Source organism: Streptomyces sp. NPDC046831, from assembly GCF_040645305.1.
Classification (GTDB): domain Bacteria; phylum Actinomycetota; class Actinomycetes; order Streptomycetales; family Streptomycetaceae; genus Streptomyces.
In genome coordinates this window covers 46367-96436 of sequence record NZ_JBEYXZ010000004.1, presented here as the reverse complement: position 1 = coordinate 96436, position 50070 = coordinate 46367, and the positions used below count along the sequence as shown (strand labels likewise).

Annotated in this window: 46 protein-coding genes; 15 read left to right on the top strand and 31 right to left on the bottom strand. The window is 73.9% G+C overall.

Translation table 11 applies throughout. The features are described from left to right. The first annotated feature begins 183 nt into the window (after nucleotides 1–183). From ABZ920_RS05465 to ABZ920_RS05450, 4 genes are all read left to right on the top strand, one after another. The gene (locus ABZ920_RS05465; protein WP_361499414.1) at nucleotides 184–1311 is read left to right on the top strand and encodes an ADP-ribosylglycohydrolase family protein; all 1128 of its coding nucleotides are present in this window, start codon (nucleotides 184–186) and stop codon (nucleotides 1309–1311) included. Further along, nucleotides 1299–2669, top strand: coding sequence for an ADP-ribosylglycohydrolase family protein (locus ABZ920_RS05460; protein ID WP_361499066.1), 1371 nt, complete (start codon nucleotides 1299–1301; stop codon nucleotides 2667–2669). Before ABZ920_RS05465 ends, ABZ920_RS05460 begins: the two co-directional genes overlap by 13 nt. Nucleotides 2670–2733: 64 nt before the next feature. Next, nucleotides 2734–4056: a CoA transferase gene (locus tag ABZ920_RS05455; RefSeq protein ID WP_361499064.1), complete on the top strand. Its 1323-nt coding sequence runs from the start codon at nucleotides 2734–2736 to the stop codon at nucleotides 4054–4056. Next, a complete protein-coding gene (locus ABZ920_RS05450) occupies nucleotides 4053–4940 on the top strand; it encodes a CoA ester lyase (protein WP_361499062.1) in 888 nt (295 codons plus the stop codon). Before ABZ920_RS05455 ends, ABZ920_RS05450 begins: the two co-directional genes overlap by 4 nt. A 99-nt stretch (nucleotides 4941–5039) precedes the next feature. Here ABZ920_RS05450 and lgt read toward each other — a convergent pair whose 3' ends face one another. The 10 genes from lgt to hisI form a co-directional block, all read right to left on the bottom strand. Next, nucleotides 5040–6098 (bottom strand): prolipoprotein diacylglyceryl transferase, encoded by a 1059-nt coding sequence (gene lgt / locus ABZ920_RS05445; protein WP_361499060.1) that lies wholly within the window; start codon nucleotides 6096–6098, stop codon nucleotides 5040–5042. A gap of 106 nt (nucleotides 6099–6204) precedes the next feature. Further along, complete coding sequence (locus ABZ920_RS05440; RefSeq protein ID WP_361499058.1) at nucleotides 6205–6978, bottom strand: thioredoxin domain-containing protein; 774 nt, start codon at nucleotides 6976–6978, stop codon at nucleotides 6205–6207. A 250-nt stretch (nucleotides 6979–7228) separates the two neighbouring features. Then, nucleotides 7229–8047, bottom strand: coding sequence for a tryptophan synthase subunit alpha (gene trpA, locus ABZ920_RS05435; RefSeq protein ID WP_361499056.1), 819 nt, complete (start codon nucleotides 8045–8047; stop codon nucleotides 7229–7231). Further along, the gene (gene trpB, locus ABZ920_RS05430; protein ID WP_361499054.1) at nucleotides 8044–9330 is read right to left on the bottom strand and encodes a tryptophan synthase subunit beta; all 1287 of its coding nucleotides are present in this window, start codon (nucleotides 9328–9330) and stop codon (nucleotides 8044–8046) included. Before trpB ends, trpA begins: the two co-directional genes overlap by 4 nt. A gap of 729 nt (nucleotides 9331–10059) precedes the next feature. Then, on the bottom strand, nucleotides 10060–10869 hold the full coding sequence (gene trpC, locus ABZ920_RS05425; RefSeq protein ID WP_361499052.1) for an indole-3-glycerol phosphate synthase TrpC: 810 nt from the start codon (nucleotides 10867–10869) through the stop codon (nucleotides 10060–10062). Between the two features lie 166 nt (nucleotides 10870–11035). Further along, entirely contained in the window at nucleotides 11036–11536 is a 501-nt protein-coding gene (locus tag ABZ920_RS05420) for a DUF2752 domain-containing protein (RefSeq protein ID WP_361499050.1), read from the bottom strand. A 171-nt stretch (nucleotides 11537–11707) separates the two neighbouring features. Then, nucleotides 11708–11953: an HGxxPAAW family protein gene (locus ABZ920_RS05415; protein ID WP_361499048.1), complete on the bottom strand. Its 246-nt coding sequence runs from the start codon at nucleotides 11951–11953 to the stop codon at nucleotides 11708–11710. Nucleotides 11954–12097: 144 nt separating this feature from the next. Continuing rightward, nucleotides 12098–12754, bottom strand: a complete 657-nt coding sequence (locus ABZ920_RS05410; RefSeq protein WP_361499046.1) for a TIGR02234 family membrane protein — start codon at nucleotides 12752–12754, stop codon at nucleotides 12098–12100. Nucleotides 12755–12882: 128 nt separating this feature from the next. Further along, a complete protein-coding gene (locus tag ABZ920_RS05405; protein WP_361499044.1) occupies nucleotides 12883–14388 on the bottom strand; it encodes an anthranilate synthase component I in 1506 nt (501 codons plus the stop codon). Nucleotides 14389–14399: 11 nt separating this feature from the next. Continuing rightward, nucleotides 14400–14792, bottom strand: coding sequence for a phosphoribosyl-AMP cyclohydrolase (gene hisI / locus ABZ920_RS05400; protein WP_361499042.1), 393 nt, complete (start codon nucleotides 14790–14792; stop codon nucleotides 14400–14402). 128 nt (nucleotides 14793–14920) lie between these two features. Between hisI and ABZ920_RS05395 the strand changes: the two genes are divergently transcribed. Beyond that, nucleotides 14921–15556: a TIGR03085 family metal-binding protein gene (locus ABZ920_RS05395; RefSeq protein WP_361499041.1), complete on the top strand. Its 636-nt coding sequence runs from the start codon at nucleotides 14921–14923 to the stop codon at nucleotides 15554–15556. 58 nt (nucleotides 15557–15614) lie between these two features. Here the strand turns inward: ABZ920_RS05395 and ABZ920_RS05390 are convergent, their stop codons facing one another. The 10 genes from ABZ920_RS05390 to hisD form a co-directional block, all read right to left on the bottom strand. After that, a complete protein-coding gene (locus ABZ920_RS05390; protein ID WP_361499039.1) occupies nucleotides 15615–16868 on the bottom strand; it encodes an MFS transporter in 1254 nt (417 codons plus the stop codon). A gap of 11 nt (nucleotides 16869–16879) precedes the next feature. Beyond that, entirely contained in the window at nucleotides 16880–17470 is a 591-nt protein-coding gene (locus ABZ920_RS05385) for a helix-turn-helix domain-containing protein (protein WP_361499037.1), read from the bottom strand. A gap of 121 nt (nucleotides 17471–17591) precedes the next feature. Beyond that, nucleotides 17592–18347: an imidazole glycerol phosphate synthase subunit HisF gene (gene hisF / locus ABZ920_RS05380; protein WP_361499035.1), complete on the bottom strand. Its 756-nt coding sequence runs from the start codon at nucleotides 18345–18347 to the stop codon at nucleotides 17592–17594. 34 nt (nucleotides 18348–18381) lie between these two features. After that, nucleotides 18382–18774 (bottom strand): RidA family protein, encoded by a 393-nt coding sequence (locus tag ABZ920_RS05375; protein ID WP_361499033.1) that lies wholly within the window; start codon nucleotides 18772–18774, stop codon nucleotides 18382–18384. After that, nucleotides 18771–19505 carry a bifunctional 1-(5-phosphoribosyl)-5-((5-phosphoribosylamino)methylideneamino)imidazole-4-carboxamide isomerase/phosphoribosylanthranilate isomerase PriA gene (priA, locus tag ABZ920_RS05370; protein WP_361499031.1) on the bottom strand — a complete coding sequence of 245 codons (735 nt, stop codon included), beginning with the start codon at nucleotides 19503–19505 and terminating at the stop codon, nucleotides 18771–18773. Before priA ends, ABZ920_RS05375 begins: the two co-directional genes overlap by 4 nt. Before the next feature lie 4 nt (nucleotides 19506–19509). Next, nucleotides 19510–20166, bottom strand: coding sequence for an imidazole glycerol phosphate synthase subunit HisH (gene hisH, locus ABZ920_RS05365; protein WP_361499029.1), 657 nt, complete (start codon nucleotides 20164–20166; stop codon nucleotides 19510–19512). Continuing rightward, nucleotides 20157–20321 carry a hypothetical protein gene (locus ABZ920_RS05360; protein WP_361499027.1) on the bottom strand — a complete coding sequence of 55 codons (165 nt, stop codon included), beginning with the start codon at nucleotides 20319–20321 and terminating at the stop codon, nucleotides 20157–20159. Before ABZ920_RS05360 ends, hisH begins: the two co-directional genes overlap by 10 nt. Nucleotides 20322–20325: 4 nt before the next feature. Next, nucleotides 20326–20919 carry an imidazoleglycerol-phosphate dehydratase HisB gene (gene hisB, locus ABZ920_RS05355; RefSeq protein ID WP_361499025.1) on the bottom strand — a complete coding sequence of 198 codons (594 nt, stop codon included), beginning with the start codon at nucleotides 20917–20919 and terminating at the stop codon, nucleotides 20326–20328. After that, on the bottom strand, nucleotides 20916–22055 hold the full coding sequence (locus ABZ920_RS05350; protein ID WP_361499023.1) for a histidinol-phosphate transaminase: 1140 nt from the start codon (nucleotides 22053–22055) through the stop codon (nucleotides 20916–20918). Before ABZ920_RS05350 ends, hisB begins: the two co-directional genes overlap by 4 nt. Continuing rightward, complete coding sequence (hisD, locus tag ABZ920_RS05345) at nucleotides 22052–23377, bottom strand: histidinol dehydrogenase (protein WP_361499021.1); 1326 nt, start codon at nucleotides 23375–23377, stop codon at nucleotides 22052–22054. The genes ABZ920_RS05350 and hisD overlap by 4 nt, the downstream gene beginning before the upstream one ends. Nucleotides 23378–23582: 205 nt before the next feature. Here hisD and ABZ920_RS05340 point away from each other — a divergent pair, with 205 nt between their 5' ends. The 4 genes from ABZ920_RS05340 to ybaK all read left to right on the top strand — a co-directional run bounded on the left by ABZ920_RS05340 (nucleotide 23583) and on the right by ybaK (nucleotide 28090). Next, on the top strand, nucleotides 23583–25160 hold the full coding sequence (locus ABZ920_RS05340) for an oxidoreductase (protein WP_361499019.1): 1578 nt from the start codon (nucleotides 23583–23585) through the stop codon (nucleotides 25158–25160). A 633-nt stretch (nucleotides 25161–25793) separates the two neighbouring features. Then, nucleotides 25794–26813, top strand: coding sequence for a hypothetical protein (locus ABZ920_RS05335; RefSeq protein WP_361499017.1), 1020 nt, complete (start codon nucleotides 25794–25796; stop codon nucleotides 26811–26813). A gap of 11 nt (nucleotides 26814–26824) precedes the next feature. Beyond that, nucleotides 26825–27565: an LON peptidase substrate-binding domain-containing protein gene (locus ABZ920_RS05330; RefSeq protein WP_361499015.1), complete on the top strand. Its 741-nt coding sequence runs from the start codon at nucleotides 26825–26827 to the stop codon at nucleotides 27563–27565. A 27-nt stretch (nucleotides 27566–27592) separates the two neighbouring features. After that, a complete protein-coding gene (gene ybaK, locus ABZ920_RS05325; protein ID WP_361499013.1) occupies nucleotides 27593–28090 on the top strand; it encodes a Cys-tRNA(Pro) deacylase in 498 nt (165 codons plus the stop codon). A 142-nt stretch (nucleotides 28091–28232) separates the two neighbouring features. Here the strand turns inward: ybaK and ABZ920_RS05320 are convergent, their stop codons facing one another. From ABZ920_RS05320 to ABZ920_RS05305, 4 genes are all read right to left on the bottom strand, one after another. Then, nucleotides 28233–28934, bottom strand: a complete 702-nt coding sequence (locus ABZ920_RS05320; RefSeq protein ID WP_361499011.1) for an AAA family ATPase — start codon at nucleotides 28932–28934, stop codon at nucleotides 28233–28235. 34 nt (nucleotides 28935–28968) lie between these two features. After that, nucleotides 28969–29790, bottom strand: coding sequence for an ABC transporter permease (locus ABZ920_RS05315; RefSeq protein ID WP_361499009.1), 822 nt, complete (start codon nucleotides 29788–29790; stop codon nucleotides 28969–28971). 220 nt (nucleotides 29791–30010) lie between these two features. Continuing rightward, nucleotides 30011–30985: an ABC transporter ATP-binding protein gene (locus ABZ920_RS05310; protein ID WP_361499412.1), complete on the bottom strand. Its 975-nt coding sequence runs from the start codon at nucleotides 30983–30985 to the stop codon at nucleotides 30011–30013. A gap of 410 nt (nucleotides 30986–31395) precedes the next feature. Further along, nucleotides 31396–32613: an NYN domain-containing protein gene (locus ABZ920_RS05305; RefSeq protein ID WP_361499007.1), complete on the bottom strand. Its 1218-nt coding sequence runs from the start codon at nucleotides 32611–32613 to the stop codon at nucleotides 31396–31398. Between the two features lie 223 nt (nucleotides 32614–32836). Here ABZ920_RS05305 and ABZ920_RS05300 point away from each other — a divergent pair, with 223 nt between their 5' ends. Further along, nucleotides 32837–33010 carry a hypothetical protein gene (locus tag ABZ920_RS05300; RefSeq protein ID WP_361499005.1) on the top strand — a complete coding sequence of 58 codons (174 nt, stop codon included), beginning with the start codon at nucleotides 32837–32839 and terminating at the stop codon, nucleotides 33008–33010. A 108-nt stretch (nucleotides 33011–33118) separates the two neighbouring features. Here the strand turns inward: ABZ920_RS05300 and dnaE are convergent, their stop codons facing one another. Next, nucleotides 33119–36658, bottom strand: coding sequence for a DNA polymerase III subunit alpha (gene dnaE, locus ABZ920_RS05295; protein ID WP_361499003.1), 3540 nt, complete (start codon nucleotides 36656–36658; stop codon nucleotides 33119–33121). Nucleotides 36659–36995: 337 nt separating this feature from the next. On the opposite strand from dnaE, the gene ABZ920_RS05290 reads away from it, so the two are divergent. From ABZ920_RS05290 to ABZ920_RS05275, 4 genes are all read left to right on the top strand, one after another. Further along, complete coding sequence (locus ABZ920_RS05290) at nucleotides 36996–38345, top strand: DUF2252 domain-containing protein (protein WP_361499001.1); 1350 nt, start codon at nucleotides 36996–36998, stop codon at nucleotides 38343–38345. A 68-nt stretch (nucleotides 38346–38413) separates the two neighbouring features. Further along, nucleotides 38414–39148, top strand: coding sequence for a hypothetical protein (locus tag ABZ920_RS05285; RefSeq protein ID WP_361498999.1), 735 nt, complete (start codon nucleotides 38414–38416; stop codon nucleotides 39146–39148). Between the two features lie 177 nt (nucleotides 39149–39325). Beyond that, nucleotides 39326–40150: a DsbA family protein gene (locus tag ABZ920_RS05280; RefSeq protein WP_361498997.1), complete on the top strand. Its 825-nt coding sequence runs from the start codon at nucleotides 39326–39328 to the stop codon at nucleotides 40148–40150. Between the two features lie 298 nt (nucleotides 40151–40448). Next, nucleotides 40449–42131, top strand: coding sequence for an alkaline phosphatase D family protein (locus tag ABZ920_RS05275; RefSeq protein WP_361498995.1), 1683 nt, complete (start codon nucleotides 40449–40451; stop codon nucleotides 42129–42131). Between the two features lie 76 nt (nucleotides 42132–42207). On the opposite strand, the gene ABZ920_RS05270 is transcribed toward ABZ920_RS05275, so the two are convergent. Further along, on the bottom strand, nucleotides 42208–42777 hold the full coding sequence (locus ABZ920_RS05270) for a dienelactone hydrolase family protein (protein ID WP_361498993.1): 570 nt from the start codon (nucleotides 42775–42777) through the stop codon (nucleotides 42208–42210). Between the two features lie 269 nt (nucleotides 42778–43046). Here ABZ920_RS05270 and ABZ920_RS05265 point away from each other — a divergent pair, with 269 nt between their 5' ends. Beyond that, nucleotides 43047–44171, top strand: coding sequence for a mechanosensitive ion channel domain-containing protein (locus tag ABZ920_RS05265; RefSeq protein ID WP_361498991.1), 1125 nt, complete (start codon nucleotides 43047–43049; stop codon nucleotides 44169–44171). A gap of 60 nt (nucleotides 44172–44231) precedes the next feature. Here ABZ920_RS05265 and ABZ920_RS05260 read toward each other — a convergent pair whose 3' ends face one another. From ABZ920_RS05260 to lspA, 5 genes are all read right to left on the bottom strand, one after another. Then, complete coding sequence (locus ABZ920_RS05260; protein WP_361498989.1) at nucleotides 44232–44972, bottom strand: SDR family oxidoreductase; 741 nt, start codon at nucleotides 44970–44972, stop codon at nucleotides 44232–44234. 385 nt (nucleotides 44973–45357) lie between these two features. Further along, a complete protein-coding gene (locus ABZ920_RS05255) occupies nucleotides 45358–46944 on the bottom strand; it encodes a Na+/H+ antiporter (RefSeq protein WP_361499410.1) in 1587 nt (528 codons plus the stop codon). A gap of 408 nt (nucleotides 46945–47352) precedes the next feature. Next, the gene (locus tag ABZ920_RS05250) at nucleotides 47353–47820 is read right to left on the bottom strand and encodes a GNAT family N-acetyltransferase (protein WP_361498987.1); all 468 of its coding nucleotides are present in this window, start codon (nucleotides 47818–47820) and stop codon (nucleotides 47353–47355) included. Continuing rightward, on the bottom strand, nucleotides 47817–48761 hold the full coding sequence (locus tag ABZ920_RS05245) for an RluA family pseudouridine synthase (RefSeq protein ID WP_361498985.1): 945 nt from the start codon (nucleotides 48759–48761) through the stop codon (nucleotides 47817–47819). The genes ABZ920_RS05250 and ABZ920_RS05245 overlap by 4 nt, the downstream gene beginning before the upstream one ends. A gap of 71 nt (nucleotides 48762–48832) precedes the next feature. Beyond that, nucleotides 48833–49492 (bottom strand): signal peptidase II, encoded by a 660-nt coding sequence (lspA, locus tag ABZ920_RS05240; RefSeq protein WP_361498983.1) that lies wholly within the window; start codon nucleotides 49490–49492, stop codon nucleotides 48833–48835. Nucleotides 49493–50070: the final 578 nt, after the last annotated feature.

Below are 50070 nucleotides of genomic sequence, written 5' to 3'. Positions count from 1 at the left end.
GACCAGGCCACCGGCCGAGGAGCGGACCCGACCGACAACCGCGCGCAGACCCGGCCCACCGGCACCACCGCAGGCCGGGCCGACGACCAGGCCACCGGCCCGGCACCGCACGCGACCGGAAGCCGGGCCCCCGACGCCGCCGGCGTCCCGGCGGCAGGCCGGTCGGCGGGGCTCGACGAGCGGATCACCGGGGCCCTGGTCGGAGCGGCGGTCGGGGACGCCCTCGGCGGCCCCGTCGAGGGCTGGTCCCCCGAGCAGATCGTGCGGCGCCACGGCGGCCGCGTCCTCGGCGTCGTCGGCCCCTGGCACGGCGACGACTGGCGGACCGCCCGCCCCGTCGCGCCGTACCACAAGGGCGACGGGCACGTCACCGACGACACCTTGATGACGCACGCGCTCGTCCGGGTGTACGCCCGCGTCCGCGACCACCTCGACGCCTACGCCGTCGCCGACCACCTGGTCCCGGACCTGATGACGAACCCGCGCTGGATCCCGGAGCTCGAGGCCGAGGCGCTGCCGCTGCAGCGGATCTTCCTGGCGGAGAAGTGGCTGGTGGCGCGGCTGCACTACGGCCACGTGGACCCGCGCGAGGCCGGCGTCGGCAACATCGTCAACTGCGGCGCGGCGATGTACATGGCCCCCGTCGGCCTGGTCAACGCGGCCCACCCGGCGGCCGCGTACGCCGAGGCGCTGGACGTCGCGGGCGCCCATCAGTCGTCGTACGGCCGGGAGGCGGCGGGCGTCCATGCGGCCGCGGTGGCGGCGGCCTGCGCGCCCGGCGCCACACCGGACGCGGTGGTGGCCGCCTGCTTGTCCCTGGCGAAGGACGGCACGCGGGCGGCGATCGAGGCGGTGTGCGAGGCCGCCGCCCGCCACACGGACTTCGAGTCGGCGCTGGGCCCGCTGCGGGAGGCGGTCGCCCCCTACGACACGGTGGGCCCCGAGTACCGCAGCCCGTCGCTGGGAGCCCGCCGTCCCTCCCGGCTGCACGCCGTCGAGGAACTGCCCGTGGCGCTCGGCATGCTGGTCGTCTCCGGCGGCGACTTCCGCCACGCGGTGCTGGGTGCGGTGAACTACGGCCGCGACTGCGACTCCATCGCCACCATGGCGGGCGCGCTGGCGGGCGCGCTCGGCTCCCCGGTCCCCGGGGAGTGGGCGACGACGGTGGCGGAGGCGAGCCGGCTGGACCTGTGGGAACCGGCCCGCACGCTGGCCGGGGTGGCCCGGGAGGTCTTCGCGCGGGACGTGGCGCGGAGGCGCGCGCACGAGGAGGCGTTCGCGCGGATCGGGGGCACGGCGTGCTCCGGGTGACCTGGGTGCAGCCGGAGGACCTCCTCGGCCACGAGCTGCGCCAGGCCGCCCAGGACGGCCGCGAGCCGTCGGCCGTCGCCGCACGCTGGCGCGCCGCGGGCGGCCCGGAGGCACCCGAGCGGGCGGGCGCGTCCCCCGAGCGGCCCTCGCGCTACCTGCGGCTGCTCGCGGAGGACCTGCTGGACGAGCTGGCGGAGCTGCCGAGCCGGCTGGCCGAGGCGGAGCCGACGGACCTGCCGGAGATCAGGGCCGGCTGCCCCGCCTGGCCCGCCCGGTCCGCGGCGGGCGTCCCCGATCCGTCGCTGCGCACCCGGCTGGAGGCCGCCTGGCTCGGCCGGGCCGCCGGCTGCCTGCTCGGCAAGCCCGTCGAGAAGCTGCCGCTGACCGGCGTCCGCCTCCTCGCCCGCGCCACCGGCAACTGGCCCCTCACGACCTTCTTCACCGCCCGCGGCCTGCCCGCGGACCTGGCCGCCCGGTACCCGTGGAACCGGCGCTCCGCGGCGACCTCGCTGGCCGAGAACATCGACGGCATGCCCGAGGACGACGACCTCAACTACCCGCTGGTCGGCCTTCTGCTGCTCGCACGCCACGGCCGGGCGTTCACCACCGCCGACGTGGCCCGCCTCTGGCTCGACGTCCTCCCGGCCGGCCGCACCTTCACCGCCGAACGCGTCGCCTACCGCAACCTGCTCAGCGGCATCGAACCCCCGCACACCGCCCGGCACCGCAACCCCTTCCGGGAGTGGGTCGGCGCGCTGATCCGCGCCGACGTGCACGGCTGGACGAATCCCGGCGACCCGGCGGCCGCCGCCGAGCAGGCCCACCGCGACGCCACCCTCACCCACACCGCGAACGGCGTCTACGCGGCCATGTTCACCGCCGCCGCCGTCGCCACCGCGGCCACCGGCGGCCACGACGTCCACGCCTGCCTGGCCGCCGGCCTCACCGTCGTCCCGCCCGGCTCCCGGCTCGCCCGGGCCGTCCGGCACGCCGTGCGGCTGGCCCGCACCCACGAGGACTTCGACACCGTCGTGGACGAACTGCACGCCACCCACTCCCCCGCCCACCACTGGGTCCACGCCGTCCCCAACACCGCCCTGACCGCCGCCGCCCTCACCCACGCCGACGGCGACTTCACGGGCTCCATCTGCCGTGCCGTCTCCGGTGGCTGGGACACCGACTCCAACGGCGCCACGGCCGGCAGCATCGCCGGCCTGCTCGCCGGGGATCCCGCCGCCCTGCCCGAGCGCTGGACGGGTCCGCTGAAGAACCGGCTCGCCACCTCCGTCGGCGACTTCGACGGCACCGGCTTCGACCACCTGGCCCACCTCACCTTCCTGGAGGCGTCCCGCCCATGACCGACCGCGACGCGTCGCCGACGACGCCGTGCCACCGCACCGACACCGAAACGGGGCGCCCGTCATGACCGCCCCCCGCCCCGCGCCCGGTCCCGCCGCCGGGCAACCCGCCGCCCCTTCCGCCGGCAGCCCCCGGCCCGCCGCTGCGGCACCGCCCGGTGACCCGCGGCCCGCCGCCGCACCGGCCGCTTCCCCGCAGCCCGCCGGCCCGCTGTCCAGCCTGCGTGTCCTCGATCTCGCCACCCTCTTCGCCGGCCCGATCGCCGCCACCATGTTCGGCGACTTCGGCGCCGACGTGGTCAAGGTCGAGCACCCCGCGAAACCGGACCCCTCCCGCGGCCACGGCCCGTCGAAGGACGGCGTCGGCCTGTGGTGGAAACTGCTCGGCCGCAACAAGCGCCCGATCACCCTGGACCTGTCCCGGCCGGGCGGCCGCGCCACCCTGCTCCGCCTCGCCGCCACCGCCGACGTGATCGTCGAGAACTTCCGGCCCGGCACCCTGGAGAGGTGGGACCTCGGCTGGCCGGAGCTGTCCGCCGTCAACCCCCGGCTGGTCCTCGCCCGGGTCACCGGCTTCGGCCAGTTCGGTCCCTACGCCCACCGCCCCGGCTTCGGCACGCTCGCGGAGGCGATGAGCGGCTTCGCCGCGATCACCGGCGAACCGGACGCGCCGCCGACGCTCCCGCCGTTCGGCCTCGCCGACTCGATCGCCGGTCTGGCCACCGCGTACGCGGTGATGACCGCGCTGGCGGCGCGGGAGCATACGGGCGAGGGACAGGTCGTGGACATGGCGATCATCGAGCCGATCCTGACGGTCCTCGGGCCGCAGCCCCTCTGGTACGACCAGCTCGGCCACGTCCAGCCCCGCACCGGCAACCGCACCCAGAACAACGCGCCCCGCAACACCTACCGCACGGCCGACGGCACCTGGGTCGCCGTGTCCACCTCGGCCCAGTCGGTGGCCGAACGGGTGATGCACCTGGTGGGCCGCCCGGAGCTGGTCGGCGAACCGTGGTTCGCCACCGGCGAGGGCCGGGCCCGCCACGCCGACGTCCTGGACACGGCGGTCGGCGGCTGGATCGCCCGGCACACCCGCGCCGACGTGCTCGCCGCCTTCGAGAAGGCGGAGGCGGCGATCGCGCCGGTCCAGGACGTCCGGGACGTGATGGCCGATCCGCAGTACCAGGCCCTGGGCACCATCACCACGGTCGACGACCCCGAGCTCGGCGCGCTGCGCATGCAGAACGTCCTGTTCCGGCTCTCCGCCACCCCGGGCGCGATCCGCTGGGCGGGCCGCCCGCACGGCGCGGACACCGAGGCGGTGCTCACCGAGCTGGGCCTCACCCCGGCCGAGCTGGCGGCGCTGCGGGCGGAGGGCGCCCTGTGACGCCCGCCGTCCGCTTCCCCCTGACCTGGCTGTACGCCCCCGGTGACCGCCCGCACGTCGTCGCCAAGGCGCTCAAGTCCGGCGCCGACATCGTCGTCGTCGACCTGGAGGACGCGGTCGCCCCGGACCGCAAGGACTACGCCCGCGACGCCACCGCCGAACTCCTGACCGAGCCACCGCCCGTCCCGATCCACGTCCGCGTCAACGCCGTCGACGGGCCGCTGGCGGCGGCCGACCTCGACGCCATCGCGGGCCTCCCCGGCCTCGCCGGACTGCGGCTGCCGAAGGTGAGCCGCGCCGGGCAGGTGGCGCGGGTCGCCGAGCGCACCGCGGCGATGGTGCGGGGAGGGGAGTCCACGGACGGCGAGAAGGGGTGCGCGCCCGCCGGCGGGACGGGGCTGCCGCTCTACGCCCTGCTCGAATCGGCCCTCGCCATCGAGCACGCCTTCGCCATCGCCTCGTCCCACGGGTCGCTGTGCGGCGTCTCGATCGGCGAGGCGGACCTGCGGGCCGACCTCGGGGTGCCGGCCGACGCGGGCCTGGACTGGTCCCGCGCCCGCGTGGTCGTCGCCGCGCGGGCGGCCGGGCTCGCGCCGCCCACCCAGTGCGTGCACCCCGACATCCGGGACCTGGAGGGGCTGGCGGCGTCCTGCGCGCACGGCCGGCGGCTGGGCTTCCTCGGCCGTGCGGCCATCCATCCACGCCAGCTGCCGATCATCGAGCGGGCCTATCTTCCGACCGAGCGGGAGCTGGAGGAGGCCGAGACGATCGTCAAAGCGGCCACGACCCAGCGGGGTGCCCAGGCGCTGCCGGACGGCCGCTTCGTCGACGCGGCGGTGGTGGCGGCGGCGCAGCGGACGCTGTCCCTGGCCCACAGGTGCTGACGCCCCACCCGCCGCAGCCCCACCGCCGCCCGCCCGGTGCACGGCGAGGGCGCCCGGAAAGCTCCGGGCGCCCTCGTCCTCGTCACACGGAAGGGGCCGTCAGCCCTTCTTCGCCGTCGCCGGTCCGGCCTCGTCCTTGACACCGGACGACGCGGCCTCCGCCTTCCCGTCCGCGGGAGCGGTACCGTCCTTCCCGCTCGACGGCGCGGCCTCGTCCTCCGCCGCTGCGGCGGCGCCGGCACCGGGCTCGCCGTCCGTCCCGGTCTTCTGGACGGCGGCGGTCTTCCCGGCGTCGTCGGCGCCGGCCTCGACCGCGGCGCCGGAGTCACCGTCCACGGGCTCGGCGCCCGGTTCCACCACGGCCTCCCGGCCCGGCCGCTTCTTCGCCGAGATCACGATGTACAGCACGGCCAGCACGAACACGCTGAGCGCCGTCCAGTCGTTCAGCCGGACGCCCAGGATGTGGTGGGCGTCGTCGACCCGCATGTACTCGATCCAGGCGCGGCCGACGCAGTACGCGGCGACGTACAGGGCGAACGCCCGGCCGTGGCCCAGCCGGAAGCGGCGGTCGGCCCAGATGACCAGGAGCCCGACCCCCAGGCACCACAGGGACTCGTACAGGAACGTCGGGTGGTAGTACCCGGGCACGCGGCCGTCGGCCGAGGAGGTGATCTCCAGCGCCCACGGAACGTGCGTCTCGCGCCCGTACAGCTCCTGGTTGAACCAGTTGCCCCAGCGGCCGATCGCCTGGGCGAAGGCGATGCCCGGCGCGACGGCGTCGGCGTAGGAGGGCAGCGTGATGCCACGGCGGCGGCAGCCGATCCACGCGCCCAGTGCGCCGAGCGCGATCGCGCCCCAGATGCCGAGACCGCCCTCCCAGACCTTGAAGGCGTCCACCCAGTCTCGGCCCTCGCTGAAGTACAGCTCGTAGTCCGTGACGACGTGGTAGAGCCGGCCGCCGACCAGGCCGAACGGGACGGCCCAGACAGCGATGTCGGCCACCGTGCCGCTGCGCCCGCCCCGGGCGATCCAGCGCCTGTTGCCGAGCCAGACGGCAACGAAGACACCGATGATGATGCAGAACGCGTAGCCGCGCAGCGGGATCGGGCCGAGGTACAGCACTCCGCGCGACGGGCTGGGGATGTAGGCAAGTTCCATGGCAGGGTCGACGCTACCGCAGCCGGACGGGCCGCACGGCCGGCCGCCCGGCTACGGGTCCATAACGGGCGGTGCGCGGCAAGGCCGCCGGCCTGGGCCCCGGCCCTCACCCCTTGTTGGCGTCCTCCACCATCTTCTTCAGCTTCGCCGGGGTCATCGTCCGGTCCTCGTAGATGTTCTTGCCGTTCAGCAGGACGGCCGGAGTGCCCGGGAACCTGCCGGCCTCGAACGCCTTCTGCGACTTCTGCACCCAGCTGTCGTGTCTGCCGTCGTTGACGCAGCTGCGGAAGGCCGGGGTGTCCAGGCCCTCCACCTTGCCGGCGAGCTCGATCAGCTTGTCGTTGCTCGCGAAGGCGTCGTCGGTCTCCTTGGGCTGGTTCTCGTACAGCACGTCGTGGTACGTCGAGAACTTGCCGGCGTCCTGGGCGCAGGCGGCGGCGTTGGCCGCGCGCAGGGAGCCGCTGCCGCCGAGGTTGCCGTCGATGAGGGTGACCAGGTGGTACTCGGCCCTCAGGCTGCCCGCGCCGGTCAGCTGGTGGACGGTCGAGCGGTAGGCCGACTCGAAGCCCTGGCAGGCCGGACAGCGGAAGTCCTCCCACACGGTGAGCGTCGACTTCGCGCTGTCCTTGCCGACCGGGATCGCCAGGCTGTCCTTGCCCTGTGCGCCCGAGGGCGCCACCACCGGTCCCGCGGTTCTCTTCTCGTCCTTGCCGGAGTTCGCGGCCACGATGCCGATGACCGCCGCCAGGGCCAGGACGCAGACGACGCTCGCGCCCACGATCAGCGTCCGCCGCCGCTTCTCCGCGGACTTCTGCTTCTCCCGCTCGACCGCCAGCCGATCGCGGGCGGTCCGCTTTCCGTCACGGTTCTTCTCGCTCACACCACCTGAACGAACCGGGGAGGCGCAGCGCGCCTCCCCGGTCCGAGGTCCACCCGTTCGAGTGACCGAAGGGTCCGTTGTGCCGAGTGCCCCTCGCGGCGTCCGTCCCGCACGGGATCACCGGGGCGTCCCGCTCGCCGACGCGCGCCCCGGAAGCCCCTGAAGCCGTTGAAGCCCCTGAAGCCCTGAGGAGACACCTCCCCGGGAAGCACCCCTTCGGGACCCGCCGCTCAGCACCGGCTCCCGGCCGCTACGCCCGCCCGCGCACGCCCTGCGCCAGCTCGCCGGCGAGCCGGCGGACGGCCTCGACACCGGCCGGACCGTCCGGTGCGTCCAGGATCCGCTTGACGAAGGCCGAGCCGACGATCACGCCGTCGGCGAAGCCGGCGACCTCGGCCGCCTGGGCCCGATCGGAGACGCCGAGCCCGACGCAGACCGGCAGGCCGGTGCCGGTGGCGCGGGTGCGCCGCACCAGGTCCTGGGCCTGCGTGCCCACCGACTCGCGGGTGCCGGTGACGCCCATGAGGGAGGCGGCGTAGACGAAGCCGGAGCCGGCCGCGGTGATCTCGGCCAGCCGCTCGTCCCGGCTGCTGGGCGCCACGACGAAGACCGTCGCCAGGCCGTGCTTCTCGGCGTGCTCGCGCCACAGCGCCGACTCCTGGACGGGCAGGTCGGGCAGGATGCAGCCGGCCCCGCCGGCCTCGGCGAGCTCCGCGGTGAACCGCTCGACGCCGTAGCGGTCGATCGGGTTCCAGTACGTCATGACGAGCACCGGCTTGCCGGTGGCCTCGTGGGCCTCCTTGACGGTGCGCATCACGTCCTTGATCTTGACGCCGCCGCGCAGGGCGATGTCGTCGGCGGTCTGGATGACCGGCCCGTCGAGGACGGGGTCGCTGTGCGGCAGCCCGACCTCCACGACGTCGGCGCCGGCGTCGAGGACGGCCTTGATCGCCTCGATGCCGCCGTCGACGGTGGGGAAGCCCGCCGGGAGGTAGGCGATGAGCGCCGAGCGGCCCTCCGCCTTCGCGGCGGCGAGGGTGTCGGTCAGCAGCTGGAGGTTCCCGCTCACTTGGCGTCCTCCTCGATCTCGGCGGTGCCGGCGTCGGCGTCCGCGGCCACGGTGGCGTCGGTGTCGTACAGGCCGAAGTAGCGGGCGGCGGTGTCCATGTCCTTGTCGCCGCGGCCGGAGAGGTTGACCACGATCAGCCCGTCCCTGCCCAGCTCGCGGCCCACCTCCAGGGCACCGGCCAGCGCGTGGGCGCTCTCGATGGCCGGGATGATGCCCTCGGTGCGCGACAGCAGGCGCAGTGCCTGCATGGCCGCGTCGTCCGTGACCGCGCGGTACTCGCCCCGGCCGGAGTCCTTGAGGTAGGCGTGCTCCGGGCCGATGCCGGGGTAGTCCAGCCCGGCGGAGATGGAGTACGGCTCGGTGATCTGGCCCTCCTCGTCCTGCAGGACGTAGGAGCGGGAGCCGTGCAGGATGCCCGGCTCGCCGGCGGTCAGGGTGGCCGCGTGCTCGCCGGTCTCGACGCCGTGTCCCGCGGGCTCGCAGCCGATCAGGCGGACGCCCTCGTCGGGGATGAAGGCGTGGAAGAGGCCGATGGCGTTGGAACCGCCGCCGACGCAGGCGACGGCGGCGTCGGGGAGGCGGCCGGTGCGCTCCAGGAGCTGGCGTCGGGCCTCGACGCCGATGACGCGGTGGAAGTCGCGGACCATGGCCGGGAAGGGGTGGGGCCCGGCGACGGTGCCGAAGAGGTAGTGGGTGTGGTCGACGTTGGCGACCCAGTCCCGGAACGCCTCGTTGATGGCGTCCTTCAGGGTGCGGCTGCCGGACTTCACCGCGACGACCTCGGCGCCGAGCATCCGCATCCGGGCGACGTTCAGGGCCTGGCGGCGGGTGTCGATCTCGCCCATGTAGATGGTGCAGTCGAGGCCGAACAGGGCACAGGCGGTGGCGGTGGCGACGCCGTGCTGGCCGGCGCCGGTCTCGGCGATGACGCGGGTCTTGCCCATGCGCTGGGTGAGCAGGGCCTGGCCCAGCACGTTATTGATCTTGTGCGAGCCGGTGTGGTTGAGGTCCTCGCGCTTGAGGAAGACGCGGGCGCCGCCGGCGTGCTCGGCGAAGCGCGGGACCTCGGTGAGGGCGCTGGGGCGGCCGGTGTAGTGGACGAGCAGGTCGTCGAGCTCGCGGGCGAACTCGGGGTCGGCCTTGGCCTTGTCGTACTCGACGGCGACCTCGTCCACGGCGGCGACGAGGGCCTCCGGGATGAACTTGCCGCCGAACGCGCCGAAGTAGCCCTCGGCGCTGGGGACCCGGCCCTCCGGGTCGGGGATGAAGAACTCGCTGGGCATGCGGTTACCTCGCAGGGGCGTCGGCCCCGGGGTCGGTCGGAACTGGGTCCTGTCGTCACGCCCCCGTCGTCCGCCCGGGAGGCCGGGCGGGCGGGGGTGGAGGCGGGCAGGGCCCAAGGGTCACGGTAGTCGTGTGCGCGCTGTTCCGGGGCGGGCTGCTCCGCGTCCGCCGGGCAGGGGCACGGCGGCCTGTCCCAGGGCGGTGTCCTGGACGCAGGCGGTCGCGAACCGGGGCCTGTCGCCGCCGGCAACAGGCTCCTCCCCGCGGAGGGGAAACTCCAAGGGCACGGAGTGCCCGGCAAGGACCTCACCGGCCCGGTCGGCCGCGCCGCGTGGCGGCGGGGTCGGCCGGGTGGGCCATCGGCCCGATGCCGTCGGCCGTCGAAGGGTGAACCTCACGGCGACATGGACCGGCCTCGCCGGCCGGCGGGCGTGCCAGGGACACGACGCGGGCTGGATCACCGGGCGATCACCTGGAGGAGGCGGTTCAGCTCGCCGCGGACGCACGCGCACGCGGGCGGCGCCATCGCATCCCGTTCACCTGGCCCGGCTCGTCACCGATGACGTACCGCACCCGCCGCCCGTGCACGCGGCGCGCCGGCGCGCGGCAGCCCCGGGGCCGGCAGCCCCGCGCGAGGCGGGCGTACGGGTCCCTGCTGGGCTCGGTGATCGGAAGCGTCATCACGGCACACTCTACCGGCGGCCGGCCGTCCGGATGACCTGCACCGGTCAGGCCCGTCCGTGCCGCAGCGCCGGGTGCGCCCCGGCGGCCACCAGGTCGGCGACGGCCGTCCTCGGGTCGCGTCCGGTGACGAGGGACTCGCCGACCAGGACCGCGTCGGCACCGGCGTTGGCGTAGGCGATGAGGTCGTGCGGGCCGCGGACACCGGACTCGGCGACCTTGACGATGCCGTCCGGGATCTCCGGCGCGACCCGCTCGAACGTCCCGCGGTCGACCTCCAGGGTCCTGAGGTTGCGGGCGTTGACGCCGATCACCTTGGCGCCCGCGTCCACCGCGCGGTCGGCCTCGTCCTCGTCGTGCACCTCGACCAGCGGGGTGAGGCCGATGGACTCGGCGCGCTCGATCAGCGACTCCAGCGCCGACTGCTCCAGGGCCGCGACGATCAGCAGGGCGAGGTCGGCGCCGTACGCGCGCGCCTCCCAGAGCTGGTACGACGTGACGATGAAGTCCTTGCGCAGCACCGGGATGTCGACCCGGGCGCGCACGGCCTCCAGGTCGGCCAGCGAGCCGCCGAAGCGGCGCTGTTCGGTGAGGACGGAGATGACGGCCGCGCCGCCCGCCTCGTAGTCCGCGGCGAGCGCGGCCGGGTCGGCGATCGCGGCCAGCGCGCCCTTCGACGGGCTGGAGCGCTTGACCTCACAGATCACCTTGACGCCGTCGCCGCGCAGGGCGGCCACTCCGTCCTTCGCCGGTGACGCCTTGGCCGCGCGCTCCTTGAGCTCGTCGAGGCTGACGCGCGCCTGCCGCTCCGCGAGGTCGGCACGGACTCCGTCGATGATCTCGTCGAGCACACTCACGCGAGCGGCCCCCTTCCAGACGGTTGACTGTTCAAGCGGGTCGAGCTGCCGCCGGCGGCCCGCCTCGGCAGACGAAACCGGTGGTCACTGCGATGGTATCCGGAGCGGGGCGGTGGCCTCGCATCCGGCCCTCGGCGGTCCCATTACCTGGACATCCGCCAGTTGATCAAGGGTGGAGCCAGCCACCGAAGGGCAGGTTCCGGACAACGGTGAACGCCAGCAGCGCCGCGCCCAGGCTCCACAGGAGCACCGGGTGGGGATCGATCCGCAGGGGCCGCCCGCGCGCCGCGTGGATCACCCAGACGGTCCACAGGACGGCGAAGGCGAGGTAGCCGGCGACCGCCGGGGCGTTGTCCCGCAGAGCGGCGAGGACGTCCCCGTGGACGACGGCGTGGGCGCTGCGCAGTCCGCCGCAGCCGGGGCAGTACAGGCCGGTGTGGCGCAGGAGCGGGCAGGCGGGGTAGTGGCCGGGCTCGTTGGGGTCGACGGTGCCGACGTAGGCGAAGGCCCCGGCGACGGCCGCCAGCACCGCCGCGGGGACGGCCAGCCGCCGCAGCGCGCCCCCGGCACGGTCGGGCACGGCGGCGTGGTCCTGGGTGGCCCTCGGACGGGGGATCGGCGTCCCCCGGCCCGTCACCCTCCGGCTGTCGGCGTTCACGCCTCGCATTCTGCCCCGCGGGCCGCACGCGCGCGCGGCGGGCGGCCGGTCCGGCCCGCGGGCCGGCCGCCGGGCGGGGCCGGCGCCGTCCCGAAGGCACGCGCGAGGGGCGGCACTCCGCGCCTGCCGGCGCCGGGTCCGCCCCTCGACGTAGGTGGTACGGATCCGCCGTACGGACCGTCAGTTCCCGGCGTGCGCCTCGCTCTTGGGGCCGACCTGGTGCACCGGGTGCTCGTTCTTCTGGCCCAGGCCCATCATGCGCATGATGCCGCCGACGACACCGCCGAGCAGCACGATCGCCATGCCGGCCCAGAAGCCGGCCGGCTGAGCCATCACCATGAAGGCGCCCGCGGCGCAGAAACCGATGAAGGCGATGATGACACCGGTCCAGGCGGCCGGGGTGTGACCGTGGCTGCTGCCCGCCATGACTTGCTCCTCGTTGCTGTGTACGTGTCCGAGCCGGACGCTTCCCGCTCATTGTCCCGTACGCGCGCGGCCGGTGTGAGCGGGGGTGGGTCATCGCCAGGCCGCGTTCCGCCGCCGCCGGACGGCGGCCGTGGGGGCCGGCGGTCAGGCCGGTCCGGCGCCCGTGGGGTCCTCGCCGCGGTCGAGGGCCTTCCACAGGTCCTCGGGGCGGTCGGGGTCGACGGGGCGCACCGCCCGCGCGCGGGGCGCACCCGAGCGCTCGTAGCGGCCGGACATCGCCGGCCACCGTCCGCCGAAGCGCAGGGCGAGCAGACCGGCGAGGAGGATCAGGGCACCGCCGGCGGCCGCGACGTACGGCCAGCCGGTGTGGGTCAGCGCGGCCGCGGTCGCCGCGGTGTCGCCGGAGGCCTGCGCGGCCTTCTCGTCGAGCGCGGACGCGTCGTGCGCGCCGGTCAGGGCTGCCGCCACGGTGCCCGCGCCGGACAGGGCGAGCAGGGCGGCCACGAGGACGCGGCCGGCGCGGCGGACGGCGAAGACGGCCACGAGGGCGGCGAGGCCCACTACCGCGAGCGCCGCGGGCACGCCCGTGATGTCGCTGCCCTTCGCGGTCAGGGGGAAGGCGCCGCCGGCCACCGTCGCGGTGCCCTCCGCCCAGCGCTGCCGGGTGGCCAGCAGGGCCACGGCCGCGCCGAGGGCGCCGCAGAGCAGGGCGACGGCGAGGCTGCGGCGGGCGGGACGGGCGGGACGGGCGGAGGCGGCGGTGTCGGGACGGGGGTGGGGTACAGCAGTCACGTACTCCACTATCGCCTGAACCCCGGGCGAACCGTCACCCGGCCCCCTTACCGCCCGGTCGGAGCGCGTACTGCGCCGGCCGGGCCGGCCGGTTCGCGCGGGGTGCGCCGCCCCGGCCGGCCCCGCCGTGCGCGCTCCTACCGCCCCAGCCGGTTGGCGGTGTGCACCGCCCGCAGCACGGCGGCCGCCTTGTTGCGGCACTCGGTGTCCTCGGCGACGGGGTCGGAGTCGGCCACGACCCCCGCTCCGGCCTGGACGTAGGCCGTGCCGCCGCGCAGCAGCGCCGTGCGGATGGCGATGGCGGTGTCGGAGTCGCCCGCGAAGTCGAGGTAGCCGACGCAGCCGCCGTACAGCCCGCGCCGGGACGGTTCGAGTTCGTCGATGATCCGCATCGCGCGCGGCTTCGGCGCCCCGGAGAGGGTGCCCGCGGGGAAGCAGGCCGTCAGCACGTCGAAGGCGGTGCGGCCCGGGGCGACCCGGCCGGTGACGGTGGAGACGATGTGCATGACGTGCGAGTACCGCTCGATGGACATGAAGTCGACGACCTCCACCGAGCCGGGCTCGCAGACCCGGCCGAGGTCGTTGCGTCCGAGGTCGACGAGCATCAGGTGCTCGGCGCGCTCCTTGGGGTCGGCCAGCAGCTCCTCGGCGAGGGCCTGGTCCTCCTGCGGGGTGGCGCCGCGCGGCCGGGTGCCCGCGATGGGGTGCACCATGGCCCGCCCGTCCTCGACCTTCACCAGCGCCTCGGGGGACGAGCCGACCACGTCGAACGCCTCGCCGTCCCCGCGGGGGAACCGGAACAGGTACATGTACGGCGACGGGTTGGTCGCCCGCAGCACCCGGTAGACGTCCAGCGCGCTCGCCGTGCACGGCGTCTCGAACCGCTGCGAGGGCACCACCTGGAAGGCCTCGCCCGCGCGGATGCGCTCCTTGACGTCCTCCACGGCGTCCTGGAAGTCCTCGCCGCCCCACCGGGCGGTGTACTCGGGCAGTTCGGAGGGCGGCAGGACGGCCGGCGGCTGGGCGACCGGCCGGGTCAGGTCCGCCTCCATGGCGTCCAGACGGGCGACGGCGTCGGCCCAGGCCTGGTCGACGCCGGTGTCGAGGTCGTTGTGGTTGATCGCGTTGGCGATCAGCAGGACGGTGCCGTCCCAGTGGTCGAGGACGGCGAGGTCCGAGGTGAGCAGCATCGTCAGCTCCGGCAGCCGCAGGTCGTCCCGCTCACCGGGGCCGATCTTCTCCAGGCGGCGCACGATGTCGTAGCCGAGGTAGCCGACCATGCCGCCGGTGAAGGGCGGCAGGCCCAGGTCGTCGGCGAGGTCGCGGGGCGTGTGCAGGGCCTCCACGGTGGCCCGCAGGGCGGCCAGCGGGTCACCCCCGGCGGGGACGCCGGCCGGCGGGGTGCCGAGCCAGTGGGCCTGCCCGTCCCGCTCGGTGAGGGTGGCGGCGCTGCGGACACCGACGAAGGAGTACCGAGACCAGGTGCGCCCGTTCTCCGCGGACTCCAGCAGGAAGGTGCCGGGGCGCTCGGCGGCGAGCTTGCGGTAGAGGGCGACCGGGGTGTCGCCGTCGGCGAGGAGCTTGCGCGTGACCGGGATGACCCGGCGGTCGGTGGCCAGCTTGCGGAAGGTCTCGAGGTCCATGGCGGCCGACCCTACTGATCCGCGGCCGGCGCGCCGGAACCGGTGTCCGGCAGCAGGACGTCGGCGTCGAAGCAGGTGCGGTCGCCGGTGTGGCAGGCGGCGCCGACCTGGTCGACCTTGACCAGCAGGGTGTCGGCGTCGCAGTCCAGGGCGACGGACCTGACGTGCTGGACGTGCCCCGAGGTGTCGCCCTTGACCCAGTACTCCTGGCGGCTGCGCGACCAGTAGGTGCAGCGGCCGGTCGTCAGCGTGCGGTGGAGCGCCTCGTCGTCCATCCAGCCGAGCATCAGCACCTCACCGGTGTCGTACTGCTGGGCGATCGCGGGGAGGAGCCCGTCGGCGCTGCGCTTGAGGCGCGCGGCGATCCCGGGGTCGAGACTGCTGGGCGGAGGCGTGCTGGTCATGGGTGCCATTGTGCCGCGCCGGGCGGGGCGCCCCGCGCCGCCGTCCACCGGCTGAACACGGCCACCGCCGGCGGCCGTGTCGCGGCGACGGGTGGGCGCAGCCCGCGCGTGGTCGTAGGCTGACCCGCATGTCGACCTTCGCCAAGCGTGAACGGCTCCTGCTCGCCGACCTCTTGGAGACCACCGGTCCGGACGCCCCGACCCTCTGCGAGGGCTGGCGGACCCGTGATCTGGCGGCGCACCTGGTGGTGCGCGAGCGACGTCCCGACGTGGCCGGGGGCGCGCTGATCAAGCAGCTCGCACCCCGTCGCGACAAGGTCCTGGAGGAGTACGCGGCCAAGCCCTACGACGAGCTCATCCGGCTCATCCGCACCGGCCCGCCGCGCTTCTCGCCCTTCCAGCTCAAGCAGATCGACGAGGCGGCCAACACCGTCGAGTTCTACGTCCACACCGAGGACGTCCGCCGCGCGCAGCCCGACTGGACCCCGCGCGAGCTCGACACCGTCTTCCAGGACACCCTGTGGTCCCGCCTGGAGCGGGTCGCGAGGCTGCTGGGCCGGGGTGTGCCGACGGGCGTGGTGCTGCGCCGTCCCGACGGGCAGACGGTCGTCGCGCGCCGGGGCACGCCGGTCGTGACCGTGACCGGCGAGCCGTCGGAGCTGCTGCTGTTCGCCTTCGGCCGCCAGGACACGGCCCGGGTGGAGCTGGACGGGGACAAGGACGCGATCGCCGCACTGCGGGAGACGAAGCAGCTCGGCTTCTGAGGCCGGTGGGGCGGTCCGGTCCGGCCACCGGGCGGCGGCGCGGCCGGCGCCCGGTGGTTCAGCCGGGCAGTTCGGCGCGGCGCAGGTCGCGGACGGCCAGGGCGACCACCCCGCCGAGGCCGCAGACGACCGCGCCGGCGACGAACACCGGGCCGGTCCCCCACGCCCCGATGGCCGCGGCGGACAGCGGCATGCCGAGCGGCGCGAGGCCTAGGCTGACCAGGCCGGCGACGGCGGTGACCCGGCCCAGGTAGGCGGGGTCGGTGAGGGTCTGCAGCAGCGCGCCGCACAGGGCGCCGCTCAGTCCGGTCAGCAGGCCGACGAGCAGCGCCACGCCGACGGCTGCGAGGACGCCGGGGACGTAGGCGAGGGCGCCGATCGCCACGGAGCCCGCCAGGACGGTGCAGGCGATGACCCGCCCCGCGTGCGGCACCCGTCCGCGCACGGCCAGCAGCAGCGAGGCGGCCCCGGCCCCCACGCCGAAGCCGGCCAGCACCCAGCCCATGCCCGGCGCTCCCCAGCCCCGTTCGTCGGCGAGCAGGGTCAGGCCCACGTTGAGCGGGCCGACGAAGCCGAGGTCGCCCAGCGCGATGGTCAGCAGCAGCGGCGCCAGGACGCGGTGCCGGCGGATGTGGCGCAGACCGGCCACCAGGTCCCGCCGGGCGGTGCCGCCGGCGGTCGCGGAGCCGTCCGCAGGCAGTTCGCGCACCCGCACGCCCAGGAGCAGGGGCACGGACAGGGCGATCAGCAGCCCGGCGAGGCCGAAGGCGGCCGCCGCGCCGCCGAGCGCGACGCCGAGGCCGCCGAGCGGGGCGCCGGTGACGCCCGCGAACCGGATCGCCATGCCCCGCATGCCGTGCACGCGCGCCAGCTGGTCCGTCCGGGTGATCCGCGCCGGCAGGGCGCCCACGGCGGGCATGAACACCGCGTCGACGGTCCCGAACACCAGGGCGAGAGCGGTCAGCGGCCACAGTCCGGGGCTGGTGAGGTGGAGCAGCGCCGCCGCCCCGAGCACGGCCGCGCAGCGCACGGCGTCGCTGCCGATGACGATCCGGCGCGGGCCGAACCGGTCGGCGACCACTCCCCCGGCCAGCATCAGCAGGGCCCGGGGCAGGGCGCTGACGGCTGTCACGAGCCCGGCCTGCGCGGGCGTCCCGGACTGGACCGCGGCCCAGGACAGGGTGATCCAGTAGACGTTGTCGCCGACCATCGACGCCGTGTAGGCGGCGAGCCAGCGCAGCACGTTGCCGTCGCGGTGGGCCGGACGCGCGGCGGTCGGCACCGCCGCGGGTGTCACGGAGGAGGTGGTCACGGCGGCCCCTCTCAGACGCGGAAGGGGAAGGCGTACGTGTGCACGGCGACGTTCTCGCGCCCCTCGCCGTCCCCGGCCGCGTCCGCGGCCCGGCCCCGCTCCTCGTAACCGCGGACGAGCGCGAGCATGTCCCTGACCAGGCCGGACAGTTCGTCCGCGGTCAGCCGCAGAACGGTTTCGGAGGACTCGGCGGCGGCGTTCCACTCGGGGCCCCACTGCGGCCGTTCGTCCAGGAAGCGCCGGTACATCTCGGTGCGCTGCTCGCTGAAGAGGCGGCCGGCCGCCGTGTGCGCGGCCGCCTTCTCCGGGGCGTCGCGGAAGTCCTCGTCGCGGATGCTCAGTCCGTCGGACGCGGGCTCCCACCAGCGCTCCCGGCTGTCCGCGCTGCGCGGCTCGGCCGGCTGGATCAGTCCGTACTCGGCGAGCTTGCGCAGGTGGTAGCTGACCAGGGAGACAGCCTCACCGGCCTGCGCGGCGAGCTGGGAGGCGGTCGCGGCGCGCGCGACGGTCAGCCCCCGGTAGAGCTTCATGCGCAGCGGGTGCGCGAGCGCCTTCAGCGTGTCCAGATCGGTGATGCGGCGGTCCCGCTCCCTGTCGCTCATCCCCCGAGGCTAGAAACGAAAGAAACATTGCGCAACATCGTGTGCGCAATATTTCCTGCACTTCTCGCGCGGAGAGGCCCCGGCCGCTCCCTGGCGACCGGGGCCTTGAGCCCGGACGGTGTCAGCGCACCGGTGCGCCTGCCTCACGCAGCGTCTGCTTGACCTGGCCGATGCGCAGGTCGCCGAAGTGGAACACCGACGCGGCCAGCACCGCGTCCGCACCCGCGGCGACCGCCGGCGGGAAGTCGGCGAGCTTGCCCGCGCCGCCCGAGGCGATCACCGGGACGGTCACGTGCTTGCGGACCGCCGCGATCATCTCCAGGTCGTAGCCGTCCTTCGTGCCGTCGGCGTCCATGGAGTTCAGCAGGATCTCGCCGGCGCCCAGTTCGGCCGCCCGGTGCGCCCACTCCACCGCGTCGATGCCGGTGCCGCGGCGGCCGCCGTGCGTGGTCACCTCGAAGCTCCCGGACTCCGTGCGCCGCGCGTCCACCGACAGCACCAGCACCTGCCGGCCGAAGCGCTCGGCGATCTCCCGGATCAGGTCGGGGCGGGCGATGGCGGCCGTGTTCACGCCCACCTTGTCGGCGCCCGCCCGCAGCAGCCTGTCCACGTCCTCGGCCGTGCGGACGCCGCCGCCCACCGTCAGCGGGATGAACACCTGCTCGGCGGTGCGGCGCACCACGTCGTACGTGGTCTCGCGGTTGCCGGCGGAGGCGGTGATGTCCAGGAACGTCAGCTCGTCGGCGCCCTCGGTGTCGTACACCTTGGCCATCTCGACCGGGTCGCCCGCGTCGCGCAGGTTCTGGAAGTTCACGCCCTTGACGACCCGGCCGTTGTCCACGTCCAGGCAGGGGATGACTCGGACCGCCAGGGTCATGAGGTCCACGGCTCCTTACGAAACGGAATGACTTCTAGCCTCTGTAGGCTTCCAGCTCCACCGACACCAGCACGCGCGGGTCGACGAAGCCCTCGACGACCAGCAGGGTCGTCACCGGGCGCACGGAGTCGAAGAGCTCCTTGTGGGCCCGGGCCGCCTCCTCGAAATCCCGGGGGTGCGCCAGGTGCATCCGGGTCCTGATCACCGACTCGGGCCCGAGCCCGAACTCGGCGATCGCCTCCAGGGCGCTGGTGAAGGCCACCTTGGCCTGCTCGTAGGGGTCGCCCTCCCCGTAGAGCACGCTGCCCTTGAAGGACGTCGTGCCCGCCACCAGCACCAGGTCGCCCGCCGCCACGGCGCGCGCGAAACCGAAACTCTCTTCCCAGGGATTTCCGCTCTGCACGCGCCGCACGGCATCGGACGTCATGACGACACAGCCTCCAAGGCCTCTTCCAGGGTGAACGCCTTCGCGTAGAGCGCTTTCCCGACGATGGCGCCCTCGACACCGAGCGGGACCAGCCCGGCGATGGCCCGCAGGTCGTCCAGCGACGACACGCCGCCGGAGGCGACCACGGGGCGGTCCGTCGCCGCGCAGACGTTCCTCAGCAGCTCCAGGTTCGGTCCCTGCAGGGTGCCGTCCTTGGCGATGTCGGTCACGACGTAGCGCGCGCAGCCCTCCTTGTCGAGACGGGCCAGCGTCTCGTAGAGGTCGCCGCCGTCCCTGGTCCAGCCGCGGCCGCGCAGCGTGGTGCCGCGCACGTCGAGCCCGACCGCGATCCGGTCGCCGTGCTCGGCGATGACCTTGGCGACCCACTCGGGGGACTCCAGGGCGGCGGTCCCGAGGTTCACCCGGGTGCAGCCGGTGGCCAGGGCGGCGGCGAGGGTGTCGTCGTCGCGGATGCCGCCGGACAGTTCCACCTTGAGGTGCGTCTCGGTCATGCGCTCGGCCACCTCGCGGATCAGCGCGCGGTTGTCGCCGGTGCCGAACGCGGCGTCGAGGTCGACCAGGTGCAGCCACTCGGCGCCCGCGCGCTGCCAGGCGAGGGCGGCCTCCAGCGGGGAGCCGTAGGAGGTCTCCGTGCCGGACTCGCCGTGCACGAGGCGGACGGCCTGGCCGTCCCGGACGTCGACGGCGGGGAGGAGTTCGAGCTTGGCCATGTCTCTACAGGGTTCCGATCCAGTTGGTGAGCAGCTGCGCGCCGGCGTCGCCGGACTTCTCGGGGTGGAACTGCGTCGCCCACAGGGCGCCGTTCTCCACGGCCGCCACGAACGGCTTGCCGTGCGTGGCCCAGGTGACCTTCGGGACGTGCAGCGCCGGGTTGTGCGTCTCCATCCGCCAGTCGTGGACGGCGTAGGAGTGCACGAAGTAGAACCGCGCGTCCGCGTCCAGGCCCGCGAACAGCTCGGAGTCGGCCGGCGCCTCGACGGTGTTCCAGCCCATGTGCGGCACGACGTCGGCCTCGAGCGGGCCGACCGTGCCGGGCCACTCGTCGAGGCCCTCGGCCTCGACGCCGTGCTCGACGCCGCGGGCGAACAGGATCTGCATGCCCACGCAGATGCCCATCACCGGGCGCCCGCCGGACAGCCGGCGGTCGATGACCCAGTCGCCGCGCGCCTCCCTGAGGCCCTTCATGCAGGCGGCGAAGGCGCCGACGCCCGGCACCAGCAGGCCGTCGGCGTTCATCGCCGTGTCGAAGTCACGGGTGATCTCTACGTCGGCGCCCGCGCGCGCGAGGGCGCGCTCGGCGGAACGGACGTTGCCGAAGCCGTAGTCGAAGACCACGACCTTCTTGGATGCTCCCGCGGTGCTCAATTCCACACCTCCAGCCGGGCGACGCCCGCGACGAGGCACATCGCCGCTCCGATGGAGAGGAGGACGACGAGGCTCGTGGGCATCTTCTGCTTGACGAACGAGATGATCCCGCCGACGAGGAAGAGGCCGACGACGATCAGGACGGTCGAAGTGCCGTTCATGGGGTTACAGCGCGCCCTTCGTCGACGGGAGGATGCCGGCCGCGCGCGGGTCGCGCTCGCTGGCGTAGCGCAGCGCCCGCGCCAGCGCCTTGAACTGGCACTCCACGATGTGGTGCGCGTTGCGTCCGTAGGGCACGTGCACGTGCAGCGCGACCTGGGCCTGCGCGACGAAGGACTCCAGGATGTGCCGGGTCATCGTGGTGTCGTACTCGCCGATCATCGGCGCCATGTTCTCGGGCTCGGCGTGCACGAGGTAGGGGCGCCCGGAGAGGTCGACGGTGACCTGGGCGAGCGACTCGTCCAGCGGCACCGTGCAGTTGCCGAAGCGGTAGATTCCCACCTTGTCGCCGAGGGCCTGCCGGAAGGCGGCGCCCAGCGCGAGGGCGGTGTCCTCGATGGTGTGGTGGGAGTCGATGTGCAGGTCGCCGTCGGTCTTCACGGTCAGGTCGAACAGACCGTGCCGGCCGAGCTGGTCGAGCATGTGGTCGTAGAAACCGACGCCGGTGGCGATGTCGGTCCTGCCGGTGCCGTCGAGGTCGATCTCGACGAGGACCGAGGTCTCCTTGGTGGTGCGCTCCACGCGCCCAACGCGGCTCATGCGCTCTGCTCCTTCGGGGGTGTGGGGGTGCCTGCCAGAAGGCCCTGCAGGTCACGGACCGCGTCGAGGAACGCGTCGTTCTCGGCCGGGGTGCCCGCGGTGACCCGCAGCCGGCCGGGCACACCGTTGTCGCGGACGAGGACGCCCCGGTCCAGGATCTCCCGCCAGGCGGTGTGGGAGTCCTCGAACCGTCCGAACTGGACGAAGTTCGCGTCCGACTCGGTCACCTCGTACCCGAGGGCGCGGAGCTCGCCGACCAGCCGGTCCCGCTCGGACTTCAGCTGCTCGACGTACTTCAGCAGCGTGTCGGTGTGCTCCAGGGCGGCCAGCGCGGTGGCCTGCGTCACCGCCGACAGGTGGTACGGCAGCCGGACGAGCTGGACGGCGTCCACGACGGCCGGGTGCGCGGCGAGGTAGCCGAGGCGGAGGCCGGCGGCCCCGAACGCCTTCGACATCGTGCGGGAGACGACCAGGTTCGGCCGGCCCTCCAGCAGCGGCAGCAGCGAGTCGCCGTGGCTGAACTCGATGTACGCCTCGTCGAGGATCACCATGGACGGCTTCGCCGCCTGCGCGGCCTCGTACAGCGCGAGGACCGTCCGGGGCGGGACCGCGGTGCCGGTGGGGTTGTTGGGGGTGGTGACGAAGACGACGTCCGGCCGGTGCTCGGCGATGGCCTTCTCGGCCGCCGGGAGGTCGATCGTGAAGTCCTCGCCCCGCGGACCGGAGATCCACCCGGTGCCGGTGCCGCGCGCGATGAGCGCGTGCATCGAGTACGACGGCTCGAAGCCGAGCGCCGTGCGGCCCGGCCCGCCGAAGGTCTGCAGGAGCTGCTGGATGACCTCGTTGGAGCCGTTGGCGGCCCAGACGTTCTCCGGGCCGACGGGGTGGCCGCCGGTCTTCGCCAGGTACTCGGCGAGCCGCGTGCGCAGCTCGACGGCGTCCCGGTCCGGGTAGCGGTTGAGGCCGCGGGCGGCCTCGCGCACCCGCTCGGTGATCCGCTCGACCAGCGGCTCGGGCAGCGGGTAGGGGTTCTCGTTCGTGTTCAGCCGCACCGGGACGTCCAGCTGGGGGGCGCCGTAGGGCGACTTGCCGCGCAGCTCGTCCCGCACGGGGAGATCGTCGATGGAGAAGCTCACTTGCTCGCCGGTACCTTCCACCCGAACCGTGCCTTGATCGCCGCGCCGTGCGCGGGCAGGTCCTCCGCCTCCGCCAGCGTCACCACGTGGTGGGCGACCTCGGCGAGCGCCTCCTTCGTGTAGTCCACGATGTGGATGCCGCGCAGGAAGGACTGGACGGACAGACCCGAGGAGTGGCAGGCGCAGCCGCCGGTCGGGAGCACGTGGTTGGAGCCGGCCGCGTAGTCGCCGAGGGAGACCGGCGCCCACGGGCCGATGAAGATCGCGCCGGCGTTGCGCACGCGGTCGGCGACCGCGGCGGCGTCGGCCGTCTGGATCTCCAGGTGCTCGGCGCCGTAGGCGTCGACCACCCGGAGGCCCTCGTCGAGGCCGTCGACGAGCACGATCGCGGACTGCCGGCCGGCCAGGGCCGGGCGGATCCGGTCCTCGACGTGCTTGGTCGCCGCGACCTGCGGCTCCAGCTCCTTCTCCACCGCCTCGGCGAGCTCGGCGGATTCGGTGACGAGGACGGCGGCCGCGAGCGGGTCGTGCTCCGCCTGGCTGATCAGGTCGGAGGCGACGTGCACCGGGTCGGCCGTCGCGTCCGCGAGGATCGCGATCTCGGTCGGGCCGGCCTCCGCGTCGATGCCGATCCGGCCGGTGAAGTAGCGCTTGGCGGCGGCGACCCAGATGTTGCCGGGGCCGGTGACCATGTTCGCGGGCGGGCAGGACTCCGTGCCGTGCGCGAACATGGCGACGGCCTGGGCGCCGCCGGCCGCGTAGACCTCGTCGACGCCGAGCAGTGCGCAGGCGGCGAGGATGGTCGGGTGCGGCAGGCCGCCGAACTCGGCCTGCGGCGGGGAGGCGAGCGCGATCGACTCGACGCCGGCCTCCTGCGCGGGCACGGCGTTCATGACGACGGACGACGGGTAGACCGACCGGCCGCCGGGGGCGTACAGGCCGACCCGCTCGACCGGGACCCACTTCTCGGTGACCGAGCCGCCGGGCACGACCTGGGTGGTGTGGGTGCTGCGGCGCTGCTCGCGGTGGACGAGGCGGGCGCGGCGGATGGACTCCTCCAGGGCCGCGCGCACGGCCGGGTCCAGCTCGGCCAGGGCGTCCTTGAGGGCCTCGGCCGGGACACGGACGGATTCCAGACGCACGCCGTCGAACTTCTCGGCGAAGTCGATCAGTGCCGCGTCGCCCCGATGATGCACGGCCTCGCAGATCGGACGCACCTTCTCCAGGGCGGCCTGAACGTCGAAGTCGGCTCGGGGCAGCAGGTCACGCAGGGCGGGGCCCTCGGGGAGGGCGTCGCCGCGCAGATCGATTCGGGAGATCACAGGTCCAATTCTCTCAGACCGGCGTCCGCCACCGTTCGCCCGTATCAACGGCTGATACAAACCCCCTCCGTCCGTGGTACGGCTCCGCACCGTCACCGCGTGGATTCCCGCCACCCGACTGTCACTCGGAGTGTTCAGACCGTCACTCAGCGGGCATGAACGGCAGTACGAAACCCGCGAGTAGCCGAGGAGGGAGGGACGGACCGTGACCGAGGGGGCCCGTACGCGCCACGGGGACCCGCCAGGGGACCTCACCGCCGTCGAGGCCGGCATGTGGCAGGCCTTCCGCAACGGCAGCGTCTACGACCTGCGCGGCGGGGACGCGGTCGTGGACGATCCGCACGGCCCGCACCCCTGGGGGCCCGAGCGGAGCGTGCGAGCGCGTGTCGTGTGCTGGCTGCTGCTGGACGGACCGCCGCCGCTGGCCGGGCGGGTGGCCTCCCTGAAGCTCGTCGGCGTGCGGATCACGGGGGCGCTCGACCTGGCGGGCGGCACGGTCGAGCCGTACCTGGAGATGACCGGCTGCCGGTTCGAGGAGGAGATCCGGCTGCCGGAGGCCCGGTTCACCACCGTGCGGCTGGTCGACTGCTCGGTGCCGCGCCTGGAGGCCGCCCGGGTGCACACCGAGGGCGACCTGCACCTGCCCCGCTGCCGCTTCCAGGGCGGAGTGCGGCTCACGGACGCCCGGATCGGCACGGACCTGCTGCTGAACCAGGCGATCGTGCACCGGGACCGCGGCGGCCGGTCGATCGCCGCCGACGGCCTGAGCGTCGGCCAGGACCTCCAGGCGGAGATGCTCGAGTCGCACGGCGAGCTGAGCCTGCGCAGCGCGACGGTCGGCGTGTCGCTGAGTCTGCGGGGGGCGAAGCTCACCAACCCCGCCGCGCGGCTCGCGCTGAACGCGCCGCAGCTGTCCGTCGAGCGCACCCTCTACCTGACTCCGGCGGGTGTCGGGAACCCCCTCCTGAGCGGCGTCACCCCGGCGCGCGGCACGCGGGTGCAGTACTTCGAGTGCCAGGGCGGGATACGGCTGGACGACGGGCGGTTCGGGGACGCGGTCGACTTCGAGCGGGCCCGGTTCGCCTTCACCGACGAGCAGGAGCTGTCACTGCGCCGGGTGCAGGCGCCGGAGCTGCGCTTCCTCGGGGAGCGGCCGCTGCGGGGGCGGGTCGTGCTGTCCGGCGCGCGGATCGTGAACCTGGTCGACCGGGCGGCGAGCTGGCCCGGCCCCGGCCGGCTGCACATGGGCGGCTTCGCCTACGAGAACCTGGTGCCGCAGGGTCCGTTCCCGCTGGCGGAGCGCCTGGAGTGGGTGGCGGCGGCGACCGCCGAGTACAACCCGGAGCCGTACGAGCGGCTCGCCGCGGTGCTGCGCGGTGCGGGCGAGGACGAGGACGCGCGCGAGGTGCTGCTCGCCAAGCAGCGGCGGCGCCGCGAGACGCTGCCGCTCGCGGCCAAGCTCTGGGGCTACCTGCAGGACTGGACGGTCGCCTACGGGTACCGGCCGGGCCGGGCCGCGGTGTGGATGGCGGTGCTGTGGGCGGCGGGCTCGCTCGCGTTCGCACGCGCCGACCACCCGCCGGCCGATCCGGGGCGGCACGGGGAGTGGAATCCGGCGCTGTTCGCTCTCGACCTGCTGCTTCCGGTGGTGGACTTCGGCCAGGTGAGCCAGTGGCAGCTGGGGGGCGGATGGCAGTGGCTGGCGGCTGCGATGGTCCTGCTGGGCTGGACCCTGGCCACGACGGTGGCGGCGGGGGCGACTCGGTTGCTGCGGCGGGGGTGAGGGGGCGACGGCTCGCCGGAAGCGGGCGCTGCACAACGGCCCGCAGCCGCCCACGCACGGAAGGGGCCGTGCCGGGGAGTGCCCGCCCGCAGCGGCCGGCGCGTCCACGCAAGCCGCGTCGCTGAGAAACTCGCACCAGTCCCCGCACAGACGCCCCCCACCCACCGCACGCGGGAACGCAGCCCCACGCACCCCACACGGAGAACAACGCGCCCGCAGCCGCCCACGCACGGAAGGGGCCGTGCCGGGGGGTGCCCGCCCGCAGCGGCCGGCGCGTCGACGCCGGGTACTTCGCTGAGAAACCTCACTCGCGCCGGTCCGAGGACGGGCACCCCCCGGCGCGGCCCCGCCCCACCCACGCACCGGACGCGGGGACCGCACCGCACACGGGGACCGCACCGCACACGGGGACCGCACCGCACACGGGGACCGCACCGCACGCGGGCACCGCACCGCACGCGGCGACCGCGCACCACCCCCGCCGCGCCGCGTGGCTCCCGTCTCGGCCCCTGCGCGGGTGCGCGCTTGGCGCCGCGCGGTGCAGCCAGCTTTTACCGGGGCTTGACCAGGGCGCGTACAACTTTCGTCCGGTTCCGTGTTGGCCCTGGCGCGTCCGCCACCTGCGGTCTTTCAATGGTCGACACCATGGCTCTGCTGCCCCCTTTCATCCGTACGACCCGGGCGCGCCCCACCGCGGACCGGCCCGCCGTCCACGACGAGGTGCTCCTCGACGCGCCCGACGCGCGTCTGGCGCCCGTGCTGGTCGCGGCCGCCCACGGCGCGTACGCCCCGGCCGCCGTCCTGCTCGCCGAGACCCGGGCGGCTGCCGCGTGGGAGGACCGCGACCGGTACGCCACCCGGCTGGCCGCGTTCGCGCGCTCGCGCTCCGAGTGGCTGGACGCCTGGCGCGCGGCCGCCCCGCACGACCCGGACGCGCTGCTGGTGGCCGCCCAGCTCGCCGTGGACCGGGCCTGGCCGTCGCCCGCACGCGCCGAGCTGCTGCGCGCGGTGAGCCCTCTCATCACGGAGGCCGCACGCGGCGACGACCGGGACCCGGTGCCGTGGCGCGTCGCCCTGGACCACGCGCGCGGCTCGCGTGCCGGGCACCGGTACTTCGAGGAGCTGTGGGAGGCGGCGGTCCGCCGCGCCCCGCACCACTACGGCTGCCACGTCGCCGCCCTGCGCTACCTGGCCGCCTCCTGGCACGGCTCCCACCGCGAGTGCTTCGACTTCTCCGACCGCGCCGCGCAGGACGCTCCCCCGGACTCGCTCGTCCAGGCCCTGCCGGTCCGGGCGGCCTTCGCCTACCTGACCGACGGCTGCGGGCCGGAGGTGCCGCGCGAGCGGCTGGACGCCGCGGCCGACCGCGCCGTCGCCCTGTCCGCCCGGTTCCCGGCGGCCGACCCCTGGCCGGCGGAGATGCGCAACCTGCTGGCCTACGTCCTGATCCGGCTGGAGCGCCGCGCCGACGCCTCGGCCCAGCTGCGCCTCATCGGCCCGTACGCCACGTCGTTCCCCTGGGACCGGGTCTCCGACGACCCGCTGGGTCTCTTCCTGACCCTGCGCGACGACGTCCGGGCGGCACCGCTCCCACGGCCCGCTCTGCACGCCCCCGACGGGCGCGGCGGACACGCGCGCCGTGACGGCCACTAGGCTTTTGCGCCGTGACCACCCTCCGGCTCCCGCTCTTCCCCCTGAACACGGTGCTGTTCCCGGGGCTGGTGCTTCCTCTGAACGTCTTCGAGGAGCGCTACCGCGCCATGATGCGCACGCTGCTGAAGACGCCCGAGGACGAACCGCGCCGGTTCGCCGTCGTGGCGATCCGCGACGGCCACGAGGTGGCCCCGAGCGCACCGGGCATGCCCGATCCCACGGCCGTGCCCGAGCGCGGGCCCGCGGCCGGCTTCGGCGCCGATCCGGCCAGGGCGTTCCACGGCGTGGGCTGCGTCGCGGACGCGGCGACCGTCCGGGAACAGGCGGACGGCACCTTCGAGGTGCTGGCGACGGGCACGACCCGGGTACGGCTGCTGTCCGTGGACGCCTCGGGTCCGTTCCTCACCGCCGAGCTGGAGGAACTGCCCGAGGAGCCCGGTGACGAGGCCGCCGAGCTGGCGGAGCGGGTGCTGCGGTCCTTCCGGCAGTACCAGAAGCGGCTGGCGGGCGCGCAGGAGCGGTCGCTGTCGGCCGGCGCGGACCTGCCGGACCAGCCGAGCGTGGTGTCGTACCTGGTGGCGGCGGCGACGGCGCTGGACATCCCGACGAAGCAGCGTCTGCTCCAGGCGCCCGACACCTCCTCGCGCCTGCGGGACGAGCTGAAACTGCTTCGCTCGGAGACGGCCATCATCCGTAGTCTGCCGTCGTTGCCCGCGTCGGACCTGACGCGGAGCCCGACGAGTCTCAACTGACGCACGACCTCTTGGGGAACGGCCCGGATGGCGAAGAAGGCGAAGAAGCAGCCCGGGGGCACACCGGCGACGGTGGCCCTGACGGCGGCGGGGGTGGACTACACCGTCCACGCCTACGACCACGACCCCGCGCACCCCTCGTACGGCGAGGAGGCCGCCGAGGCGATGGGCGTCTCCCCGGACCGGGTCTTCAAGACCCTGGTGGCGGACGTCGACGGCGCCCTGACGGTGGCCGTGGTGCCGGTGGCGGGCTCGCTGGACCTGAAAGCCCTGGCGGCTGCCGTGGGCGGCAAGCGGGCGGCGATGGCGGACCCGGCGCTGGCCGAGCGGACCACCGGGTACGTGCGCGGCGGCATCTCACCGCTGGGCCAGCGCAAGAAGCTGCCGACCGTCCTGGACGACTCGGCGACGGCGCACGGCACGATCTGCGTCTCGGCCGGCCGCCGGGGCCTGGAGGTCGAGCTGGCCCCCGGTGACCTGGCCAGGCTGACGGACGCGGTCCTGGCCCCCGTCGGACGGGGCTGACGGACGCGCCGCCGGCCCCCGTCGGACGGCGCTGACGGGCCGGGAAGGCCCGGGCGGAAAGCAGCGACCCCGGGAGGCCCGGCCGTCCACGGCCGCGTCGCAGGGGCAGGGGGAAGCGCGCCCGTACGGGGCGCGCCTCGTCCTAGGCGGACTCCCCGTACGGTCCCTCGGCGTACGGGTCGGGGTCGCGGGGGCCGAACATCGCGGTCAGGCCCAGGTGCACCACCAGCGCGGCCAGCGGCCAGGCCAGCAGCGCTCCCCACGCGCCCAGCTTCAGCGGCGCCGAGAAGGTGACCCCCTCGCCCACGGCCTTCGCGTGCGCGATCACGTCGGCGTCGGGCCCGAGCCAGACCCCGAGGCGCCACGCCAGCAGCGACCCGAGCAGTCCGCCGGCCGTCAGCGCCACCACCAGCGGCACGCCCCCGCGCCGGCGCAGCAGGAAGACGACGACCGCGCTCACCGCGCCGAAGGCCAGGGCCAGGAGCGTGAACGTTCCGTCGACGCCGATCGCCTGCTCGCCCTCGGTGTCCTTGAGGTAGACGACCCAGCTGTTGCCGGTGACGTTCCCGACGAGCGGCACGTGCGGCGCCAACCGCCACCACAGCAGTCCCAGCAGCGCCCCGGCGAGCGTCAGCGCCACCGTGGCCAGCGCGGCCTCGCGGATCTCGGTCCACAGTCCGGGGCCGTCCTGTCCGTACGCGGTCGCCCCGTGCCCGAACCCGGCGGGAGGCGCCTGCCGGGACCGGCCGTGCGGGTCCTGCAGGGGCCGGGAGTCCGGCCCGGGCCGCGAGGAGTGCCAGGGGCGCCGGTTCGGCGGCGGAGGAGGAGTCAACGGAGCGGTCACCCTGCCATCGTGCCAGTCGTTCGAGCCGGCCGCGTCACCGGACGGCCGCCCTGCGGTAGGCCCAGGTGGCCGCGGCCAGCGAGACCACCCCGACCGCGGCGCACACGGCCAGGTCGGCGGCGACGACGGCCCAGTCGGGGTGCGCCGCGAAGGTGCGCGTGTACGCCTCGACGCCGTAGGTCGACGGCAGCAGGTCGCGCGCGAGCCGGACCGGCTCCGGCATCCGGTCGGCGGGCAGCACGCCCAGCAGCAGCGCCGCCGACATGCCCAGCTGCCCGAGCAGCGTGGCCAGTTCCGGCCGCGGCGCGAGCAGTCCGAAGGCGGCGCCGAGCCCGGAGAGGGCGGCGCCGGCGAGCGGGATCACCGCGAGCAGCACCCACAGGTTCCCCAGCGGCAGCCCGAACAGCGCGCATCCGAACACCGCGGTCACGACCGTCCCCGGCACGGTGAAGGACGCGTAGGCCCCGGCCGCGCCCAGCACCACGGCGGCGGGCGGCACCGGCAGCGTCGCGTAGTGGTCGAGCCCGCCGCCGGCCCGCAGCTGCCCGAAGTACTGCGCGAGCAGGTTGAGCGCGACGTAGGCGACGACCAGGACCGAGGACCCGGCCACCACGGCCCGGGCTCCGCCGTCGCCGGTCACCACGCCCCGCATCATGACCACGATGCCGACGGACTGGAAGGTGGCCACGAACAGCAGCGGGATCCGCGCCACCCGGACCCGGGACAGCTGCGCCCGGTACACGGCCGCGAGCGACGGCCACAGCCGTGCCCGCGGTGCGAGGACGGCGGCCTGCCGGGCCTCGCCCTCGGCCACCGCCGTCACGCCGGGCAGGACGCCGGCGGGTACGACACTCACGTCGAACTGCTCCTCTTCCTCACGGCGGCCCCGCTTGCCGCGGCCGTCGCGTTCCCTGCGGCGCGCGCGGCCCCGACGGCGGACGCGTGCCGAGCCGTGGGCCGCGGGCGCGTCCCGTGCTTCCGTACGGATCCGGCGCGCCGGGCGTTCGCCCCGTCGCCGGCGGGTGCGCCCGGGGAACCGGCGGTCCGCGCGCGTACGGCGTCGCCGTGCCCGGTGGTCATGCCTTCACCAGCCCCTGCCGTGCGGCGCCGCCCAGGGCCAGGTACACGTCCTCCAGGCTGGGCGTGGCGAGGGTGAAGTCGTCCAGCGCGGTGAACGCGGCCCCGCCGGTGACGGTGGCGACGGCCGCCCGGGCCTCCTCGGGTGCGAGCCGCAGCGTCCAGCGGCGCCCCGACTCCGCGGCCCGTTCGTGCAGCGCGGCGACCTCCGGCACCTCGAGGGGTGCCCGGTCCCGCCACACCAGCTCCACGCGGACCTCGCCGGAGACCCGTTCCTTGAGCCCGGCCGGGGTGTCGCAGGCGATCACGCGCCCCCGGTCGAGGACGGCGACCCGGTCCAGCACGGTCTCGGCCTCGATGACGTTGTGGGTGACCAGCACGACCGTCGTGCCGCGCTCGGCCCGGCGCCGGTCGACGGCGGACCACACCGCCCGGCGCGCCACCGGGTCCATGCCGGTGGTCGGCTCGTCCAGCACGAGCAGCGGCCGTTCGCCGACCAGCGCGGCGGCGAAGCAGGCGAGGCGCCGCTGGCCGCCGGACAGCTTCTTCAGCGGGCGTCCGGCGATCGGCGCGAGGCCCAGCTCGTCGAGGACGGCGTCGCGCTCCGCGCGGGCCGCGCGCGCGTCCAGGCCGCGCAGCCGTCCGGTGGTCTCGGCGGCGAGCGAGACGGTCAGCTCGTCGAGGGCGGTGGACTCCTGCCCGAGGTAGGCGAGGAGGCGTGCGGCGCGCTCGGGGTGGCGGACGATGTCGTGGCCGAGGATGTCGACGGTGCCGCCGTCCGGCCGCATCAGGCCGGTGAGCTGGCGGACGAGGGTGGACTTGCCGGCGCCGTTCGGTCCGAGCAGCCCGAAGATCTCACCGCGGCGGACGTCCAGCTCCACGCCGTCGGTGGCCCGTACCTCGGGCGCGCCGGGCGTGCCGCGCCGGCCGCGGACCGCGGGATAGGTCTTGGTCAGTCCGCGCACCGCGCACACGACGTCGTCCCCGTGCCGAAGTGCCTGTGCCGCGCGCGTACTCACAAGGGACGAGACTACGGGGTCCGCCCCCTTTACTCACCCTTGGGGCGACTCCGGGGGATCCCCCGGAGTCGCCCGGCGGCCTCCGCCCGCGGATCGGGAGGGGCTCCGCGTGCGGATCCGGGGGTGTCCGGTCGCGGCGTCCGGTGCCCCTGGGCCGTGTCCGCAACGTCCCGCCTGCCCCGCGACGCCTGGCACGCTTCCCCAAGCTCCCGGCTCCGCTCGAGCAGGGGGTGCCCCCACTCGCCGCACCGGGCGAAGTCCCGAGTACATCCCGTACGAGGGTCTCCGCCCGGCACACCGAGAGCACGCACCGGACGCCGCAGGGCCCGCCCTCCGGGCGGACGACGGGACTTCGCGGACACGGACTAGTCGGTCACGGGGGCGTGCTCCGCGCCGGTCCTCACGTCGATCTCGCGCCAGAACCCGGCCCGGATGGCGTAACGGTCGTGCTCGTCGATCTGGTCGTCCTTGTGGGCGAGCAGCCCGAAGCGGGCGGCGTAGCGCAGCAGCTCCCCGTCGATGCGGTGCGGGATGCGCGGGTACATCGACGACAGTCTCTGCAGGTGCCCCTGGTCGCTCAGCCGCTCCACCCACCGCCGGGCGAAGACCTGACCCACCTCGAAGGGGTCGCCGCCGACGGTCGTGATGTCCTCCTCCCGGTCCGCCCAGCGCTGCTCGGCCGTGGTCAGCTGCGCGAGCGTCGGCATCGAGGCGGCCTCGGGCGGCTCGGTGACGACGCCGGGGCGGTCCACCCAGCCCTTGTCGGAGGACCAGCGCAGGGTCGCGGTGGCCGGGTGCGGGGCGGGCTGCGGGCCGTGGGCGCGCAGCGCGGCGAGGTCCTTGGGGGTGGGCACGCCCTTGGCGGCGGGCACCCGCTCCTCGGTGCCGTCGCGGGGGGCCTCCGTCCTGGTGTGCCCCGTCTCCTCGGCGGGCTGCTCGGCGGTGGCGGACAGGGACGACTCGGGCAGCGGGGCGGACAGGATCGCGGCGATCTCGGGCCGGGGCTCGGGCGGCGGCGCGCAGACGCCGGTCAGCTCCTTGGCGCGGACGGCCTTGGTGATCCAGGTGCGGTCCAGCACCCGCCGCTCGTCGGCCTCGGCGACCAGGTCCTCGGACTGGTTGTAGTCGCCGTCGGCGGCCTGGACGGCCCACAGGTGGACGGCGACGCCGTGCTCCTTGGCGGCCATCATGCCGGGCAGCAGGTCGCCGTCGCCGGTGACGAGGACGACGTCGGAGCAGGCCCGGTTGCGGGCGAGCTCGGTCAGCTCGGCGTGCATGGCGGCGTCGACGCCCTTCTGGGCCCAGCGCCCGTCGCTGCGCGTCAGCGCGCCCAGCCGGACGGTGACCCGGGGCATCACGCGCAGCCGGCGGTGCTCGGGCTGCGGGACGCGGTCGGGGGCGCCGTCGAACCAGTAGATCCGCAGCAGCGGCCGCTCCGTGTCCGACTCGGCCTGCTCCCGCAGCCCCTGGACGAGGGCGGTGTGGTCGACGGTGATGCGGGACCGCGACGGTTCCCCGGCGAGGAGACTGGCCGCGGCCCCCAGCAGATACCCGGCGTCCACCAGGACGATGCAGCGGTCCACGCGATCCACCCTCTTTCCGGGAGGTTTGCTTCGGGCTTGCTTCGAGTCTGCCCGACCCGGCGGGGGTTCACGGCCCGAACTGGATCTTCGGCGTGGCGTTTCGGGGGTACGACGCCCGACACCCCAGTCACAGAAGGTAATTATCCGACATGCGTTCATTCTCAGCGTATGTGAATCTGATCCCGGCCCTGGCCCCTAGACCCCCAACAGGAGGCAGATCACCATGGCCAAGAACCGGAAGCAGGACCGCAGCAGGCAGAAGGCGCCGGTGTCCGCGCAGGGCGCCCAGGAGCCGCAGCCGTCCGCGCGGGAGCCGCGGACCGAGCACCACGTCCCGCAGATGAGTCCCTCCGACGTGGGCCGCAAGGGCCGTCAGAAGCGCTTCGGCCACAACTGAGGCCGCCGACCGGGCCGTTGGGCCCTGCGTGAGTGACGGCGAGGGGCGTGCACGGTCTTGACGGGCACGCCCCTCGTACCGTTGCCGCCGCCTGGCGGGCGGTGCGTGTCAGCCCGCCAGGCAGGACGGCCCGAGCAGCACCTTCAGGTCGCCGAACAGCGCCGGGTCCGGCTTCACCCGGTGCCGGTCCAGGCGCAGCACCGTCGTCTTGCGCGGCCCCTGGAGCTTGATCCGCACCTCGCTGTCGCCCTTGTGGTGGCTGAGGATCTCGCCGAGCCGGCTGACCATGGGCGGGGTGATCTTCAGGGCGGGGATGGTGAGCACCACCGGCGCGTTGGTGCCGGCGTTCGACAGGTCGGGGACCATGAGCTCCATCGCGACCAGGCGCGGCACGTCCTCCCGCTTGTCGAGGCGGCCCTTGACGAACACCACGGCGTCCTCGACGAGTTGCGTCGACACCAGTTGGTAGGTGGCGGGGAAGAACATGCACTCGAGGGAGCCGGCGAGGTCCTCGACGGTGGCGATCGCCCAGGCGTTGCCCTGCTTGGTCATCTTGCGCTGCAGGCCGGAGATGATGCCGCCGATCGTGACGACCGCGCCGTCGGCGTGCTCCCCGCCGGTGAGCTGGGCGATGCCCGCGTCGGCCTTGTCGGACAGGACGTGCTCCAGGCCGAAGAGCGGGTGGTCGGAGACGTACAGGCCGAGCATCTCCCGCTCCTGCGCGAGCAGGTAGGTCTTGTCCCACTCCTCGTCGCTGAAGGTGACGTCGAGCCCGAACCCGGGCTCGCTGCTCTGCTCCTCGCCCATGCCGCCGAAGAGGTCGAACTGGCCCTCGGCCTCCTTGCGCTTCACCGCGACCACGTTGTCGATCATCGGCTCGTACTGCGCCGTCAGGCCCTTGCGGGTGTGACCCATGGTGTCGAAGGCGCCGGCCTTGATCAGCGACTCCGTGGTCCGCTTGTTGCAGACCACCGCCTCGACCTTGTCGAGGTAGTCCGGGAAGGAGGTGTACTTCCCCTTGGCCTTGCGGCACTTGATGATCGACTCGACGACGTTCGTGCCGACGTTGCGGACGGCGGACAGGCCGAAGAGGATCACGTCGTCGCCCTGCGCGGCGAAGTTCGCCTCGGACTCGTTGACGTTCGGCGGGAGCACCCGGATGCCCATGCGACGGCACTCGTTGAGGTAGACGGCCGACTTGTCCTTGTCGTCCTTGACCGAGGTCAGCAGCGCGGCCATGTACTCGGCGGGGTGGTTGGCCTTCAGGTAGGCGGTCCAGTACGACACCAGGCCGTACGCGGCGGAGTGGGCCTTGTTGAAGGCGTAGCCGGCGAACGGGACCAGCACGTCCCACAGTGCCTGGATGGCCTCGTCGCTGTAGCCGTTCTTGCGGGCGCCGGCCTGGAAGATGGTGAAGTTCTTGGCCAGTTCGTCGGGCTTCTTCTTGCCCATCACGCGGCGGAGGATGTCGGCCTCGCCGAGCGAGTAGCCCGCGATGATCTGGGCGGCCTTCTGCACCTGCTCCTGGTAGACGATCAGGCCGTAGGTGACGTCCAGGACCTCCTTGAGCGGCTCCTCCAGCTCCGGGTGGATCGGCGTGATCTCCTGCTGCTTGTTCTTGCGCAGCGCGTAGTTGATGTGGGAGTTCATGCCCATCGGGCCGGGCCGGTACAGGGCCGAGACGGCGGAGATGTCCTCGAAGTTGTCGGGCTTCATCATGCGCAGCAGGGAGCGCATGGGGCCGCCGTCGAACTGGAAGACGCCGAGGGTGTCGCCGCGCTGGAGCAGGTCGAAGGTCGTGGGGTCGTCGAGCGGGAGGGCCAGGAGGTCGATGTCGATCCCCTTGTTGGCCTTCACCATCTTGACGGCGTCGTCCATGATCGTGAGGTTGCGCAGGCCCAGGAAGTCCATCTTCAGCAGGCCGAGCGACTCACAGCTCGGGTAGTCCCACTGCGTGATGGTCACGCCGTCGGTGTGCCTCACCCAGACCGGGACGTGCTCGGTGATGGTCTCGCTGGACATGATCACGCCGGCGGCGTGCACGCCCATCTGCCGGACCAGGCCCTCCACGCCCTTGGCGGTGTCGATGACCTTCTTCACGTCCGGCTCGTTCTCGTACATCGCCCGGACCTCGCCCGCCTCCGAGTAGCGGGGGTGGCCGGGGTCGGTGATGCCGGACAGCGGGATGCCCTTGCCGAGGACGTCGGCGGGCATCGCCTTGGTGATGCGGTCGCCCATCGCGTACGGGTAGCCCAGGACGCGCGCGGAGTCCTTGATCGCGTTCTTGGCCTTGATGGTGCCGTAGGTGCCGATCATGGCGACCTTGTCGGCGCCGTACTTCTCCGTCACGTACCGGATGACCTCGACGCGCCTGCGCTCGTCGAAGTCGATGTCGACGTCGGGCATGGAGATGCGCTCGGGGTTGAGGAACCGCTCGAAGATCAGGCCGTGCGGGATCGGGTCGAGGTCGGTGATGCCGAGGGCGTAGGCGACGATCGAGCCGGCCGCGGAGCCTCGGCCGGGGCCCACGGCGATGCCCTGGCGCTTGGCCCACATGATGAAGTCGGCGACCACGAGGAAGTAGCCCGGGAACCCCATCTGGATGATGACGTCCATCTCGTACTCGGCCTGCTTCTGGCGGTCCTCGGGGACGCCGCCCGGGTAGCGGCGCTCCATGCCGCGGCGGACCTCCTCCTGGAACCAGGTGACCTCGGTGTAGCCCTCGGGGATGTCGAACTTGGGCATGAGGTCGCGCTTCTCGAACATGCCGGTGGTGTCGACCATCTCGGCGACGAGGAGCGTGTTGGCGCAGCCCTCCTGCCAGGCGTCCGAGGAGTCGATGGCGTACATCTCGTCGGTCGACTTCAGGTAGTAGCCGGTGCCGTCGAACTTGAAGCGGTCCGGGTCGGAGAGGTTCTTGCCGGTCTGGATGCACAGCAGGGCGTCGTGGGCGCTCGCCTCGTGCGCGTACGTGTAGTGCGAGTCGTTGGTGACCAGCGGCGGGATGCCCAGCTTCCTGCCGATCTCCAGCAGGCCGTCGCGGACCCGGCGCTCGATGTCGATGCCGTGGTCCATCAGCTCCAGGAAGTACCGGTCCTTGCCGAAGATGTCCTGGTAGTCGGCGGCCGCCTTCAGGGCCTCGTCGAAGTGGCCGAGACGCAGCCGGGTCTGCACCTCGCCGGAGGGGCAGCCGGTGGAGGCGACGATGCCCTCGGACCACTGCGCGATCGTCTCCTTGTCCATGCGCGGCCACTTCTGCAGCCAGCCCTCGGCGTAGGCGTCCGAGGAGAGGCGGAAGAGGTTGTGCAGGCCCGTGCTGTTCACCGCCCACATCGTCTTGTGGGTGTAACCGCCGGAGCCGGAGACGTCGTCCTTCTTCTGGTGCGGCTGGCCCCACTGGATCTTGCGCTTGTTGCGCCGGGACTCCGGGGCGACGTACGCCTCGATGCCGATGATCGGGGTGATCCCGGCCTTCTTCGCGGAGTGGAAGAAGTCGTACGCCCCGTGGAGGTTGCCGTGGTCGGACATGGCGATGTGCGTCATGCCCATCTCGTTGCAGGCGTTGAACATGTCCTTCAGCCGCGCGGCACCGTCCAGCAGCGAGTACTGGGTGTGGACGTGCAGGTGCGTGAACGGCGGCTTCGACACGGTTCGGCCTCCAAAGATCAGGTGCTGCGGCGCCCGCGCCCCGGCCGGCGGTGGTGGCGGCCGGAGGGGTGGGCGACGGGCTGCGGACGGTCCGGGGGACAGCGTCGAAGTCTATGCCCCGGCACCGACACCCGGACGGATACTGTGGCGCGAGGCGCCCCGGCGAGGGGCGGCGGCCGGACGGCGGGAGAGCGGTCCTCCCCGCCCGCCTTCGGGCGGGGCGAGGGCGGGCACTCGTCCGCCCCGCCGGGCGTTGGCGTGAGGGGGATCCCGCGGGATCCGCCCAGCACGTCCTGTACACGTCAGATTCACGTCTCGTACCAGGAGGCACCCAGCGATGTCGGTCCCCCAGCTCAGCGACGAGCAGCGCGGTGAGGAGATCCTCACCGTCTTCGACACCGCCTTCGGCGAGCTCCTGGCCGCCGACCCGGCCGCGTTCCGCGTGAAGTTCCGGAAGATGGCCGCCTCGGCCTTCGCCTTCTACCGGGGGACGGCGTGCCTCTTCTACCACGACCTGGAGGCGGAGCACGCCGGGCGGGCCGCCGGGGGGATACACAGCGGACCGTACCTGGACGACCGCACCTCGCGCGTATGGATCCACGGCGACCTGCACGCCGAGAACTTCGGCACGTACATGGACTCCAACGGCCGGCTGGTCTTCAACGTCAACGACTTCGACGAGGCGTACGTCGGCCCCTTCACCTGGGACGTCAAGCGCTTCGCCGCCTCCGTGGCCCTGATCGGCTACGCCAAGGCGCTCAGCGACGAGCAGATCACCGAGCTGGTGACGATCTACGCGGCCGCCTACCGCGAGCGCGTCCACGCCCTGGCCACCGGCGCCAAGAGCGACGAGGTGCCCCCGTTCACCCTGGACACCGCCCAGGGGCCGCTGCTGGACGCCCTGCGCGTCGCCCGCTCGCTGACCCGGTTCGGCCTGCTGGACTCGATGACGGAGATCCGCGACTTCGAGCGCCGCTTCGCGCCCGGCGGCGGCTCCGTCGAGCTCGACGCGGCCACCCGCTACAAGGTGCTCGCGGCCTTCGACGGCTACCTGGAGACGCTGCCGGACGCGTCCCTGGCCCGCCCGGACTCCTACCGCGTGAAGGACGTCGTCGGCCGCCGCGGCATCGGCATCGGCTCGGCCGGCCTGCCGTCGTACAACATCCTGCTGGAGGGGCACAGCGACGCCCTGGAGAACGACGTCGTCATCTACATCAAGCAGGCCCAGACCCCGGCGGTCTCCCGGCACGTCACGGACCGGTCGATCCGCGACTACTTCCAGCACGAGGGCCACCGCACGGTGATCTCCCAGCGCGCCCTCCAGGCGCACGCCGACCCGTGGCTGGGCTGGACGGAGCTGGACGGCGCCGGCCAGCTGGTGGCGGAGGTCTCGCCGTACGCCGTCGACCTGGACTGGGGCGACATCGACGATCCGGAGGAGATCGCGCAGGTCGTCGCCGACCTCGGCCGGGCCACGGCGACGATGCACGCCGCGGCCGACGACCAGTCCGGCGAGTCGCTGGTGCCGTTCTCCACCGAGCGGGCCATCGACGCGGCGATCGCGGCCGACGAGGAGGGCTTCGCGCCGCTGCTGGTGGACTTCGCGCACACCTACGGGGCACGCGCGCGCGCCGACCACCAGATCTTCGTGGACCTCTTCCGCAACGGGCGGATTCCGGGTCTGTGACGGCCGGGACGCCCACAGGGACCCTTTAGGGCTCTCTTACCGGTGTCCGTGACACACTCCCTTTCGCTATGGACATATCCGGGACCCAGCTCAGAGCCGTTCGCGCGGCGCTGTTCACGGCCGTGACCGTGACACTCAGCACCGCGTCGCACGTGCTGCTGTCCAGGGTCCCGCTGCCGCTGAACACGGTGGCCGCCGTCGCGGCCGCCGTGTTCGTGCCCGCGTTCCTGCTTGCGGGCCGCGAGCGCGGCTTCGGGCGGATCGCCGCCCTGCTCGTGCCGCTGGAGCTGGCCGCCGACACGGTCTTCACCACCGGCCAGCACGTCTGCTACGGCCGCGCGGGCGGCCCGGTGGCCGGCCCGCTGCGCTCCGTCGGCTTCGACCTGCTGTGCGGCGGCGGCACCGACGTCGGCATCCCGCTCGCCCGCCTGAGCGGCGGCGGCGCTCAGCACCTGCACGGGGGGTGGTGGCCGGGCGGCGCTGACGCCGGCCGGCTCGCCGGCCTGCTCGCCCAGTCCGGCCCGGCGACCGCCTGGCTGCTGCTCGGGGCGCACGTCGGGGTCGGTCTCCTCGCGGCCGCCTGGCTGCGCCGCGGTGAGCGGGCCCTCGCCCAGCTGCTGCGCGCGGTGGCCGCCACCACCTTCCGGCCGCTGCTGCTCGCGGTCGCCGCGGGGGCCGTACGGCCGGCCCCGGACGCCGGCCGCCCGGCGCGCCCCGCGCCGCGGGCCACCGCCCCGCGCACCCGTCTGTTCGTGCACTCCCTGGGACGGCGCGGACCGCCCTGCCCGGCCGCCCTCGCCTGAGCGGCCGCCCGGCCGCTCCCCGTGCGCCCGCCCGGCGCCCCGGCCCGAGACGGCACCCCGGTCGCCACGTCCGGACGGCCCCGGCCGTCGCCCCGGCCAGACGGCACCCCGGGCGCGAGCAGCCCCCACACGTCCACCGCGCAGCCACCCTGCGCGTCCCACAGGGAGAACACCACCATGAGCAAGCGCAACGCCCAGGAGGCGAAGACGGCGGCCCGCGAGAGGCTGCGCGCCGAACGCGAGCGCGAGGCCAAGCGGTCCAAGGCCAAGCGGCAGATCGTCGTCGGCCTGTCGGTCGTCGCCGTCCTGGCGGCGGCCGGCGGCATAGGTTACGCGGTCGTCCAGTCGAACAAGCCGGGCCACTGGGAGGCCGTGAAGGACGAGAAGCTCGTCAAGCCGGCCAACAGCAGCGGCACCGACGGCACGACCGTCGTCATCGGCAAGGCCACCGCCAAGAAGACCCTCGTGATGTACGAGGACCCGCGGTGCCCGGTCTGCGCCCAGTTCGAGCAGACCGTGGGCCCGACCCTCAAGAAGGACGTCGACGCCGGCAAGTACAAGGTCCAGTTCGTCGGCGCGAGCTTCCTCGACACCAACCTCCCCGGGGAGGGTTCCCGCAACGGGCTGAGCGCGCTGGGCGCCGCCCTGAACGTGAGCCCCGAGGCCTTCCTCGAGTACAAGGCGGCCCTCTACTCGGCCAAGTACCACCCCGAGGAGACGGACGACAAGTTCAAGGACGACGCGTACCTGATCAAGGTGGCGAACACCGTCGACGCCCTGAAGAACAACAAGAAGTTCCAGGACGACGTGAAGAACGGCACCTTCGACAAGTGGGCGCTGGTGATGAGCGAGAAGTTCGACGCGGACGGCAAGAAGTACGGCTTCCAGGGCACGCCGTCCCTCGTCATGGACGGCAAGAAGGTCACCGGCAGCGACGGCCAGAGCGCTCCCATGACGACCGCCGAGTTCGGCACCGCCATCCAGAAGGCGCTCACCTCGTAGCCGCGCGGCCTCCGCACGGCCGGCGACCGGCAGGCGCGGTGCCCCGGACCCGCAGCGGGTCCGGGGCACTTCGGTGCGCACGGGCGCGCACCGCGGCCGCGTCGTACGGCATGTGACTGTCCGTCCGGTGCGTGGTCCACGGCACCGCGTCGCGGCCCCGAGGCTGCACGCGCACGCCGAGGGGTCGCGGGCTCCGCCCCCGGCCGCCCGCCCCAGGCGGGGTGGCCGGGCGTAACAAACGGTGAATGTTCGGCAGTTGACTCGTCGCGGCCGGTACCGGTCAGTAGCCTGATCGTCCGTGACCAGTCGATACAGACCCTCCGAGCGTGCGACGACGACGTCGGAGCTCGCCAACTCCCTTTCCCCGCGCCGCCGTACGGTCGTCAAGGCCGCGGCGGCCACTGCTGTGCTGGCCGGCCCGCTCGCCGCCGCGCTGCCCGCCCGCGCGGCCACCGGGACGCCCGCCTTCCTGCACGGCGTCGCCTCCGGTGATCCGCTGCCGGACGGCGTCCTGCTGTGGACCCGCGTGACCCCCACCGCCGAGGCCATACCCGGCTCCGGGCTCGGCCCGGACACCGAGGTGAGCTGGGTGGTGGCGAAGGACAGGTCGTTCCAGACCGTCGTCGCCCGGGGTTCCACCACCGCCACCGCCGCCTCCGACCACACCGTCAAGGCCGACATCCGCGGTCTGGAGCCGGCCACCGACTACTTCTTCCGCTTCTCGTCCGGCGGCACCGACTCCCCCGTCGCCCGCACCCGCACCGCGCCCGCCCGTGACGCCGCCGTCCAGGGCCTGCGCTTCGGCGTGGTGTCCTGCGCCAACTGGGAGGCCGGCTACTTCGCCGCCTACCGCCACCTCGCGGCCCGCAGCGACCTGGACGCCTGGCTGCACCTCGGCGACTACATCTACGAGTACGCCTCCGGCGAGTACGGCACCCGCGGCACCGTCGTCCGTCCGCACACGCCGGCGAACGAGATCCTCACCCTCGCCGACTACCGCACCCGGCACGCCACGTACAAGACGGACCCCGACCTGCAGGCCCTGCACCACAGGGCGCCGGTCATCGCCATCTGGGACGACCACGAGTTCGCCGACAACGCCTGGCCGGGCGGCGCGGTCAACCACACCGAGGGCGCTGAGGGCGCCTGGAGCGCGCGTCAGGCGGCCGCGAAGCAGGCCTACTTCGAGTGGATGCCGGTCCGCCCGGCGGTGGAGGGCACCACGTACCGCCGGCTGCGCTTCGGCAAGCTGGCCGACCTGTCCCTGCTGGACCTGCGCTCCTTCCGCTCGCAGCAGGCGTCCACGGGCAGCGGCTCGGTCGACGACCCGGACCGCACCCTCACCGGACGCGCCCAGCTCGACTGGCTGAAGGCCGGACTGGCGTCCTCCGACACCACCTGGCGCCTGGTCGGCAACTCGGTGATGATCTCGCCGTTCGCCGTCGGGTCGCTCTCCGCGGACCTGCTCAGGCCGCTCGCGAAGCTGCTGGGGCTGCCGCAGGAGGGCCTCGCCGTCAACACCGACCAGTGGGACGGCTACACGGACGACCGCCGGGAGCTGCTGGCCCACCTGCGCTCGCACGCCGTCCGCAACACCGTGTTCCTCACCGGCGACATCCACATGGCGTGGGCCAACGACGTCCCGGTGGACGCCGGTACGTATCCGCTGTCCGCGTCGGCCGCCACGGAGTTCGTGGTCACCTCGGTGACGTCCGACAACCTCGACGACATCGTCAAGGTCCCCGAGGGCACGGTCTCGGCCGTGGCCGCGCCGGTGATCCGCGCCGCCAACCGGCACGTGCACTGGGTCGACACCGACCGCCACGGCTACGGCGTCCTGGACATCACCGCGGAGCGCGCGCAGATGGACTACTACGTCCTGTCCGACCGCGCGGACCCGGACGCCGCCTCGCGGTGGACCCGCTCGTACCGCACCCGCAGCGGCACGCAGAAGGTCGAGCGGACGTACGACCCGGTGTAGCCGCCGGGCAGCGTCCCGGGGCCTGCCCAGGCCATCCGCCGCTGCGGGCGGGCGCCCGGGCACGGTACGGGTCCGGTCACAGGCTGTCGAGGAAGCCGAGCGCCACCCGCCAGGTGGCCTCGGCCGCCTCCTCGTCGTAGTCGGGCAGGTCCGGGTCGGTGTAGAGGTGCCCGGCGCCGGCGTACCGGTAGATCTCCACGTCGGCACCGGTCCGGCCCATCTGCAGGTACCAGGCGCTCAGCCAGTCGTCCGTCTCGAACCGGTCGGGTTCGGCCACGTGCAGCTGGACGGGCAGGCCGTCCACCGCGGCGTTGGGGGCGATGTCCGAGGTGCCCTGCAGCAGGAGCAGGCCGCGCGCCTTGTCGTCGCCGAGCGCGAGGGTCTGCGCGATCGAGGCGCCGAGCGAGAACCCGGCGTAGACCAGCCCGCGCTCCGAGTAGGGCGCGGCGGCCAGCACGGCCCGCTTGAGCAGTTCGTCCTTGCCGATCTCGTCCTTGAACGCGATGCCCTCCTCCACCGTGCCGAAGGTCCGGCCCGCGAACAGGTCCGGCGTCCACACCTGGTGTCCGGCGGCGCGCAGCCGGTCCGCGGCCCGGCGCACCGCGGGTCGCAGGCCGTAGGTCGAGTGGAAGAGCATGATGTCCATGGGGCCATGGTGCCAGCCGGGAACGGCGGCGCCCGACCCCGGCCGCCGCCCTCCCCGCCGGCCACCCACGCTCCCGCCGGCCGGCCGGCCCGGCGCCTGCTGCCGGGCCGGCCGGGCTGCCGGACCGGTCGTCCGGCTCCCGGCTCCCGGCTCCCGGCTCCCGGCTCCCGGCTCCCGGCGAGAGCCTCGCCACACCGCGCCGCGCCCTACCCGCAATCAGGGTGAAGACACATGTTCATGCCCGCACGCTGCCGGTTAGGTTCGCTGGCATGGAGAACGTACTCCGCCCGCTGATCGTGGTCGGGGGCTCGGTCGTCCTTACTCTGGTGATCGGCTGGGCCACCGACATGCTGCTGTGCAAGGCCGACGGAAGGCACCACGAGACACCCTTGTGGGGCCTGCTGCGCCGTGCCCGCATCCCCTACCAGCTGGTGCTCTGCGCCGCCCTGCTCAGAGGGTCGTACGACCAGCTCGAGCTGCTGGAGCCGCACCGGGTGGGCATCGGCCGGACGCTGACCCTGGTACTCATCGGCTCGGCCGCCTGGCTGGTCATCCGGATCGCGGGGGCCGTCGTCGAGACGTCCTACTCCAGTTACGCCAGCGCCCGCGCCCACCGGGACCCCGCCAAGGTGCGCCGGGTGCGCACGCAGGTCGAGCTGATCATGCGTGTCGTCTCGGCGATCGTCATCGTGGTGGCGGCCGCCTCGATGCTGCTGACCTTCCCGGCGATGCGCGCGGCCGGTGCCTCGCTGCTGGCCTCGGCCGGCATCCTCGGCATCGTCGCGGGTGTCGCCGCGCAGTCGACGCTCGGCAACCTGTTCGCCGGGCTGCAGATCGCCTTCGGGGACATGGTGCGGATCGGCGACACGGTCGTCGTCGACGGCGAGTGGGGCACCGTCGAGGAGATCACGCTCACCTTCCTGACGGTGCGGACCTGGGACGAGCGCCGGATCACCATGCCGGTGTCGTACTTCACGTCCAAGCCGTTCGAGAACTGGTCCCGCGGCACCCCGCAGATGACCGGCATCGTCTACTGGCACCTCGACCACAGCGCCCCGATCGAGGCGATGCGGGACAAGCTGCGCGACATCCTGCGCGAGTGCCCGGCCTGGGACGGCCGCGCCTACGGACTGCAGGTCACGGACTCCACGCCGACCACCGTCGAGGTGCGCGCCCTGGTGACGGCGAAGGACGCGGACGACATCTGGACCGTACGGGTGACCGTGCGCGAGGAGATGATCCGCTGGCTGAGCGAGCAGCACCCGTACGCGCTGCCCCGCGTCAACACCGCCGCGGCCGTGCCGCCGCCGGGCCGCCCGGCCGACGGGCGCCGGCCGGTCCGCGACAGTGCCGCCTGGCGCTCCTTCGAGAAGCCCGCGACGGGCCGCCGCTGAGCCTCGCCGGGCGGGGCCGGCACCGGACTCCTGGTCCGGTGCCCCGGCTCCGCCGGCCGCTCAGTGGCCGCGTTCGGCGCCTCCGTTGACCTGGATGATCTGCGAGGTGATGTGCGCGGCGCCCGGGGAGGCGAGCCAGTGCAGCGTCGCGGCCACGTCCCCGGGCGTTCCGGCCCGGCCGGTGGAGGTCTCCGCGATGCGCCGGGCGCGCCGCTCCTCGGTCATGGCGTCGCCGAAGAAGCCGGTGTCCTCGACGTACCCGGGCGCCACCACGTTCACGGTGATCCCGCGCGGGCCCAGCTGCCGGGCCAGGTCGTGGGCGTACGGGTGCAGGGCGGCCTTGGACGCCGCGTAGGCGCCGCTCCCGGAGCCCCGGTACGCGGCGATGGAGCTGAGGAACAGCACCCGGCCGCCCGGCTCCGCGAGCCGGGCCTTCAGCGCCTCGGTGAGCAGGACGGCGGTCAAGGTGTTGAGCCGGAAGTTCAGCTCCCAGTTGTCGGCGACCAGGTCGAGCGGGTCGTCGCGCTCCACCCGGGGTTCCAGCTGCCCGGACCCCCCGGCGCTGTGGATGAGCACGTCCACCGCGCCGAGCTCCCCGGCCACGAACTCGGCGACGCCCCGCACGCCGGCGACGTCGGCCACATCGGCGGCGTAGGTGAGCGCGCCCGGCACCGCCGCCTTCTCCAGCACGTCGCCCCGCCGCCCGAGCAGCAGGACCCGGTCCCCGTCGGCCGCGAAGGCCCGGGCCGCGGCGAGCCCGATCCCCGTGCCGCCACCACTGATCACGACGTTGCGAGTCATGACCCGAGCCTATAGAGACACCGGGGTCCGGCGAAGCAACTCCGGCCCTCCGGCGCCGGGCCGACCGGGTGGGCCCGGACGGGTGGGCCCGGACGGGTGCGCGGCCGGACGGGTGGGGCGGGCGGGGGCCGGGCAGCCCGGTCGGGTGGGTCCGCGGCCGTGACGCCCGGCGCTTCCGCGCCGGTGTCCGCGGGCGCCGCTCGACGAAGGCGCCGTCGTCCTCGGCCTCGTCGTGCAGCGCGCCGACCCAGAAGCCGTCCTGCGTGTGCGGGGCGGCGGCGCCGACGACGCGTTTCCGATGCAGCGGCGTGCACCCGGCCCGGCGGCAGGCCGCCGGGCCCGTGCGGCGGCCGTACGGCCGGCGTACGGCGGCCCCACGGCGAGGTCAGCGCAGGCTGCGCACGTCGAGGTGCCGCAGCACCCGGTCCACGATCTCCGGGTTCGCTCCCGGCTCGCTCCGCGCCGCCAGCACCTCGTGCCGCGCGGCACTCAGCATCTCGCCCTGGATCCGCCGCACCCGCTTGAGCCTGCGCACCCGGTGCTGGTGCGCCTCCCGGCGCTCGTCGTCGCCGATGTCCGGGCTGATCCGCACCCCGATCTCGAAGGCCCCCCGCAGCATCTGCTCGGACAACTCCTCCGGCAGGTCCTCGACCTCCTCGATCTCCTTCAGCCTCCGCTTGGCGGCCTTCGCCGCCCGCACCGCCAGCTGCTTCTCGAACTCCTTCTCCCGCTCCGTGTCGGCCCGCACGTTCAGCCGCCTCACCAGCCACGGCAGCGTCAGTCCCTGCAGCACCAGGGTCGCCAGGATGACCCCGAACGCGATGAAGATGATCTCGTCCCGGTTGGGGAACGGTGCGCCGCTGTCCGTCTTCAGCGGAATGGCCAGGGCGAGCGCCACGGACGCCACCCCGCGCATCCCCGACCACCACATGACGACGGTCTCCCGCCACGTCGTCGGGATCTCCTCGTCGGAGTCGCGCCACGCGTGCAGCCGTTTGGTGAGCCAGGTCGCCGGCAGCAGCCACATGAGCCTGACCATCACCACGACGGCCACGATGATCGCCGCCCAGCCGAGCAGCTCGCCCCACCGCCCGGAGGCCGTCCGGATGGCGTTGTGCAGTTCCAGGCCGATCAACCCGAACGCGATGCCGGTGACCAGCGTGTCGACGACGTCCCAGAACGTGTGACCGGCCAGGCGCGTCATCACGTCGTCGGCGTCGGTGGCGTACTCGGCGAGGAAGAGCGCGGTGGTGAGCACGGCGAGGACACCCGAGCCGTGCAGTTCCTCGGCCAGCACGTACGACGCGTACGGCACCAGCAGCGTCAGCCCGACCTGGAGGGTGGCGTCCTCCAGCAGGTCCATCAGCTTGTTCGCGCCCCAGCCGAGCACCAGCCCGACGGCCACCGCCACCACGGCGGACAGCACCAGGTCCAGTCCGGCCTTCCAGGGCGAGAACGTCCCGCTGATCACGGCGGCGACCGCGACGTGGTAGAGCACGATGGCCGTGACGTCGTTGAACAGTCCCTCGCCCTCCAGGATGGACACCAGGCGGCGCGGGAGCCCGAGCTGCCCGGCGACCGCGGTCGCGGCGACCGGGTCGGGCGGGGCGATCAGCGCGCCCAGGACGAAGGCCGCGGCGATCGGCATGCCGGGCACGATCGCGTGGGCGACGGTGGCCACGCACGCCGTGGTCACGAACACCAGGGCCACGGCGAGCAGGAAGATGGGGCGTTTGTTCGCGGTGAACTGGCGCCACGACGTGCGCCGCGCGGCGGCGTAGAGCAGCGGCGGCAGCAGGGCGGGCAGGATGAGGTCGGGCGGGATGTCGACGTTCGGGACGAATTCGAGCAGGGCGAGCGCGATTCCGAGCAGCGTCATCAGGACCGGCGACGGCAGCCCGAACCGGGCCCCGACCGGGACGCTCACCACGGCCCCCAGCAACAGCACGAACAACAGGGCCAACTGATCCACGGTCAGCGCTCCGGTGGTGCGGACGTTCCCGGACGTTCCCAGGCGCCCCTGGGCAGGAGACATGCCCCTGGCAGACCCCGAGCCTGCCACTTCACAGTTCCCACCTGCGGCTCCCGCACACCGCCCGATGCGGTGCCGGTGTGACCGGCGGTGCGGGTGGTGGGGCGACCCGGGACGGGCCGGCGGGGCGCCGCGCCGCTGTGGTCGGGTTCCGCGGCGGGGCGGGGCCCGGTGGCCCGGCGCCGTGCCGGGGGGGCCGGCGGATCACCGGGGCGCGGCGCTTCGACGCCTGCCGAGGTGCGCGCCGCATGCCGCGGTGCGTGATGGCCCGGCGTCGGCTGGGGCGGGCCCGGGTCGGCCTTGGGCGCGGTGGCCCGGAGGCACCAGGGGGCGGTGGCCGCGCGTCGGCTACAGCGGGCGCCGCATCGCCCGGTGCGGGATGCCCGCGTCCTGGAACTCGGGGCCGTAGGCCGCGTAGCCCAGGCGTTCGTAGAAGCCCAGCGCATGCGTCTGCGCGTGCAGGTCCACCGCCGTGAGCCCCCGCGCGCGGGCCGCGTCCTCGATGGCCCGCACCAGTGCCACGCCGACGCCCAGCCCGCGGGCCTCCTTGGCGACGGCGAGCCGGCCGAGCGATCCCACGGACGCGTCACCGCCCGTCTTCGCCGCGGCGGCCTCGCCGTGCAGGAGCCGTCCGGTGCCGAGCGGCGTCCCGTCCTCCCGGACGGCGAGCACGTGCACGGCGACGGCGTCGTAGGCGTCGTACTCGATGTCCTCGGGCACGCCCTGCTCGGCCACGAAGACCTGCTTGCGCACCGCGAAGCAGGCCTCGCGGTCGGCGAGGTCCTCGGCCACCCGCACCACGGCGGACGTGCTCATGCGTAGGTCTCCTCCCGGACCTGGTCCAGCGCCCGCTGCAGGTCCTCGGGGTAGTCGCTGGTGAACTCCACCCACTGGCCGTCCCCGGGGTGCTCGAAGCCCAGGCGCACGGCGTGCAGCCACTGGCGGGTCAGTCGGAGCCGCTTGGCGAGCGTCGGGTCGGCGCCGTACGTCAGGTCGCCGACGCAGGGGTGGCGGTGGGCGGCCATGTGGACGCGGATCTGGTGGGTGCGCCCGGTCTCCAGCTTCACATCGAGCAGGGAGGCCGCGCGGAACGCCTCGATCAGGTCGTAGTGGGTCACCGAGGGCTTGCCGTCGGCGGTGACCGCCCACTTGTAGTCGTGCTGGGGGTGGCGGCCGATGGGTGCGTCGATCGTGCCGCTGGTCGGATCGGGGTGGCCCTGGACGAGCGTGTGGTACCGCTTGTCGACCGTGCGCTCCTTGAACTGGCGCTTCAGCGACGTGTACGCGTACTCGGACTTGGCGACCACCATGAGGCCGGAGGTGCCGACGTCGAGGCGGTGCACGATGCCCTGGCGCTCGGCGGCGCCCGAGGTGGAGATCCGGTAGCCGGCGGCGGCGAGTCCGCCGATCACCGTGGGACCGGTCCAGCCCGGGGACGGGTGCGCGGCCACCCCGACCGGCTTGACGATCACCACGACGTCGTCGTCGTCGTGCACGATCTCCATGCCCTCGACCGGCTCGGCGACCACCTGCACCGGCGCGGGCGCCTGCGGCATCTCGACCTCTAGCCAGGCCCCGCCGCGCACGCGCTCGGACTTGCCGACGACCGCGCCGTCGACCTGCACCTTTCCCGCGGTGGCCAGCTCGGCGGCCTTGGTGCGGGAGAAGCCGAACATGCGGGAGATGGCGGCGTCGACGCGCTCGCCCTCCAGGCCGTCGGGCACGGGCAGGGTACGGATCTCGGGAATCGTGCTCACCCGTCGAGTATGCCGGACGGGTCGGACGGTCCCGTACGAGAGGCCCGGAGGGCGGGCTGCGCCCGGACGGCTCAGTCCTTGTGGACCGTGCCGTCCGGGTCCAGACCGCGGAAGGACAGCAGCACGATCAGGATGCCGCCGCAGACGATCGCCGAGTCGGCCAGGTTGAAGACGGCGAAGTGCTTCGGGGCGATGAAGTCGACCACCGCGCCCTCGAAGACGCCCGGCGAGCGGAAGATCCTGTCGGTGAGGTTGCCCAGCGCGCCGCCCAGCAGCAGGCCGAGGGCGATCGCCCAGGGCAGGCTGTAGAGCTTGCGGGCGAGGCGGGCGATGACGACGATCACGGCCGCGGCGATCACGGTGAAGATGACGGTGAAGGCCTCGCCGAAGCCGAAGGCGGCGCCGGCGTTGCGGATCGCCTCGAACTTCAGCCAGTCACCGACGATCTCGATCGGCGCGTGGTGTTCCAGCTTGGCGACCACGAGCATCTTGCTGGCCAGGTCGAGCACGTACGCGAAGGCCGCGACGGCGAACAGGACGGCGATCCGGCGCCTGCCCCTGGGCCGCTCGGCAGGGGCCGGGGTCCCGGCTGCTCCGGCCGCCGCCGGGTCCGATGCGCCGGCCGGGGGCTGTCCGCCTTCGGTACCGGGACGCTCGCCGGGGGGTTCCTGCCCGGCCCGTGCCGCGTCCGGGGTGTCCGGCGTACCGATGATGCGCTCCGCCTCTGCCACGTGAGTCCCTCAACCTAGGTACCTGACTGAGGACGAGACTACGGCACGCCTCCGGGGATCAATGTGCCCAGGAGGGCAGCCGGTGTGCTGGGCGTGGCGGGTCGCCGGCCCGGGGGGCGGGGTAGTTCGCCGGCCTGGCGGTTCGGGCGTCCCGCGGTGTGCGGTGCGTGGGTGGGGTGGGGGCGCGTTTCCGCGTTCCGGCGTGCGGTGCGGGGTCGCTGCGTGCGGTGCGTGGTCGCCGCGTGCGGTGCGTGGGTGGGGCGGGGCCGCGCCGGGGGGTGCCCGTCCTCGGACCGGCGCGAGTGCGGTTTCTTCAGGAGCGCATCCCGCGTGGACGCGCCGGCCGCTGCGGGCGGGCACCCCCCGGCACGGCCCCTTCCGTCCGTGGGCCGCTGCGGGCGCGTTGTTCTCCGCGTGCGGTACGTGCGTGCCCGCGCGCGGTGACTCGGGGACGTCCGTCCTGGGGCCGGCGTGAGTTCCTCAGCGCCGGCCGCTGCGGGCGGGCACCCCCCGGCACGGCCCCTTCCGTCCGTGGGCCGCTGCGGGCGCGTTGTTCTCCGCGTGCGGTACGTGCGTGC

Coding starts and splice junctions, on each gene's coding strand:
- ABZ920_RS05455 (WP_361499064.1), top strand. CDS start 2,734: ATGACCGCCCCCCGCCCCGCGCCCGGTCCCGCCGCCGGGCAACCCGCC.
- lgt (WP_361499060.1), bottom strand. CDS start 6,098: ATGGAACTTGCCTACATCCCCAGCCCGTCGCGCGGAGTGCTGTACCTC.
- trpB (WP_361499054.1), bottom strand. CDS start 9,330: ATGCCCAGCGAGTTCTTCATCCCCGACCCGGAGGGCCGGGTCCCCAGC.
- ABZ920_RS05420 (WP_361499050.1), bottom strand. CDS start 11,536: ATGCGAGGCGTGAACGCCGACAGCCGGAGGGTGACGGGCCGGGGGACG.
- ABZ920_RS05415 (WP_361499048.1), bottom strand. CDS start 11,953: ATGGCGGGCAGCAGCCACGGTCACACCCCGGCCGCCTGGACCGGTGTC.
- ABZ920_RS05405 (WP_361499044.1), bottom strand. CDS start 14,388: ATGGACCTCGAGACCTTCCGCAAGCTGGCCACCGACCGCCGGGTCATC.
- hisI (WP_361499042.1), bottom strand. CDS start 14,792: ATGACCAGCACGCCTCCGCCCAGCAGTCTCGACCCCGGGATCGCCGCG.
- ABZ920_RS05395 (WP_361499041.1), top strand. CDS start 14,921: ATGTCGACCTTCGCCAAGCGTGAACGGCTCCTGCTCGCCGACCTCTTG.
- ABZ920_RS05385 (WP_361499037.1), bottom strand. CDS start 17,470: ATGAGCGACAGGGAGCGGGACCGCCGCATCACCGATCTGGACACGCTG.
- hisF (WP_361499035.1), bottom strand. CDS start 18,347: ATGACCCTGGCGGTCCGAGTCATCCCCTGCCTGGACGTGGACAACGGC.
- ABZ920_RS05375 (WP_361499033.1), bottom strand. CDS start 18,774: ATGACGTCCGATGCCGTGCGGCGCGTGCAGAGCGGAAATCCCTGGGAA.
- priA (WP_361499031.1), bottom strand. CDS start 19,505: ATGGCCAAGCTCGAACTCCTCCCCGCCGTCGACGTCCGGGACGGCCAG.
- ABZ920_RS05360 (WP_361499027.1), bottom strand. CDS start 20,321: ATGAACGGCACTTCGACCGTCCTGATCGTCGTCGGCCTCTTCCTCGTC.
- hisB (WP_361499025.1), bottom strand. CDS start 20,919: ATGAGCCGCGTTGGGCGCGTGGAGCGCACCACCAAGGAGACCTCGGTC.
- ABZ920_RS05335 (WP_361499017.1), top strand. CDS start 25,794: ATGGTCGACACCATGGCTCTGCTGCCCCCTTTCATCCGTACGACCCGG.
- ybaK (WP_361499013.1), top strand. CDS start 27,593: ATGGCGAAGAAGGCGAAGAAGCAGCCCGGGGGCACACCGGCGACGGTG.
- ABZ920_RS05300 (WP_361499005.1), top strand. CDS start 32,837: ATGGCCAAGAACCGGAAGCAGGACCGCAGCAGGCAGAAGGCGCCGGTG.
- ABZ920_RS05290 (WP_361499001.1), top strand. CDS start 36,996: ATGTCGGTCCCCCAGCTCAGCGACGAGCAGCGCGGTGAGGAGATCCTC.
- ABZ920_RS05285 (WP_361498999.1), top strand. CDS start 38,414: ATGGACATATCCGGGACCCAGCTCAGAGCCGTTCGCGCGGCGCTGTTC.
- ABZ920_RS05280 (WP_361498997.1), top strand. CDS start 39,326: ATGAGCAAGCGCAACGCCCAGGAGGCGAAGACGGCGGCCCGCGAGAGG.
- ABZ920_RS05270 (WP_361498993.1), bottom strand. CDS start 42,777: ATGGACATCATGCTCTTCCACTCGACCTACGGCCTGCGACCCGCGGTG.
- ABZ920_RS05265 (WP_361498991.1), top strand. CDS start 43,047: ATGGAGAACGTACTCCGCCCGCTGATCGTGGTCGGGGGCTCGGTCGTC.
- ABZ920_RS05260 (WP_361498989.1), bottom strand. CDS start 44,972: ATGACTCGCAACGTCGTGATCAGTGGTGGCGGCACGGGGATCGGGCTC.
- ABZ920_RS05250 (WP_361498987.1), bottom strand. CDS start 47,820: ATGAGCACGTCCGCCGTGGTGCGGGTGGCCGAGGACCTCGCCGACCGC.